We start from the raw sequence: 56,913 nt of genomic DNA, 5'->3' as shown, positions 1-56,913 counted from the left end.
GTGGATTCCCGCGGTGCTACGGCTGAGGTCATGCGCTAATGGAATCCGAGACTTATCACGGCTACACCGTCTGGGGGCATGCCATCCTGCAGCAGGAGGGCATATTGCAGCCCGAGCGGTATGGAGCGAGCGGAACCATTACGCAAGCCGGCAAGCTGATCGAGGCGTCGGGCATTCTCGCCCACTTCGATACTGAAGAAGAAGCGCAACGCGCAGGTTTGGAATGGGCGCGCGCCTGGATCGACAGTCACGGGTAACCCGGCCTTTACCGCAGTTGCGTCACCGCGAGCAGCAACACCATGCTGCCGATCGCGCCATCCAGCACACGCCAGGCCGTCGCCCGCTTGAAGAGCGGCGCGAGGGCGCGCGCGCCGTAACCCAGCCCGATGAACCAGATTCCGCTGACCGCCATCGCGCCCAGCGCGAAGGCAACCCGCGCGCCTTCGGGTTCGCGTGCGCCGGCCGTGCCGATCAGCAGGAACGTGTCGAGATACACGTGCGGATTGAGCCACGTGAAGGCGAGCGTCATCAGAATGATCGGTACGGCGCGCTGCACGGGTGCCGCGCCACCGCTGTCGCTTTCCAGCACCGCGTGTTCCGGCCGCACCGCGCGGCGCAACGCGTTGACTCCGAACCACGCCAGATAGGCGAGCCCGACATACAGCATGGCGTGCACGAACACCGGATAACGCTCGACCAGCACAGATGCGCCGCCGACGCCCGCGCCGATCAGAATGAAGTCCGACAGCGCGCACAGCGCGACGATCTTGCCGACGTGCGAACGCATGATGCCCTGACGCAATACGAAAGCGTTTTGCGCGCCGATGGTGACGATCAGGGATGCGCACAAAGCGGCGCCATGGGAAAAAGACAACCAGTTCATAATCGATCCAGTAGACGGGAGAAGCGAACGGGGCTAGTCTGCGGGTTCGCTTGGAATAAGAGAAGCTAATTTACTTAACGCCGATTAAGGAACGCTAATGCTCGACTATGCGTTGCTCGACGCGCTGGCCGCCGTGGTGCGTCACGGCTCGTTCGACCGCGCCGCCAGCGAACTGAACGTGACGCCGTCCGCGGTGTCGCAGCGGGTCAAGCTGCTCGAAGAGCGCGTGGGCAGCGTGCTGGTGAAACGCGGCCAGCCCTGCGTCGCGACCACTTCGGGCGCGCTGCTGTGCCGGCACACCGAACGCGTGCAATTGCTGGAAGCGGAGTTGACCGGCCGCCTGCCGGCGCTGCCCGGCGCGCTGGTCGAACCATGGCCGGCGCTGCGCGTGGCCGTCAACGACGACAGCGTCGGCACCTGGTTTATCGATGCGGTCGCGCAATTTTGCGTAGAGCGGGAGATGTTGCTCGATCTGGTAATCGACGATCAGGACCATACAGCGGAGCGGATTCGCGACGGCAGCGTGCAAGGCGCGGTCACCACGCAAGCCGAGCCGGTGCAAGGTTGCCGCTCCACGCGTCTTGGGCGGATGCGTTATCTGGCGGTCTGTTCACCGGACTTTCTCGCACGTCACTTTGCAGGCGGCGTGACGCGCGAGAGCTTGCGCCACACGCCGTGCGTCGACTTCAATCCCAAGGACCAGTTGCAAAAGCGCTTCATGCGCCGCATCACGCGCGCGGAACTCGATCCGCCGTTGCACTGGATTCCGCATGTCGCCGGTTTCTTGCGCGCCTGCGTGACGGGCCTCGGCTGGGGCATGTGCCCCGAGCGCATGATCGCCCCGCATCTGGCCAACGGCGAACTGGTGGAAATGGCGCCCGGCAAGCCGATCGATGTCGACCTGTACTGGCAGAGCTGGCGTTTGTCGATCGGTTGGCTCGACGACTTCGGCGTGGTGCTGCGCAAGCGGGCGGCAGAGTTTCTGGACTGAAAGTCCGCCCGGCGTAACCCGACTCGCGGCGAATCGCCGACGCAAGCCGACCTGCGTTTCGCTCAAATACCAGGCGGATGAGGGGGATGAGGGGGATAAGGCGGGTGCTTCGGAAAGCGCAGACTGAAGGTGGTGCGCACATGCGCCACGCTTTCCACGCTGCATTCGCCTTGATGTTCGTCCATGATCGACTTGACGATGGCAAGTCCGAGACCTGTGCCGCTCGCCGAGTTATGGCGCGATGGATCGACCCGGTAGAACCGGTCGAAGATCCGCTCCAGATGCGGGCTGGCGATACCCGCCCCGCTATCCGACACCGACAGCAGAGCATAGCGCCGGCGCTCGTCGCACTGCACGTTGACAACACTGCCGCGCGGCGCGTGGCTCAGCGCGTTTGAAATCAGATTACTCAGCGCCCGTTGTGCCAGCGGCACATCGCCTTGAAAGTGTGCATCGCCCGATACGACGATCTCGACGCCGGCATCCGCAGCCATGGTTTCGTAGTAGCCGGCGATCCGCATCGCCTCGCTGCGCGCGTCGACAGACTGCAGCGCCAGCCGGTGGTGACCGCTATCCGCGCGGGCGAGAAACAACATGCTGTCGATCAGACGTGCGAGACGCTGGAATTCGTCCACGCTCGATTCGATCACGCCGCGATATTCATCCGCGGAACGCGGTTGCGATAGCGCTACCTGGGCTTCGGCCAGCAAGTTGGTGAGCGGAGTGCGCATGTCGTGCGCAAGATCCGAAGAAAACTGCGTGAGGCGCGTGAAGGACTCGTGCAGGCGGGCCAGCATCCGGTTGAAGGCGCGGCTCAACTCCTTCAGTTCACCCGGCATGTCGTGCTCGGGCAACGGCCGCGCAAGATGGCTGCTGGAAATCCGTTCGGCACGCGCCGTCAAACAGGCTAGCGGCCGCAGGCCCAAACGGGCAATCGACCACGCGAGCAGCGCATTCACAAGCGTCCCGGTCGCGATGACAAACAGCACGTTGAGCGCGTAGGCACGCAATAACGCGTGTTCGCTAGTCGCATCGTATTGCACGACCACGCGCACCTCGGTGCCGGACAGGTCGCCGAGCGGCGCCGTCGCCACCAGAAAGCGCAGCGGCTGTGTCCTCGCTGACACGGGTACGGGGGCGGCGCCGGCGCGCACGGTCATCGTTTCCGCATTCGGCCAATAGCCACTGGTGCGGATGAGCGGTGCGCTGCGCGTGTCGAACAATGCGATATCGAGGTTCTTGTGACCGTGCAACTGGTTGTGCCAGGTCGCACGATCGGCGCTGACCGTCGCGAGATCGGGCATGGTGCGCAGGCGCGTTTGCAGCGTGGCGAGGGTGGTGGCCATCTCGTGACCCGACGTCGCTTCGAGGCGCGTTTTCAGGCCGTGGTACAGCAACAGGCCGTTGAAAACCAGCACTGCCGAGGTCGACAGGGCGAACAGGATCGACAGCCTGCCGCGCAAGGTGCGTGGCAGGAGTCGCACGGGCGGCTTCATGATCCGCGCTGTCGCGCGCGGACGCATTGCCGCGAATAGACTTCGCATCATGGCAGGGACGTGTAGCGCTCTTCCAGTACGTAGCCCATGCCCCGTACGGTGTGGATCAACCGCGGTTCGTAGTGGTCGTCGACTTTCGCGCGCAGGCGCCGGATCGCGGCGTCCACGACGTTCGTGTCGCTGTCGAAGTTCATGTCCCACACCTGGGAGGCGATGGTCGAGCGAGGCAGGATTTCTCCCTGACGACGCATCAGCAGCCACAGCAACGCAAATTCCTTGGCCGTGAGCAGGATCGTGTCGCCCTGGCGCGTGGCCTTGCGGCGCGTCAGATCGAGCACCAGATTCGACACTTGCAACGAGGCGGCGTCGCGGGCTTGTCCGCGCCGCAGGATGCTGCGGACACGGGCCAGCAGTTCGGCGAAGTCGAACGGTTTGCCGAGATAGTCGTCGCCGCCCATTTCGAGGCCGCGCACCTTGTCGTCCACCTCGTCTCGCGCGGTGAGCAGCAGCACCGAAGTCGAATGCGTGCGGCGCAGGTTTTTCAGCACCGTCCAGCCGTCCTGGCCGGGCAGCATGACGTCGAGGATGATCAGGTCGTAGTCTTCCGTCAGCGCGCGATGCTGGCCCGTCACGCCGTCTTCCACCCAGTCGACGGTAAAGCCCGCCTCGGTCAATCCCTTTCGCAGGTACGTGCCGGTTTTGATTTCGTCTTCGACGATCAGGATACGCATGGTGTTTTCTCCGGTGACGCTTTTCAGCGGCCCATGCGCGTGACGGGACTGCATGACAGGGAGGCATGGGATGCCTCCAGGCTCTGATCTGCTGCGGGCAGAGGGTTCGACGGGCGGGGCGACGTGCGCGCCATGGCGGAAAACACTTCGAGCGAGAGCAGGCCGCGCGTGAACAACGCGCCGTCCTGGCCACCCGGCTTCCCAGATAATGATGCGGATGCAGACGAGGATGCGCAGGACGGCTGGCCGCCGTCGAACAAGCCGTCAGGCTGATTCCACCAGAACGCCAGGGAGCTGATCGCAATGACAACCAGGGCGGCCGCCAGCGAGACCGGCCGTTCGATCTGAAGCCGTTCCCATTGCGCCGGGAAGCCCGCGCCGAAATGGGCGATGCGCATTGTCAGGCTTCGCATTCTTTGAAAATGCCGCATACGGTACGAGTCGAAAGTGAAACGGCCTCATCGTACGATTTGCTGCTCGATTTCAAGATGAGAGCAAGATGACAATTTCGTCATATATCGCGCATGCATCTTCGGTTGCGGTACTTGATGCGCATGGTGGCTTCCGCATGACACGCGGATGGTTGTCTGGCGTTTATCGAGCCGCGTGGGAGCGAGCACGAGGACTCGGTCGAACGGAGGATTGCACGGGGATGCAGAGTGACTTGCGCGGTAGGCGCCGAATTGCGCCACGGTGAAGGGGTGTCGGTGGACGATGGCCGGTGGCGACTCACGATACCCGTGAGTCGCCTCGTTTCGCTCAGTGCAGACGGATCACCGGATGCACGCGTCTGCGCAGCCAGTGGCTCGCCGTGTCGAGCGCCATACGTGCGAAACCGGTCAGCGTCATGACGTGGCGCCGATAAATGAGCTTGTAGACGGCAGTAGCGAGCCAACCGTCGACGAACACCGGCTGCGTCAGCAGGCTGCTGCTGAGGCTGCCAATCGCGCCTTCACGCCCGAAGCCGACCAGCGTACCGGCGTCCCGATAGATGAACTCCGGCAGCGCTTCACCCGCCACGCGGCACTTCAATGCGCGCGAGAGAAACAGCGCCTGCTGGTGCGCGACCTGCGCACGCGGCGCGAGGAACGCGCCTGGGTTGTCGGCGGGGCAGGCCGCGCAATCGCCCAGACCAAACACGTTCGCGTCGTTCGTGCACTGCAGTGTGCGATTCACGTTCACCTGCGCGTTGCGGTTCACCGCGATGCCGTCGAGCGTGCGCAATACCGGCGGCCCCGCGATACCCGCTGTCCAGATCGCGATGTCGCTGGCGAGCGGCGCACCGCCTTCAGTCAGCACGGCGTCGGCGCGTACTTCGGTGACACGTGTCGCGCTCAACACTTCCACGCCGAGGCTGTCGAGCATCCGCTGCGCGCGCGCCGAAATCGTTTCGGACAGCGCGGGCAGTACGCGCCCGCTGCTTTCGATCAGGCGGATGCGAAAGTCGCGCACCGGATCGAGCGAAAACGGGCTGTAGCGATTCAGCAAGCGCACCGTGTCGCGCAGCGCCGCGGCGAGTTCGACGCCGGTCGCGCCAGCACCGATGATGTTGATCGACACCGGCGTGTCCGCTTGCGCGGTCCGTGCCCGGCGTGCGTGGTTGGCGCGCAGGCAGGCGTCGAGCAGCTTGCGGCGGAAGGCTTCGGCATGCGCGACCGATTCGAGCGGCAATGCATGTTCGGCGGCGCCGGGCACGCCGAAATACTGCGTGACGCTGCCCATGGCCAGCACCAGTGTGTCGAAGGCGATCTGCCGTGACGGCAGGATTTCGCGGCCGTTGGCATCGCGCAGCGCGCTCAGGGTGATATGACGCTGCGCGCGATTGAGCGCAGTGAGCTCGCCCTGTTCGAATTCGAAGCCGTGCCGTTGCGCCTGTACCGCATATTGCAGTTGATGCGTGGCGGGATCGAGCTGGCCCGAAGCGGCTTCGTGCAGCAGCGGCTTCCAGAAGTGCGTGGGCCAGCGGTCGACCAGCACGATGTGCGCGAGACCGGCGCGCCCGAGCGATTCGCACAGACGCGTGGCGAGCCCGAGTCCGCCCACGCCGCCACCGACGATGACGATCCGATGCGCCACCGTGTTGTCCGTCCGCTGCGCGTGTTGCATATGCTGCGCACGCTGCGTTGTTGCGCTTGCCTGCTGATCGATTCCGACCATGATCGCTTTCCTCCGAACGTTATTCCTGCCGGGCCGGTGATGGCGCTGCGTGGAGCGCGATACCGAAGATTTCCGGTTGATCTGTGAGGCCAGTATAAAATCGGCGGAAACCGCAGCACAATTTAATGTTTATGAAGAACATATAGGTTTTCACTTATGTTAAAAGCCGCCACGTTTCGTCAGTTGAAGGCCTTGCATACGGTTGCGAAGCTCGGCAGCGTGTCGCGCGCGGCCGAGGAATTGCGGCTCACGCAGCCGGCCGTTTCGCTCCAGGTGCGTTTGCTGGAAGAGGCCGCGGGCGCGCCGCTCTTGCAGCGCGTGGGACGTGGCGTGCAGTTGACCGCGGCCGGCGAGATTCTCGCCCGCTATGCGCTGGAAATCCTCGACCTGTGGAACGGCGCGGCGGACGATCTGGCCGCGTTGCACGGCGAGCAGGGCGGCACGCTGCGCATCGGCGCGATCACCACGGCCGAGTATCTGATCCCGCCGTTTCTCGTGCGTTTTACCGAAGCGCGTCCGCAAGTGAAAGTGCAGTTCAAGGTCGGCAATCGCGCCGACATCATCCGCATGCTGGCTACGCATGAGATCGATCTCGCGGTGATGGGCAGTGCGCCGCGCGAATTGCGCACGGCGGCGACCGCGTTCGCGAGGCATCCAATGGCATTCGTCGCCTCGCCCGCGCACGCGTTGATGAAGAAAAAACGTTTGTCGCTCGACGACCTGCAAAGCGCGAATCTTTTCGTGCGGGAGCGAGGTTCGGGCACGCGCTCGACCGTCGAGAATCTGTTTCGCCTCGCCGGGCACAAGCTGCACATCGGCTCCGAGTTGTCGAGCAACGAGGCGATCAAGCAACTGGTGGAGGCTGGCCTGGGTATCGCGTTCCTGTCGCTGCACGCCTGTTCGCTGGAGTTTCAGGCGGGCCTGCTCGCGTTGCTGCCGCTGCCCGCCAATCCGATCGAACGCGACTGGTACGTGATGCATATGTCGGACAAACGCTTGCCGCACGTCGCCGGTCTGTTCCGCGATTTTTTGATCGAGCACGGCATGTCCGGCGCGGTGCCGGTGCCGCTGCCAACCGTCGCCGCGGCAAAAAAGCGCCGCCAGGCGCGTCAGGCGGGCGGCGCGTAACACGCATCGATTCTCGCTATTTGCTTCGACGTTTGCGCCGGCCGTGCTGCGTAGCGAGTCGCGAGGCGACCTTCCAGCGTGCCCGTAGAGCCTTATGGGAAAAGGCTTTTCCGTTACATCGCCGGCGATCGAAGTAAAGGTTGGGTGGACGATATTTTTGCCCGTGGCGATTGTCTTTACAGTGGCGTCCAGACATCTGAGAAAAGTGGACGCCGCACCCTTGTGGCGAGCCATTGTGATTGACCTGGCCGTTACAGGAGTCGGAGACAATGAGCAGCAACAGCATCACTCAAGTCGAAACATTTGGTTTCGAACGCATTCCGGATCGCTCGCGATATGCGCGGCCGATCGATCTGTTCGGCTTGCTGTTCGGCGGCTGCAATACCTTTTCCACCTCGGTGCTCGGCAGCTTTCCAGTGCTGCTCGGCCTGTCGTTCAAGGCGGGCGTCTATTCCATCTTGATCGGCGTATTGATCGGTTCGTGCATCCTCGCGCCAATGAGCCTGTTCGGTCCGCGTAACGGCACCAGTGACCCGGTTTCCTCCGGCGCGCATTTCGGCATTCATGGGCGGATCGTCGGCTCGTTTCTCGCGTTGCTGACCTCGGTCGCGTTCTTCTCGCTGGCGGTGTGGAGTTCGGGCGATGCGCTGGTGGGCGGCGCGAATCATCTGCTCGGCCTGCCGGTCAACGGGATGACGTTGAGCTTCGCTTACGGTCTTTTCGCGGTGCTGGTGCTGACGGTGTGCATCTACGGTTTCCGCTTCATGCTGTGGGTCAACAAGATTGCGGTGTGGGCCGCGAGCCTGCTGTTCGTGGTCGGTATCGCCGCGTTCGCCGGTCCGTTCGACAGTGCGTATGCCGGCAAGGTCGCGCTCGGTTCGGCGGGTTTCTGGCCGGCGTTCGTGAGCGCCGTGCTGGTCGCGATGAGCAATCCCGTGTCGTTCGCCTCGACGCTCGGCGACTGGGCCCGCTATATTCCGCGGGACACGCCGAAAAAGAACACGATTCTCGCCGTGATGCTCGCGCAACTCGCCACCTTCGTGCCGTTCTTCTTCGGCCTCGCCACGGCGACGATCATCGCCGGCAAGGCGCCGGATTTCATCGCGTCGAATAACTACGTGGGCGGGTTGCTGGCGATCTCGCCGAACTGGTTCTTTCTGCCGGTGTGCCTGATTGCGATCATCGGCGGCATGTCGACGGGCACGACGGCGCTGTACGGCACCGGGCTCGACATGTCGAGCATGTTTCCGACATTCCTGAACCGTGTGCGCGCCACGTTGCTGATCGGCAGTCTCGCAATCGGCTTCATTTTTCTCGGCCGCTTCGCGTTCAATCTGGTGGAAAGCGTGTCGACGTTCTCGGTGCTGATCAACGTCTGCAGTTCCCCGTGGATGATGATCATGATCATCGGTTTCGTGACCCGGCGCGGCTTCTACCTGTCCGACGATTTACAGGTGTTCAATCGCGGCGGTCGTGGCGGCCACTACTGGTTCACGCACGGCTGGAACTGGCGCGCGATGGGCGCGTGGATTCCGAGCGCGGTGATCGGCCTGTGCTTCGTCAATCTGCCGGATCAGTTCGTGGGCCCGCTCGGGCAGCTCGCCGGCGGCCTCGACATCAGCATGCCGGTTTCGCTGACGCTGGCCTGCACGCTCTACCTCACGTTGCTGCAGTGTTTCCCGGAGCCGGACGGCGTGTACGGTCCGCAAGGCCGACGCTGGTTGCGTGCGGGTTCGCAGCGCAATATGAACGTGCATCCGGTGGTCCCGGCGAGCCGGCTCAAAGCAGCCGCGCAAGGGCAGGCGAAAGCGCAGCGCGCCACGCGTGCGGAACGTGAAGAAGCGGTGCTGGACACGCAGGACGCAGGTTGAAGCGCGCGCCGATGCGTGCAGAATCGTGCGGTACGAGTAATGGTTTTCAAATCAGGCAGGCAAACAGCATGAGCGAGTCATTAAAGCGCGCGTTTGAAGGGGTAAAGCTATTTCCGTTCTGGCTGGACAATCCGCGCGCGCCGGCTGTCGAACGGGAACTGATCGGTCCGACTTGCGCGGATCTGGTCGTGGTGGGCGGCGGCTTTACCGGTTTATGGGCCGCGATTCAGGCGAAAGAAGCCGACCCGTCGCTCGACGTCGTGCTGATCGAGGCGGGCAAGGTGGCTTACGGCGCTTCGGGCCGTCCGGGCGGCATTATCTCGACTTCGGTGATGCACGGTCTGCCGAATGCGACACGGGTCTTTCCGCAAGACCTCGACGTGCTCGAAAAGCTGGGGCAGGACAATCTCGACGGCTTCAAGGCGTCGTTGACGCGCTACGGCATTGAAGCGGATGTCGAATGGAACGGCGAGATGACCGTCGCGGTCGACCCGGGCCACCTGGGTCACCTGAAGGGCGACTACGAACTGCACGTCGCGCATGGACATGACGTGGTGTTGCTCGACAGTAAAGGCGCGCGCGAGCAGCTCGATTCGCCGCTCTTCGCGGGTGCGATGTGGTCACGCAACCGCAGCGGCACGATTTATCCGGCCAAGCTCGCGTGGGGGCTGAAGGGCGCGGCGCTGAAACTCGGCGTGCGCCTGCATGAACATTCGCCGCTCACGCGCCTCGAAGACCGCGGCGCGACGATGATCGTGCACACGCAGGCGGGCCGCATCGAAACGCCGCGCGTGCTGCTCGGCACCGGCACCGCGGACGTCGGCGTGACGGACATCAAGCGCCGGGTGATGCAGGTGCGCGATCACATCATCGCGACCGCGCCGTTGAGCGAAGAACAGATGGCGCGCATCGGCTGGAAGAATCGCCAGGGCATTTACGACACGCGCACGCAGCTCAATTATTTCCGGCTCACCCAAGACAATCGCATCATCTTTGGCGGCCGGGTGAGCTATCACTTCGGCGGCGACCCGAATCCCGCAGCCGATCGCGACGAAAGCACCTATTACAAACTCGCCGAAGCGTTCTACCGCACCTTCCCGCAACTCGACGACGTGCGTTTCACGCATGCATGGGGCGGCCCGATCGACTACTGCTCGCGCGGAGCCGTGTTCGCGCGCCGCTATCACGGCGGCAAGAGCGTGTTCGTCGCTGGTTATACGGGCTTCGGCGTGGCGGGCAGCCGCTTCGGCGCGAAGATGGGGCTCGACATGCTATGGCATCGCGATACGGTGATCACGTCGCTCGACATCTCGCGCAAGGGGCCGTCGTATATACCGCCGGAACCCGTGCGCTGGATCGCCGCGAAGATCACTTTCAATGCGTTCGACGGCGCGGACGATCGCGGCGGCTGGCGGCGTTTGTGGATCAATTCGATCAAGGCGCTGGGTTTTCCGATGTAGCCCATGGCGTCCGCGCAGTGGTGGCGGACGCGTTTTTTTGTGTTGCCGCCGAAATAAAAAAACCGCACCTTAACGGGTGCGGTTGCAGGTGAAGCAACGAAGCAATGCAGCGATGCAGTGTGAATCAACCGCAGTACACGATGCTGTACTTCTTGGTCGCCACCGGCATGTGCCACGTGCCCGAGAAGCCTTTGTGCAGGATGAAGGCGTCGCCGGCTGCATAGCGTTCGCTGCGGCCGTCGTCGCTGGTGATCACGACTTCGCCTTCGATCAGCACGCAGACTTCGTGGATCGGCAGGTCGGCCAGCTTCAGCGTGCCCGCATCGCATTGCCACACGCCGGCGGACAACATGTTGGTGGCGTCGGAGTAAGCATTGAGGGCGTGCGGTGCCCTGGCGCCTTCCAGAATGACGTCGGCCGGATCGTGCAGGGCCGGGTTCAGGCCGGATGCGCCTGGGCCTTTAGCGTCGATGCGGGTGAAAGTGTTGGTGCTCATGTGTCTCTCCTGGTGGATTGGATCGATGTCGCTATCGTTGAGTCGATGCGAAAAATGGATTCGAAGCCGGAGTCTGAGCCAAAGCTGCGTAGCGATGAATTTCGATTTGAAGACATTCAGATTGAGCGGCGTCGATGTAAAGCGGGTGACGCCGCCGCGGGTGCGATTGGCCCCCTGTCTGACCTGAAACATTCACGTAAAGGACAAGCCTCATGCAACACGCCAAGCAGTTCTATATCGACGGTCAATGGGTCGAACCGCTCGGGTCGATCGAGCAGGCCAACGCGGCCACGCTCGACGTTATCGATCCGTCCACCGCCACCGCGTTCGCGCAGATCTCACTCGGCAGCGCGGCGGATGTCGATCGCGCCGTCGCGGCCGCGAAGCGCGCGTTTCCCGCCTATAGCGAAACGACGATCGCGGAGCGCATCGATCTGCTGCAAGCGATCCTCGACGTCTATCGCAAGCGCTACGACGACATGGTGCATGCGATCAGCCGCGAGATGGGCGCGCCGCTCCAGTACGCGAACGACGCGCAGGCGTGGACCGGCGTCGCGCATCTGGAAACGATGATCCGCACGCTCGACACGTTCGAGTTCGAGTCTCTGAAAAACGGCATTCTGATCCGCAAGGAAGCCGTGGGTGTGTGCGGGCTGATCACGCCGTGGAACTGGCCGGCTTTGCAGATCACCACCAAGGTTGCGCCCGCGCTCGCGGCAGGCTGCACGATGGTGCTCAAGCCGTCGGAACTGGCGCCGCTGTCGGGGATCATCTTCGCCGAGATCCTTGACGAAGCGGGCGTGCCGTCCGGCGTGTTCAACCTCGTGAACGGCGAGGGCCGCACTGTGGGCGAAGCGATGTCGTCGCATCCTGACATCGACATGATGTCGTTCACCGGTTCGACGCGCGCGGGCGTGCTGGTCGCGAAGGCCGCGGCGGATACGGTCAAGCGCGTGCATCAGGAGCTGGGCGGCAAATCGGCCAACCTGATTCTCGAAGACGCCGATCTGAAAGAAGCCGTCATGCGTGGCACGCGTGCCTGTTTCGACAACAGCGGCCAATCGTGCGATGCGCCCACGCGCATGTTCGTGCCGCGTGCGCATGAAGCCGAAGCGCTGGCCTATGCGAAAGAGGCCGCCGAAGCGCTGCGCGTCGGTCCTGCCAATGCGGCGGATACGGATCTCGGGCCGGTGATCAGCGAGCAGCAGTTCGACAAGATCCAGCGGCTGATCGGCGTGGGCATGGAAGAGGGCGCCACGCTGGTGGCCGGCGGCTTGGGCCGTCCGGAAGGATTGAAGGACGGCTACTTCGTGCGGCCGACGGTATTCGGCAAGGTCACGCCGGAGATGACGATCGCGCGTGAGGAAATTTTCGGACCCGTCCTGTCGATCCTCGCATACGACTCCGAAGATGAAGCCATCGCGATGGCCAACGACAGCCTCTACGGTCTCGCCGGCTACGTGCAATCCGGCTCGCTCGAGCACGCCCGCGCGGTGGCGAAGCGCCTGCGCACCGGCACGATCTATCTGAACTACGCGGACTACAATCCCGACGCGCCGTTCGGCGGCTTCAAGCAATCGGGCAATGGCCGCGAGTACGGCGAGTTCGGTCTGGAAGACTTCCTGGAGATCAAGGGCGTGGTCGGTTACGGCGCTTGAGTGTGCGCAGCGGCATGCTCCCACGCATGCCGCGACTAAAGCAGCAATTCGATCGAATGAAACAACCGGCGCTGCTCGGCATCTTGCGAGCGCGCGCCTTCGTCGATGACTTCACGCAGGCATTCGAGAAAGCACGCGGCCGCCGGACTCGTCGGCGCGCCGCGGCGTGACGTGATGCTGACGATGGTTTCGTCCACCGTCTCTCGCAGCGGCAGCGCCCACAACTGCTCCTTCGCGAGCGTCACTTCAACGAGCGGCCACGGAAAAATGCTGAGCATGTCCGTGTGCGCGAGCAAACCCAGCACGACCGCCAGCGAGTGCGCCAGATGAATGGTGTGCGGCACCTGCATGCCGCGCTTGCGGAACACATTGTCCGAGATCGACTCGCGGCTTGCCGGGTCCCAGTTCAATACCCACTCCGCGTCTTCCAGTTCGAGCAGCGTGCGGCAACCGGCTTTCGGATGATCGCGCCGCGCGACCACGGCCGAATGCGTGGAGAACAGCGGCACATTGTGAAACTCCGATTGCGGCGACGCGGGCGGCGGCCGACCAATCGAAAAATCGAGGCTGCCATCGCGCAGACGCGGCTGCACGACCGCGAGCAAGCCTTCGAAGAATTCCAGTTGCACTTCCGGCATGCGCTGGCGGAACCGCTGCACGGTAGGCGGCAGAAACGTCAGCGCGACCCACGGCGTGACGCCGATCGACAGCTTGCCCGCGGCGGCGCCGCGTAGCGCTTCGATCTCGGCTTGCGCCCGCTGCAATTGCCCGAGCACCACGCGCGCATGCACGACCAGCGCGCGGCCGAACTCGGTAAACGCGACGCCGCTTGCGCTGCGCACCACCAGCGGCGCCTGTAGATCGGCTTCCAGTTCACGCATGGCCTTGGTCACGGCGGCGGGCGACAGGTCGAGCGAACGGGCGGCGGCCCGGATACTTCCAGTATCGGCAATCGCCGCTAATGTGCTGAGTTGATGCAGTTTCATCTGACAATGAGCGAATAGGGTGGCAACCAGCGGTTGCTGCCGCAACGATTCTACGCCTGCCGCTGGTAAATCGGCGTCGTTATGCTGGGTTCACGCTTTCATTGATGGAGACACGACGTGAACACCATGGCCATTCCGGCGGGCATCGCCGAACTCGAAGACGAAATGATCGCGCTGCGCCGCCGCATTCACGCGCAGCCCGAACTGGCTTACGAAGAGTTCGCCACCGGCGACCTGGTCGCCGAACGCTTGCAGGACTGGGGCTATACCGTGCATCGCGGGCTGGGTCAAACGGGTGTTGTCGGGCAACTGAAAGTTGGCGCCGGCACGCGCAAACTGGGTCTGCGCGCCGACATGGATGCGCTGCCGATTCACGAGACCACCGGCCTGCCGTACGCGAGCAAGGTGCCCGGCAAGATGCACGCATGCGGCCATGACGGTCACACGGCCATGCTGCTCGCGGCGGCCAAACATCTGGCTCAGGAAAAGTGCTTCGACGGTACGTTGAATCTGATTTTCCAGCCCGCTGAAGAAGGCCTCGCCGGCGCGAAAAAAATGCTCGAAGACGGCCTGTTCGACAAATTTCCGTGCGACGCCGTGTTTGCGATGCACAACATGCCGGGTTTCCCGACGGGCAAGTTCGGCTTCCTGCCCGGGTCTTTCATGGCTTCGTCGGATACGGTGATCATCAAGGTGACCGGGCGCGGCGGTCATGGCGCGGTGCCGCATAAGGCGGTCGATCCGGTGGTGGTGTGCGCGCAAATCGTGCTCGCGTTGCAGTCCATCGTCTCGCGCAACATCGCGCCGCTCGATATGGCGATCATTACCGTCGGCGCGATTCACGCGGGCGAAGCGCCGAACGTGATTCCGGAGACGGCCGAGATGCGTCTTTCGGTGCGCGCGTTGAAACCCGAGGTACGTGATTACTTGCAGGAGCGCATCACGGCGGTGGCGTGCGGCCAGGCGGCCGTGTTCGGCGCGCAGGCGCATGTGGACTATCAGCGCCGCTATCCGGTTCTCGTCAACGACGTGGCAATGACCGGTCTTGCGCGGCAAGTCGCGCTCGACTGGCTCGGCGAAGGCGGCCTGATCGCCGATATGCAGCCGCTCACCGGCAGCGAAGACTTCGCGTTCCTGCTGGAGCGTTGCGCCGGCAGCTACCTCATCATCGGCAATGGTGACGGCGAGGGCGGCTGCATGGTCCACAACCCCGGCTACGACTTCAACGACGATTGCCTTGCCACCGGCGCGGCTTACTGGGTGAGACTCGCGCAGGCGTTTCTGGTCTGACGCAGCAGCGTTTGCATGGGCGGGTCAAGCCGCGCATCTGCAGGAAGCACATCACGGAGACACAGATGGACTATTCCGCCACACCGCAACCCGCGGGCACCGAAGCGTTGAGCATGCAGAGTGCGACGGCAGCGCAACCGGCGAGGCGCGCGAGCCACGCTAAAGCGATTGCCGCGATTACGCTCGGCAACGGCCTCGAGTTTTTCGACTTCACGATCTACAGCTTCTTTGCGACGATCATCGGCAAGCTGTATTTCCCGGTGGAAGGGCAGCTTGCGCAACTGATGCTTGCGGTCGGCACGTTTGGCGTGGGTTTCATCATGCGGCCGGTGGGCGGCATCGTGCTCGGGGCGTATGCCGATCGCGCGGGCCGCAAGGCCGCGATGAGCCTCACCCTGTGGCTGATGACGCTCGGTTCCGCGATCATCGCGTTCGCGCCGACTTATGCGGCGATTGGTGTCGCCGCGCCGCTGCTGGTGATTCTCGCGCGGCTGATTCAGGGCTTTGCGCTGGGTGGTGAGATTGGTGCGTCGACGTCGCTGCTGCTTGAATACGGTAGCAATAAAACGCGTGGCTTCTACGGTAGTTGGCAGTTCGTGAGCCAGGGCTTGAACACCGTGTGCGGATCGCTGCTGGGTGTCGCGTTGGCGGCGGCGCTTTCGACCGCGGCGCTGGAGAGCTGGGGCTGGCGCGTGCCGTTCGTGATCGGCATGGCGATGGGGCCGATCGGCATCTATATCCGGCGGCATCTGGATGAGACGCTGCCGGGTATCGAAGACGGCTCGGCGCCGCAGTCAGGCGGGAGTGCGGCGGCTTTACAGCCCGCCTCGCAGCCGGTGCGCAAGCTGTTTCGCGAGCATTCCGGCGTGATTACGACGGGCGTTCTGACGACGATCGGCGGTACGGCGGCGAACTATATCGTGCTGTTTTATCTGTCCACGTACGCGATCCGGATTCTGCATTTGCCGATGTCGTCGGCGCTCTGGGCCGCGTAGACTGCTGCGGTAGTGACGGTGATCTGTTCGCCTTTTGCAGGGGCGTTGTCGGATCGTGTTGGGCGTAAGCGCGTGCTGTGGGTTTCTCGTGTGTTGCTGATCGTGGCTGTTTATCCGGCGTTCATGATTATCAATGCTTCGCCTACGGTGCCGGTTTTGTTGTCGGTGGTGGCGGTGCTGGGTGTGCTGGTTGCTTTTACCGCAGTGCCTAATATCGTCATGTTGCCGGAAATGTTTCCGCGTGAGATTCGTGCTACCGGGATGTCGATTGTTTATTGTCTCGGGGTTTCTATTTTTGGTGGGTTTGCGCAGTTTTTTGCTACCTGGTTGATTCAGGTTTCCGGGAGTAATCTCGCGCCGGCTTGGTATCTGATTGGGTGTGGGGTGGTTTCCTTGTTGCCGTTGCCGTTTATGCGGGAGACTGCTGGGCGGGATATTGGGTAGTGTTTTTTTTGGTTTTGCGGGGCTTTGGGCTTCTGGTTTGTTGGCCTTTCTTGCTTTCTTAGTGGTCTATTGGCGTTGCCCCTGTGCGGGGCGGCACCTCCTTTCTTTGCCGCGGCAAAGAAAGGAGGCAAAGAAAGCCGCTTTACACCGCCAGCCCATAAGCGGGTTCCTCGCACAGCCACGGTAGTGGTGCATCTGGAATCCGTGTCCTCGCACATTCGGCGCTTGTGACACAGCCGTCATTCTTCCGGCGACGCTGCGCGCGCCGTCGCGGTCATTCGTGCCTATACCGATGCAGGCGCCATCGGTTGAACGCCCGGGATCAGCCAGCGAAGCAGCCAGAATCTCGTCAGTTTTCCTTGCGAGCGTCGTCAATCCAGATCCTCTTGCCAAGCTGGCGACTGCCGCGGAGACGGCAGCCACCATGGCGAATCCGATTAGGAAAGAAGCGATGAATTCTATTCGCGCTCAGTTTTCCTAACTATCGTGGCCGCCGAAAGAGATCAAAAAATCGCGGCCGCGCATCGCAGACCGATCCCTGAACTACAAACGTTTTGCCGAACTACCGCGACGGCGCGCGCAGCGCCGCCGGAAGAATGATGGCCTTGTCACAAACGCGGAGTGTGCGAGGGCACGGATTCCAGATGCACCACTACCGTGGCTGCGCGGGGGACCCGCTTATGAGCTGGCGGTTCAAAGCGGCTTTCTTTGCCTCCTTTCTTTGCCGCGGCAAAGAAAGGAGGTGCCGCCCCGCACAGGGGCAACGCCGATAGACCACTAACAAAGCAAGGAAAGGCCAACACCCCAAAAAACCACAACAAAAAAACAAACCGCCGCCAGGCAAAAAAAGCACCCCCATCACCGAGCCGCCGACTTCTCCCCATCCGCCACCGGCGCCTCCCCGTCAGCAGCCGCCTCGCGAGTCTCCGGCATGGCCGCCCACACGAGCAAAACAGCCAACGCCCCAGCCGCGGCGAGACCAAAAAAGCTCACGGCATTCCCAAAATGATCCGCCACGAACCCAGCCGCAGTGGTACTCAACGTAGCCCCAATCCCGGCAGCCAACCCGAACAATCCGATACACAGGTTATAGCGTCCCTTATCGCCGGCCACATCGGCGGCAATCAGCGGCAACATCACCCCAAACACGGCGGCGCTCAAACCGTCGAGCATCTGCACCGGCACGAGCAAATAAGGGCTGCTGATTCCGGCAAACAGCAACGCCCGTATCGGCAGCGCTGAAAACCCGAGCAGCAGAATCGGCCGGCGTCCCCAACGTTCGGCCGAGCGCCCGACCCACGGTGACATGATCGCCACGATCGCCTGCGGCACGATGATGCACGCCGCAATCACGAGTTGCACGTTGTCGCCCATGCCGGCCGTCACTTCGCCGGCGGCAAGATTGAGCATCGCCGCATTCGACAAATGGAACAGCACGATGCACGCCGCGAACAGCAGCATCCGCTTGTCGCGCAGCAATTCGCGCAGACTCTCGCGCCGTTCGATCTGCTGCGGCGTCGGCGCGGCCTTCGGTAATTCGACGGTGTCGGTGCGCTGGATCATCGTCAGCGCGAAGAGGGCGGGCACGGCGAGCGCGGCGGTCAGCCAGAACACCGCGCGCGGCGAGTAGTACTCGCCGAACAGGCCCATCAGTCCGGCCGCGACCGCGCTGCCGATCGACGCCCAGCGCGCATTGCGCCCCAGCCGGTCGCCGAGATTCGCCCGTCCCACCAGCGCGAACGAAATCGCGGCGAGCGCCGGCGTCAGCATGCAACTCGCGAAGCCGTGAAACACCTCGGCGGCGATCACCGGCAGCACCGTCGGACTGACAGCCAGCAGCACCGCGCTCAGGATGATCGCGAAAATCGCCCAGGCGGCCGCGCCTTTCTTGTTGCGCAACGCATCGACGGCGGCGCCGCCAGGCACCTGGCTCACCATCGCGCTGATCGTGCCTACAGACAGCGCCATGCCGATCTCGCCCTGCGTCCACTTATGCGAGGCGAGGTAGGACGCGATGAACGGTCCAAACCCTGTTTGCACGTTGGCGACGAAAAAATTCAGCCAATCGAGCGCGCGCAAGCTGCGCGCTGTTACCAGTGTGCGGCCTGTCATCGGGCCGCCCGTGCGTTGGAAACCGCCGTAGTCGTGGCCGCGGCCGCAGGCGCCGCAACGGCGGCGGGCGCGGAAGCCGGAGCAGGGGCAGGCGCTGGCGCGGGAGGCGGCGCCGGCGACACCGCGCGGATCGGTTTGTCGCTCGCATAAGGCGGCGTTGCGTTGATCTGCGCATCGCTCAACTCGAGTAGCGGATGCAGCTCCTTGTCTTTGGTGACGAAGCGCAGCGCCGACCAACTGGCGGCAATCGTGCGCCGTTCGGTGCTGACCATGCCGTTGACGTCGAGCACGACCGCCTGCGGCTGTGCGTTGGCGTCGATCAGCACGTCGATCACGCGGCCGACCTTGGCGCCGTTCGAGCGCTCGACGGTGGCGTCGATCAGCGGCAATTGCAAAACGGCAGCGGCTTTGGCCGCATTCGCCGGAATCGCGGCGGCGTTGAGCGTGATGGGCGCGGTTTTCGCAGTCGGCGTGAAGCGGAACGCGCCCCACGGGAAGTTCACCTTGCGGTCGCCGACCCCCAGGAAACCCTGCAGATTCACGACCATTTCGCGCGGCTTGCCGCCGGCGTCCGCGATCAGATCGACCGCGCGGCCGACCACTTTGCCGTCGGGCTTCTGCACTTCGCTGTCGAGCAGCGCGCGCGCCTCGTTGCGCTCGATGGTGCGCAGCACGATCAGCGGCGCGGGCGGGGGAGGCGGTGGCGCAGGCGTGACAACCGGCGGCGGAGGCTCGACCTTGTGCGGCTTGACGACCGGTTTCTTCGGCTTCCTCGGCTGCTCGGGTTCGGCCGCTTCGGTCTCGACCGGTTCGGGCGCGGAGGCGGCCACTGGCGCGCTTGCGGGTTCGACCGGCATCACCGTGGCGTCCACGATCGGCGCCTGCTGCGGACCCCACAGCAAGCTGCTGCAACCGGACAGCGCGAATAGCGCGAACACAGCAAGAAGCAAGAGACGCCAGGCAGGACGCGAAAAACCGCCGCTCATCAAGAAGGACTCCATGGGCCGGTGCGAACGGCCCGTGGGCCGCCGCAGTTAAGACAGGTACGGGCCAGAGTGTAACCCGCGACGTTGGGCGGCTCCGGTTTTGCAGGCAGTCTGACAGGTTGCCCCAAGCATGGTTCATGCCGCACCGGGCCGATTGTTCGCACGGTCGCATGGCCGCGGTCCATTGAGACGCGTCGAACCTCTCAAAACCCTTTCATATCTTTGTGACAGACCGTAGGTGTAAACGCGCGGGCTATGAAGCGGGTTTGCCGTCCCCTGAACGATATAAGCGTCGCGACATGTCGGGCATGCCAATCATGCGATGGGAGACATATTTGTGTTGCCCTACATTTCGAGACAGCAAAAAAAGATCACATCCCACATTAAATCAACGCAACGAGACGAACCTGATGGCGGCCGTATCGACGGCCGTTTCAGCACGCTGATAAAGGAGGCACTCATCATGATGGAACCCCACGCCCAACCGATTTCTGAAGTCGGCACCGAATCATTCGACGGAAAGGGCTTTCTCGACCGCTATTTCGAAATCTCTTCACGCGGCAGTTCGCAGCGTCAGGAAATCGTCGCGGGTATCACGACCTTCCTCGCGATGGTCTATTCCGTGTTCGTCGTGCCGGGCATGTTCGGCAAAGCGGGCTTCGACACGAGTGCGGTGTTCGTCGCCGTGTGTCTGACCACGGCCTTCGGCTCGCTGCTGATGGGCGTGTGGGCGCGTCTGCCGATCGCGATCGGCTGCGCGATTTCGCTGACGGCGTTCACCGCGTTCGGCCTCGTGCTCGGCAAGGGGCTGCAGCCGAACGTCGCGCTCGGCGCGGTGTTCCTGATGGGCGTCGTATTCACCGCGATCTCGGTGACGGGCGTGCGTTCATGGATTCTGCGCAATCTGCCCACAGGCATCGCGCACGGCACGGGGATCGGCATCGGCCTGTTCCTGCTTCTGATCGCCGCCAACGACGTGGGTCTCGTCGTGAAGAATCCCGGCGCGGGTCTGCCGGTGTCGCTCGGCAATATCACGGCGCTGCCGGCGCTGATGTCGGTGGCGGGACTCGCGGCCATCTTCGGTCTGGTGCGCCGCCGCGTACCGGGCTCGATCCTGATCGTGATCGTGGCGATTTCGGCGATCGCGCTCGCCATCGATCCGGCCGTGTCGTTCCACGGCGTGTTCGCCGTGCCGTCGCTGAGCGCGCCGGGTCACGCTTCGCTGATCGGCGCGATGGACATCAAGGGCGCGTTGTCGATGGCAGTGCTGCCGAGCGTGCTGGCTCTCGTGATGACCGCGGTGTTCGACGCGACGGGTACGATCCGCGCCGTCGCGGGACAAGCCGGGCAACTCGATGAAAACGGCCGCATCATCAACGGTGGCCGCGCGCTGACGGCCGATTCGCTGAGCTCGATTTTCTCGGGCCTGCTCGGCGGCGCGCCGGCGGCGGCGTATATCGAATCGACGGTGGGCGTGGCCGCCGGCGCGAAGACCGGCATGGCGGCCGCGGTGGTCGGTCTGCTGTTCCTCGTGGTGATGTTCTTCTCGCCGCTCGCCGGCCTCGTGCCTTCGTATGCGACGGCCCCCGCGCTGATGTACGTCGGCCTGCTGATGCTCTCGAACGTCAGCAAGCTGCATATGGACGACATGGTCGACTCCATGTCGGGCCTGATGTGCGCGGTGTTCATCGTGCTGACCGCCAACATCGTGACAGGCATCATGCTCGGCTTCGCGACGCTCGTGATCGGCCGTGTGGTCAGCGGCGAGTACCGCAAGCTGAACGTGGGCACGGTTGCCATCGCTATCGTGCTGGTCGGCTTCTATCTCGGCGGTTGGGCGATCTGACCGTGGCAGGCAGTGAGCGGGGCGTTGCTTGACGCCGCGCTTCAAGCGATTGAATTTGTGCTGGAAAGCGAGAGCAACGTGGCGCGATACCGGCCGCATTACTCGAGCCTGTAGTCGGTTGTTCTCCACCTTGACGCGGCGTGCGGCAGGCTTCATCTGCGGTGCGCCGCGTATCTTTTTTATCGTACTCCCCACGCCGCTTGCGGTGCGCTTTTGCGAAAACGCGTACCTGTCCTTGACATTCGTCGCTTCGTTTCTATAGTTAACCTCATGGTTAAGTTTGATGAAGCGTTATTGAATCGCACCTTTGCCGCGCTGTCCGATCCGACTCGGCGGGCGCTGCTCGCGCGTCTGTCGTCGAAAGATCTGTCGGTCAGCGAACTCGCCGAGCCGTTTGCGATCTCCTTGCCCGCGGTGATGAAACACCTCGACGTGCTGTCCGAGGCGGGTCTCATCACGCGCAGCAAAACCGGCCGCACGGTCGCGTGCCGCCTGTGCGCCGGGCCGATGGAGGAAGCCATGGAGTGGCTTGGCCGCTATCAGCGCTTCTGGTCCGAATCACTCGATCGTCTGGCCGCTTTCGTCGAAGAGGAGCAAAGCCCATGTCCGCCCAGCCCAGCCTCACCCTCCAGCGGCGTCTCAACGCCGCGCCCCCCAAAGTCTTCCGCGCGTGGACGGAACCGGCGCAATTCATGACGTGGATGCATCCGGGCGGCGCGGACGTCGTGCGCGCGGAACTGGATGTGCGCGTCGACGGGCGTTACGCGATCGTGTATCGCAAGCCGGACGGCAACGAAGTCGAGGTCAACGGTCAGTATCTGGAGGTGGTGCCCGACCGCAAGCTGGTCTTCTCGTGGATATGGCGCTATAGCCCGGAGCATGAATCGCAGGTCACGTTGCTGCTGGAACCGGACGGTGACGGCACGTGGCTCACGCTCACACATGAACGTCTTGCCGACGAAGCTCAGCGCGAAGATCATCGCCGCGGCTGGACAGACGGGATCGATTCGCTCGAACGCTACGTGGCCTGAGTGGTTTGCATGTCCCCAAAGTCCCCACGGGGAATTCCTTCGGGGTGTGCTGTTTGACCTGCACGATGCAGGCAAAGGAGACGCAGATGGAACCGCAACACCGTATTGGCTCGCAGGAGGAATGGCTGGCTGCCAGCCGGGCATTGCTGGCCGAAGAAAAAGCGCACATGCGCGCCGGCGACGAACTTGCTCGCAAACGCCGCGCGCTGCCGTGGGTCAGGATCGACAAGACCTATACCTTCGATACGCCGCAAGGCCGCAAGACGCTGACCGATCTGTTCGACGGGCGCAGCCAGTTGATCGTCTATCACTTCATGCTGGGCCCGGATTGGGAGGAGGGCTGCGTCGGCTGCTCGTTCCTGTCGGATCACATGACAGGGATCGTCACGCATCTCGAACATCACGATGTGTCTTACGTGACGGTGTCGCGTGCGCCGCTCGCGAAGATCGAGAGCTTCAGGAAACGCATGGGCTGGACCTTCGCCTGGGTGTCCTCGAACGGCAGTGATTTCAATTTCGATTATCACGTGTCGTTCACGCCGGAAGAGTTGGCGAGCAAGAAAGCGTTCTACAACTTCACCGAGGACGATGTCGGCATCGACGAACAACACGGCCACAGTGTCTTCTACAAGGACGAGAACGGCGACGTGTATCACACGTATTCCTGCTATGGGCGCGGTGACGAACGCTTCATCAATACCTATGCGCATCTCGACGTCACGCCGAAGGGTCGCAATGAAGACAGCAATCTGACCGACTGGGTCAGGCATCACGACCGCTATGAAGAAAAGGCGCAAGGCGGCTGCGCTGCGTGCGGTTCCTGATAGAGCGCGGAGAATGCAGCGCTAGCGCAACCTTGCGAGAAAGGAGCGGGGCGTTATACGCCCTGGCGCCCCGCTTCATAGAACAGCGCGAACAGTTCCGACTGTGAATTGACGTTCAGTTTCGTATAGATGTGTTTCTTGTGCGCGCGCACGGTCTCGAACGAGATCGCCAGTTTCTCCGCGATGGCGCGCGTCGAAAATCCGCTCAAGGTCAGCATCGCCACTTCTACTTCGCGCGCGGTGAGTGAGGCGCGACCGCCCGCCGACGCGACCTGCTCGAAGCGCGCCGCGTAGGCGGGGGCGTCGGTGGCGGCGAGCGATTCCGTGAACGTCTCGGCGACTGCTTCGTTGGAGGCTGGCTGCGCAGCGTCGAATGCCTCGTAGGGCAAGCGTTGCCGCAGCAGCGCGATCACCCACGGCGCGCACAGCGCGAGCACGGCCAGATCGCGCTCGGCATAACGATGCGTCGCGCCGAGCGAAAAGGCTAGCGTGTGTTGCGCGTCGATCATGTAGTTGAAGTGCACCTCGTCGCCGACGATATTTTTTCTGAAGTACCGCTGGTAGTAATCGGTCATCGAGAAGTTGTCCGGTGCGACATCGGCCAGCGTGACGAAGCCCGATGCGGGTTTCTCGGTGGCGGCGATATAAAACGGATCGAGTTGATAGAGCGCGGCCAGATAGTCCTGGAACATCGTGTCGACGGTGCCGTCCGGCATCGGCGATTCGGCGCACACGAGCGGCGCCGCGCCCGCTGTGAAGCGCAATGCGACCCAATTGTCGAAGGCGACATAACGTTCGAGCGCGCGCGTGAGGCGAGTCCAGAATTGCGTGCTATCGAGGGCTTCGATAACCGCGCCGATCTCGCGATGAAAGGCCAGATCGCGCCATTCGAGTTCCATGCGTGCTCCGATGAGGGTAACCCAGCAGGGTAATTACGGACAAAAATATGTCTGGTAATAATAGGCCCAACCTGATCGCGGGATGGTCGAGAACGGCTGTCGTTCAACGCGAAGGTAATCGGGATGGATAGCAATATTGCATGGGACCCGAGTAAGAGCTGTGCATGGGACCAGAGTAAGCGCTAAAGCGCCAACTCTGGTCGACAGCTAAAGCGCTAACTCGGGTCGACCGCTTTGCATGGGACCAGAGTAAGTGCTAAAGCACTAACTCTGGTCGACCGCTGTGCATGGGACCAGAGTAAGCGCTAAAGCGCTAACTCTGGTCGACAGGAGACAGAATGCTTCAACTCGAACTGGCGCAAATTCCCGTCGTGGATGGCGCGGTAGGTGTCGGCGGCGCGAATGTACAACGCGTGCTGCAAATCATCGGCCAACGTTCGGCAGAAACCGATCTGATCGTGTTTCCCGAAACCACGCTGTCGGGCTTTCCGACGCGGCATAACGTTGCCGAAGTGGCAGAACCGATCGACGGCCCCTCGTTGAGCGCCGTGCGCGACGCGGCGCGCGAAGCGCGCGTGGCGGTTGCGGTGGGCCTCGCCGAGCGCGACGGCAGCCGCTTTTTCAACACCACCGTGTTGATCGACGAACGCGGCGAGATCGCGCTGCGTTATCGCAAGACCCACCTGTGGGCGTCGGACGTCGGCGTGTTCGAACCGGGCGACCGTTTCGAAGTGTGCAGCTTCAAAGGCATGACGGTCGGTCTGCTGATCTGCTACGACATTGAATTTCCCGAAACGGCACGCGCGGTTGCGTCGCTGGGCGCCGATCTGCTGGTCGTGACCAACGGCAACATGGACCCGTTCGGGCCGGTGCACCGCCGGGCGATCGTGGCGCGCGCCATGGAAAACCAGATGTTCGCCGCGCTAGTCAATCGCATCGGTTCCGGCGACGACAACCTCACGTTTCCCGGCGAGTCAGCATTGATCGATCCATTCGGCGACGTGGTGTGCGACGCGGGCCAGCGGGAAACCGTGCTGCGCGCAACGCTCGAGCGCGCGCGCCTCGAAGGCGCTCGCGAACATTATCGTTATCTGCACGACGCGCGCATTGCGCTCGATCTCGCCACCGAAGACGGCGCGCACGGCCAACGTGCGCGCGTGATTCGCGCGCGCTGAAGCGAACGTTCAGGCCGACGCGCGACCGGGCCGGCATGCCGCCTGAACGGCGGTGCGGACCTGCCCGGCGCATCAGGCAAAGACCATCGGCGCGAATCGCGCGCCGCCAGCAAGTCCGATCGACCCGGCTCGACCGGGGCGCGTGCCATGCCGCGCCCGGGACGATGCTCGCCCATTCGCAAGAGGAGACACCGTATGACTTCATCATCCGCCGCCGAACCCGCGGCCCCACGCAGCGCGCACCTGAAGCGCACACTCGGCCTGCCGTCGGTCCTGCTATTCGGTCTGGCTTACATGGCGCCGCTGATCGTCTACGGCACCTATGGCGTGCTGGCGAGCGCCAGCCAGGACACCGCGGCGCTCGCCTATCTGATCGCGCTGATCGCGATCGTATTCACCGCGCTCAGCTACGGCAAACTGGCGCGGCTCTTTCCGGTGGCCGGTTCGGCCTACACGTACACGCGCAAGACCTTCAACCCGCATCTCGGCTTCATGATCGGCTGGGCCACCTTGCTCGATTATTTCTTCCTGCCGATGGTGATCTGGCTGATCGGCGCAGCGTATCTGAGCGCCGCGTTCCCGCACGTGCCGGCGTGGATCTGGATCGTCGCGTTTATCGTGCTGACCAGTGCGTTGAACATTCTCGGCATCGAACTCGCGAACCGCTTCAACATCGTGCTGATGGTGGTGCAACTGGCGATCGTCGCGTTGTTCGTCGTGCTGTGCTGCCACTATGTGACGGCGGCCGCCGGACCTGGCGGTCTCGTGTCGGCCGAGCCGTTCTTCAAACCGCACGTGCCGTTCTCGGCGACGATGGCGGGCGCGGCGATCGCCGCGTATTCGTATCTCGGCTTCGACGCGGTCTCGACGCTGACTGAAGAAACCATCGCCCCCGAAAGGACCATGCCGCGAGCCATCGTGCTGATTGCGCTGATCGGCGGCGCGATCTTCGTGATCGCGGCCTATACCGTGCAGCTCGCGCACCCGGGCGCGGTGTTCAAGGACCCGGATTCGGCGGCTTTCGAAGTCGCGCGCAAAGTGGGTGGCGATATATTCGTCACGGTGTTTCTGGCGGGCCTGATTCTCGCGCAGTTTGCCTCGGGCATCTCGGCGCAGGCGAGCGTGGGACGTCTGTTGTATGCAATGGGCCGTGACGAAGTGCTGCCCAAACGCATCTTCGGTTTCGTGCATCCTAAGTTCAAGACGCCGGCGCTGAACATCGCGATTGCGGGCGCTGTCGGTCTCGTCGCCTTGAAGCTCGATGTGGCCACTTCGACATCGTTCATCAACTTCGGTGCGTTCCTTGCGTTCACGGCCGTCAATCTGTGCGTGATCCGTCAGTTCTTCAACGCGCGGGGCAGTGCGAACGCGATAGGCGTGATCGGCGGGCTGCTGTTGCCGTTGGCCGGCGCGCTCGCCGACGTGTGGCTGCTGGTGAGTCTGGAGAAGACGGCGCTGGTGCTAGGCGCGGTGTGGTTCGTGTTGGGCTTGTGCTATCTCGGCTGGATTACGCGCTGCTTTCGCCAGGCGCCGCCGGAAGTCGCGGTGTGATCAAACGGTTGCGCGCTCGTTGTGCGCGCAACCGCGACAGGTGTGACGTCGCGATGCACGGCGTCACATGCGAAGCGCTGTCGCTTCAAAGCGACATGTCGAAAGCGGGCTTGAGGAAAACTTCGATCGCCATCACGACGAGCCCCATCGCGGCCGCCGACAGCGTCAACGTGCCGTATTCGTCGTAGCGTGCATCGTAGAGACACGCCACGACGAAAAGAATCGCCAGCAGATTGGTCAGCCAATCGAAATTCAGCGCCATAGTCATCGATCAAATCCGGGCTCATGCGCGACCCGGTTTGTCGAGCCGCGCGATCAGGTGAGCGCGATTCTATCGAGTTGAGCTTACGGATTCGCAACGGCGGCGCTTACATGGATTACGCCGCGGTAGAAGCCTTCTTCGCGGACATCATGTCGTGCTCGATCCAGTCGATCACGGAAGTTCTCTTCGGTTGCCAGCCAAGCAGCTTGCGGGCGCGCTCACCGCGCACGCGGCTGTTCGAGCCGAGGCCATACGAGGCCATTTCGTAGCCCCATTCCTTTTGCGCTTCTTCGAGCGGCCAGTCTTGCGGTTCGCCGAGCTCCATCGTGCGCGCAATCGCGGCGCTCATGTCGCGGAACGACGCCTCGCCGCTTTCCACAAAGTAGAAGGTGCCCGCGGGCGTGTTTTCGAGAGCGAGGCGATACAGTTCGGCGACGTCGTCGATATGCACGTTCGACCAGATATTGCCGCCGCTGCCCACGTGGCGCACCACGCCGCTCTTCAGTGTTTGACGCACGAGGCGCGGCAATTGCACGCTCGCGCTGCCGGAGACCGCACCGTGGCCGTAGATCAGCGTGTTGCACAGTACGGCCGAGCGGACGTTCCGCTGTGCGGCGTCGAGCACGAGTTGATCGATGGCCACGCGCGCGGCCTTGTCGGCGGTCGGCGTGGGCAGCGCGTCTTCGTGATAGATGCGCGCCTGACCCGCTTCGCCGCCGGACGCATCGCCGACAATGCTCGAACCGCTCGTGTGCAGGAACGTTTTGCCGGACCCGGCGAGTCCTTCGATCAGCGCTTTCACGGCGCCTTCATGGTCGCTGCTCGCGGCATTGATGACGGCGTCGGCGGCTTTTGCTTCGGCGATCAGCAACGCGCTGTCGTCGAGCGTACCGATGACGGGTTCGATACCCAGACGTTGCAGCTCGGCGCGCTGTTCGGGGTTGCGGATCAGACCGCGGACGGAGTGGCCGGCGCGCGCAAGATGCGCTGCAATGGACCCGCCGATAAAACCGCTTGCACCAGTGATGAAAATCTTCAAGTCGTTCTCCTTGTTGAGAAACACGATGACATGCACGCAGTATCCATCGTCTTGATTCTCGCAAAAAGCGTGTTAGTCTCAAATCAAACTTGATTTGAAATCAACAATGAAAACTTCGACTGACGAGTTGCTGGTGTTCGTCACGGTGATCGACAGCGGCTCGATCACCGCGGCTGCGGAAAAACTGGGCCAAACGGTCTCGGGCGTGAGCCGCGCGCTCACGCGCCTGGAGAAGAAGCTGGATACGGCGCTGGTGCGGCGCACGACGCGCCGTTTGCAGCTTACCGAAGAGGGCGAAGCTTTCCTGCAGCGCGCCCGGGCCATCCTGCACGCGATGGAAGAGGCCGAGGAGTCCGTCACGCGCGGCCGCGAGCGGCCCTCGGGGCGTTTGCGTGTCGATGCGGCGTCGCCCTTCATGCTGCATTGCGTGGCGCCGCATATGACGGCGTTTTCGGCCCTGTATCCGGAGATCAGGCTGGAATTGACCAGCAACGAACGGATCGTGGATCTGCTGGAGCAGAAGGTGGATATCGCGATCCGCATCGGCGAGTTGCAGGATTCGACCTTGCATGCGCGTGCGTTGGGGACCAGCAAGCTGCGGGTACTCGCGAGCCCGGCGTATCTGGCCGAATATGGCGAACCCAGATCGGTGGAAGCCTTGCGGGAACATCGGCTGATCGGCTTCACGGCACCGGAGCATCTGAATCGCTGGCCGTTGCGGGAAGGGCGCAAGGGCGGCTCCGAAACGCTGAAGATCGAACCGGCGATCACCGCGTCGAGTGGCGAGACACTGCGGCAACTGGTGCTGACGGGATGGGGCATCGCCTGTCTGGCCGACTTCATGAGTGCCGCCGACGTGCGCGAGAAGCGTCTCGTACCGATTCTCGGCAACGTGCTCGCCGACGAGCGGCAGCGGGTGAGTGCGGTGTATTACCAGAGCGCGTCGCTGGCGGGGCGCGTGCAGTGCTTTCTGGACTTTATCGCGGCGCGCGTGAAGCTTTAGCCGCGTTATTCCCTTCATCCGCCTGATACGAAGCCCGCGGCTTGCCAGAGTCCGCGGGCTTTTTTACGCCGCGAGCCGCCTCGCCTATAACGCTCTTATGGCCGCGGAGTCGTCACCGGTCGAGGCCGGAATCTTTTTGTCCGCCTCGCGCCTCGCTTTTTGAACGTGTATATACAAGTTGAGATCTTCGAAGCGGAGAGGCGCTACACGTCAGGTGGTCGATTGAAGACATCGCAAAGGCAAGATCCAAGCCAAGCCTGCATCTCGCCCTAATGGAAACCCCTAGGCCAAAACCTCCAAAAACAAGTTGTATATACAAGCCGACGCCGCTAGACTTCTTTCAAATTGTATAGACAGGACGACAACCATGATGAATCTGAAGCCCGGCCACCTGACCCTCCCGCAACTGCGCCAGATCGCACGCGAACACGTCGCGCTGCAACTCGATCCCGCCAGCCATGCCGCGATCGACGCCTGCGCGCAAGCCGTTGCCGACATCGCCGCGAAGGGCGAGCCGGCCTACGGCATCAACACGGGTTTTGGGCGCCTCGCCAGCACGCATATTCCGCACGACCAGCTCGAACTGCTGCAGCGCAACCTGGTGCTCTCGCACGCGGTTGGCGTGGGTGAGCCGATGTCGCGTCCGGTCGTGCGTCTGCTGATCGCGCTGAAGCTCTCGAGCCTCGGCCGCGGCCATTCGGGCATTCGCCGTGAAGTGATGGAAGCGCTGATCACGCTGTACAACGCCGACGTGCTGCCGGTGATTCCGGTCAAGGGTTCGGTCGGCGCATCGGGCGACCTCGCGCCGCTCGCGCATATGTCGGCGGTGCTGCTCGGCGTCGGCGAAGTGTTCGCGAAGGGCGAGCGCATGCCGGCCACCGAAGGTCTCGCGCTCGTCGGCCTCAAGCCGCTCACGCTGCAAGCCAAGGAAGGTCTGGCGCTGCTGAACGGCACGCAGGCTTCGACCGCGCTCGCGCTCTATAACATGTTCGCCATTGAAGACCTGTACCGCACCGCGCTGGTGTCGGGCGCGTTGTCGGTGGATGCGGCCATGGGTTCGGTCAAGCCGTTCGACGCGCGCATTCACGAACTGCGCGGCCATCAAGGCCAGATCGACGCGGCCGAGGCATACCGCTCGCTGTTGCAAGGCTCGGGCATCAACGTCTCGCACGCCGATTGCGACAAGGTGCAGGACCCGTACAGCCTGCGCTGCCAGCCGCAAGTCATGGGCGCGTGTCTGGATCAGATGCGCCACGCCGCCAACGTGCTGCTGCTCGAAGCGAACGCCGTCTCCGACAATCCGCTGATTTTCCCCGACACCGGCGAAGTGCTGTCGGGCGGTAACTTCCACGCGGAGCCGGTTGCCTTCGCGGCCGACAACCTCGCGCTCGCCGCCGCTGAAATCGGCGCACTCGCCGAACGCCGCATCGCGCTGCTGATCGACGCGACGCTGTCGGGCCTGCCGCCGTTCCTCGTGCGCGACGGTGGCGTGAATTCGGGCTTCATGATCGCTCACGTCACGGCTGCCGCGCTCGCCTCGGAAAACAAGACGCTCGCGCATCCGGCATCGGTCGACTCGCTGCCCACGTCGGCGAATCAGGAAGACCACGTGTCGATGGCAACGTTCGCCGCGCGCAAGCTGGGCGACATTGCTGAAAACACCGCGAACATTCTGTCGATCGAGTTGCTCGCCGCCGCGCAAGGCGTCGATCTGCGCGCGCCGCACAAGACCAGCCCGAGCCTGCAGAAAGCGATGGACGCAGTGCGCAAGGACGTCGCGCATTACGAGCTCGACCACTACTTCGCACCGGATATCGCGGCGGTCACGCGTCTCGTGCAGAACGGCACGATCGCGAAGCTGAGCCCGTTCTCTTTCGTGTCCGAACAGTAAGTCTCAAGCACGCATATCAAGCCAATGAACGCACCGGCCTATCAGGGCATCAAGGACTTCATCCTCGCGCGCATCCATGCGGGCGAATGGGCCGAAGGCGACCAGGTGCCCTCCGAAAACGAGTTGGCGCGCGAATTCAACGTTGCGCGCATGACGGTCAACCGCGCATTGCGTGAGTTGACTTCGGAGCAGGTGCTTACGCGTGTGCAAGGTTCGGGCACCTTCGTGGCCCGTCCCAAGTACGAATCGACACTGGTGGCGATCCGCAGCATTTCCGACGAAATCGTCGCGCGCGGTCATCGCTATCAGGCGAACGTGCTGCACATCGGCGCGAGTATCGCCGACGAAGCGCTCGCCGAGGAAATGCAGGTGAGCGCGGGCAGCCCGGTGTTTCATTCGCGCGTGCTGCATTTTGAAAACGACGAGCCGGTGCAGCTCGAAGAGCGTTGGGTCAATCCGGCGGTTGCGCCCGAATACGCGTTGCAGGACTTTACGAACACCACGCCGAACCAGTATCTCGTGCGCGTGGCGCCGTTGCAGCGCGTCGAGTATCGCATCGAAGCGCTCGCCGCTGACGGCGATACGCGCGAGTTGCTGACCATGGACGAACTCGAACCGTGCCTTGTGCTGCATCGGCGCACATGGTCGCAAAGCCAGGTCGCTTCGATCGCCAATCTCTGGCATCCCGGCAGCCGTTATCGCTTTACCGGACACTTCTAACACGCCGTCTTTTCCGAATCCGATTCTTTTTCGACTATCTACAAGCATTCCGAGGGCCATCATGAACAACCCGAAACACATCGATCCGCGTCTTGATCCCACCCGCACGATCCGCGCACCGCGCGGCGCGGAAAAGACCTGCAAGACCTGGATCGCGGAAGCCGCGTACCGGATGATCCAGAACAATCTGGACCCGGAAGTCGCCGAGCATCCGCATGCGCTCGTCGTGTACGGCGGGATCGGCCGTGCCGCGCGCAACTGGGATTGCTTCGATCAGATTCTCAAGTCGCTGAAGGATCTGGAAGAAAACGAAACGCTGCTGATTCAATCGGGCAAGCCGGTTGGCGTGTTCCGCACGCATGCCGACGCGCCGCGCGTGTTGCTGGCGAATTCGAATCTGGTGCCGCATTGGGCGACGTGGGAACACTTCCACGAACTCGATCGCAAGGGCCTGATGATGTACGGCCAGATGACGGCGGGCAGCTGGATTTACATCGGCAGCCAGGGCATCGTGCAGGGCACCTACGAGACGTTCTTCTCGGTAGCGAACCAGCACTTCAACGGCGAGCCGAAGGGCCGCTGGATTCTGACCGGCGGTCTGGGCGGCATGGGCGGCGCGCAACCGCTCGCGGCCACCATGGCCGGTTTTTCGATGATCGCGGTGGAATGCGACGAGACGCGCATCGACTTCCGTCTGAAGACGCGCTACGTCGATAAAAAGGCGAAGACGCTCGACGAAGCGCTCGCCATGCTCGACGAAGCGAAGCAGACCGGCAAGCCGGTGTCGATCGGCCTGCTGGGCAATGCCGCCGACGTCTTCGCCGAGTGCGTGACGCGCGGCATCACGCCGGATTGCGTGACCGACCAGACTAGCGCGCACGATCCGATTCACGGCTACCTGCCGCAAGGCTGGAGCGTTGAAGACTGGCGTGAGCGGATGAAGACCGCGCCGGACAGCATCATCCTGCCGGCCAAGCAGTCGATGGCCAAACAGGTGCAAGCCATGCTGACGCTGCAGGAACGCGGCGCCGCCACGCTCGACTACGGCAACAACATCCGTCAGATGGCGCTGGAAATGGGCGTGGAAAACGCCTTCGATTTCCCGGGCTTCGTGCCGGCGTATATCCGGCCGCTCTTCTGTGAAGGCAAGGGGCCGTTCCGCTGGGTCGCGCTGTCGGGCGATCCAGAGGATATCTACAAGACCGATGCCAAGGTCAAGGAATTGATTCCCGACGATCCGCATCTGCACAACTGGCTCGACATGGCGCGTGAACGTATCGCGTTCCAGGGCTTGCCGGCGCGAATCTGCTGGGTTGGCGTGAAGGACCGCTATCGCCTGGGCCAGGCGTTCAACGAAATGGTCAGGAACGGCGAACTGAAGGCGCCGATCGTGATCGGCCGTGATCACCTCGACACCGGTTCGGTGGCAAGCCCGAATCGCGAAACCGAATCGATGAAGGACGGTTCGGACGCGGTCAGCGACTGGCCGCTGCTCAACGCGCTGCTGAACACCGCAGGCGGCGCCTCGTGGGTGTCGCTGCATCACGGCGGCGGCGTGGGCATGGGCTTTAGCCAGCATTCGGGCGTCGTGATCGTCGCGGACGGCACGGATGCCGCGAAAGAGCGCCTCGGCCGCGTGCTGTTCAACGATCCGGCAACCGGCGTGATGCGTCACGCGGATGCGGGCTATGAACTCGCGCAGGAAACGGCGCGCGAGGCCGGTCTCAATCTGCCGATGCTGGGCCGCTGATCGTGACGCTTCACGGCACGCTTCATGGCACGCTTCACAGCACGCCAATCGGCAGCGGGGCTACCCTCACGCTGATTCGCGGCGCCGACCTCGTGGCGGCGCCGTGGAAGAACGGCGGCGGCGTCACCCGCGAAGTGGCGGCTTTTCCAGAAGGCGCGGGGCTCGACGCGTTCGTGTGGCGGGTGAGCGTTGCCGATGTCGCGCAAGCCGGGCCGTTCTCGCGCTTTGCCGGTATCGATCGCACGCTCGTGTTGTTGTCCGGTGCGGGCATGCTGCTCGACGAAGCCGGCGGCGAGAAGACACACGCGTTGACGCAAGCGCTCGACATGGCGCGCTTCGCCGGCGAAGCGCACATCGACGCGCGCCTTGTCGACGGCGCGACGCGCGACTTCAACCTGATGGTGCGTCGCGATGCGGCGCAGGGTGAGGTGGAAGTATGGCGCGGCGCAGCGCGGCGCACGCTTTGCGCCGACGTGGTCCTGCTGTACTGCGCGCAAGGCGCCGTGCGGGTCGCGCCGGGCGCCGCGCAACCGCTATCGCTCGAAGCGGGCGACACGCTGCGTATCGACACACCGAACGCGCTGTCATGCGTGGTAGAAGGCGAGGGCGCCTTGCTCGCCATCAGTATCCGCTACGCACACGGCTGACGACGATTCGTATGCACGCCCAGTTCCGTCACGGCGCGCGCATGCGAACCACCACAGACACGCAACAAGCTGCAAAGAGCACGCGATGAAGCAAACCGTCTGGCATCACCTGAAACTTTGCCCGCAGGGCGATCCCCAACACACGCTGCCGGATGCCGCGCTCGCCGTTGAGAACGGCACGATCGTATGGCTCGGCGCGGCCCCCGATTTACCCGCCGAATACGCCGGATGGCCGCGAGAAGATCTGCACGGCGCGTGGGTCACGCCGGGTCTCGTCGATTGCCACACGCACCTCGTGTACGGCGGGCAGCGCGCGGACGAATTCGCGCAGCGCCTCGCGGGCGTCAGCTACGAAGAAATCGCGCGCCAGGGCGGCGGCATTGTCTCCACGGTGCGCGCCACGCGTGCCGCGGATGAAGCCTCGCTGCTGCGTCAGTCGGCCGCTCGGCTCGAACCCTTGCTTGCCGAAGGCGTGACGACGATCGAGATCAAGTCCGGTTATGGCCTCGATCTCGCCAGTGAGCGCAAGATGCTGCGCGTCGCGCGGCAATTGGGCGAGCGCTATCCGGTAACGGTCTACACGACGTTTCTCGGCGCGCATGCGTTGCCGCCTGAATTCGCCGGCCGCGCCGACGCGTATATCGACGAAGTCTGCAATACCATGCTGCCCGCGCTTGCCGACGAAGGTCTCGTCGACGCGGTCGACGTGTTCTGCGAGCGCATCGGCTTTTCGCTGGAACAAAGCGAGCGCGTTTTCGAGGCGGCGGAACGTTACAAACTCCCCGTGAAAATGCACGCCGAGCAACTGTCGAACGGCGGCGGCACGGCACTCGCGGCGCGCCACCATGCGCTGTCCGCCGACCACCTCGAATTTCTCGACGAAGCCGGCGTGGCCGCGATGAAAGAAGCCGGCATGGTGGCCGTGTTGCTGCCGGGCGCGTATTACTTCATCCGCGAGACGCAGTTGCCGCCGCTGGAATTGCTGCGGCGCTATGAGGTGCCGATTGCGATTTCGACCGACAGCAACCCCGGCACGTCGCCCGCCACCTCGCTGCTGCTGATGATGAACATGGCCACCACGCTGTTCCGCATGACCGTGCCCGAAGTGCTGCAAGGCGTGACTTCGCACGCGGCGCGCGCGCTCGGCAAGGCGGATCGGCACGGCTCGCTGCAGGCAGGACGAGCGGCCGACTTCGCGGCGTGGTCGGTCGATTCGCTGGCCGAGCTGGCTTACTGGATTGGACGTCCGTTGTGCGCGCAAGTCGTACGCGCGGGTGAAACCGTTTATAAGCGGCGCGAATTGAGCTAGGACCTGAGAGATGACACAAACGCAGACAGAACCGCAGACACAAACACAATCGAAACGATCGCTGTTCGCCGAGCATGCTTATCTGCCCGACGGTTGGCGTCGCAACGTGCTGCTGGAGTGGGACACGAACGGCATGTTGACGTCCGTCACGCCGGATACGTCCGCGCCGCCCGCCGGTGTGCAGAAGGCCGTCGGTCCGGTATTGCCTGGCATGCCGAACCTTCATTCGCATGCGTTTCAGCGCGCAATGGCCGGTCTCACCGAATATCGCGCGGCGTCCGGCGCGGGCGCTACGGACAACTTCTGGAGCTGGCGCGACCTGATGTATCGCTTTGCCGCGCGCATCACGCCGGAAGGCCTGGCGAGCGTCGCGCAGTGGCTGTACATCGAAATGCTGAAGGCGGGTTATACGTCGGTATGCGAGTTTCACTACGTGCACCACACGCCTGAGGGCGGCCGCTATGCGAATCAGGCGGAACTCGCGCAACGTGTCGTGGATGCGGCATCGGCGAGCGGTATCGGCATGACGATGCTGCCGGTGCTGTATCAGTACGGCGGCTTCGGCTCGCGCGCGCCGCGTGACGATCAGCGGCGTTTCATCAACACGCCGGAGAGTCTGCTCGATCTGCTCGGCACGTTGCGCGCGGCACGCCCCGAAAGCGCCGCGTTGCGCTACGGCGTGGCGCCGCATTCGCTGCGCGCCGTATCCGCGGATTCATTGCGCGCGCTGCTCGGCGGCATCGACAGCACTGCGCCCGTTCATATCCATATTGCCGAGCAGACCGCTGAAGTCGACGCGTGCCTCGAAACTGAAGGCGCGCGTCCGGTGCAATGGCTGCTCGATCGTTTCGACGTAGACAGCCGCTGGTGCCTCGTGCATGCCACTCACGTCGACACGAACGAAACGCTGGCGCTCGCGAAGAGTGGCGCGGTTGCCGGGCTGTGCCTGACGACCGAAGCCAACCTCGGTGACGGCATTTTTCCCGCGCAGGAATATCTCGACGCGCAAGGACGCATGGGCGTGGGCTCGGATAGCCATATCGGCGTCGACTGGCGCGCGGAACTGCGCTTGCTCGAATACGGCCAGCGTCTCACGCGCCGGCAACGCAATGTGCTGGCGTCGGCGCAGACGACGCATGTCGCCGACCGTCTGTACGACGCTGCGCTCGAAGGCGGCGCGCGCGCGACGGGCCGCGCGGTTGGTGCCTTGCAGGCGGGTTGCCGTGCCGATTGGCTCGTGCTCGACGTGGATCATTCGAGCATTGCCGAGCATGCGCCGCACGCCTGGCTCTCGGGCGTTGTATTCTGCGAGCATGGCGAAACACCGATTCGCGACGTCTATGCCGGCGGCGACAAGGTCGTGGACAATCGTCGGCATCGCGATGAAGAGGGCGCGTACGCACGCTATCGTGTGGCGCTTGCGGACCTGCTCAAATAACGCGGCTGCCGGCGCGACTTGCATGATCCGCTGAACTGATTCTTCGATCTTATCGATTCCGGACTGATATGACTGATTCGAACCCAACGCCGGTTTTCTCGCTGCATCAGGGAAGCCTGCCGCTCCTCATTTCGATTCCGCATCTGGGTACGCAGATCCCCGCCGACATCGCCGCGACGATGACGCCCGTCGCGCGGCGCACCGACGATTGCGACTGGCATCTGGACCGTCTCTACGCGTTCGCAAAACGCATGGGCGCGTCGATTCTTTCGCCGACCTACGCGCGTTACGTGATCGACCTGAACCGTCCGCCCGATGGCGCGAACCTCTATCCGGGGCAGGACACGACCGGTCTGCTGCCGGTCGATACCTTCGACAAGGAACCGTTGTATCCCGACGGCCAACTGCCGACTGAAGCTGAAGTCGCGCGCCGTCGCGAAGCGTACTGGAAGCCGTATCACGAGGCGTTGCAAGGAGAACTTGCAGCGCTGAAGGCGAAACACGGCAAGGTGCTGCTGTGGGAAGCGCATTCGATCCGCTCGCATGTGCCACGTTTCTTCGCAGGACGTCTGCCCGATTTCAACTTCGGCACGTCCAATGGCGCGAGCGCGGCGGCGGGATTGGCCGAAGAAATGGCTGCGCTCGTCGAGCGACATGACGGCGGCTATTCGGCTGTTGCCAATGGTCGCTTCAAGGGTGGGTATATCACGCGCGAGTATGGGCAGCCGTCGCAAGGCGTGCATGCATTGCAGCTCGAACTGTCGCAGATCACGTATATGGAAGAGCACATGCCCTATGCGTATGACGAAACGCTGGCTGCGAAAGTCGAGCCTTTGCTGGAAGCGCTCGTCGCGAAAGCGTTGGAGCTCGTCGAGGCGGCGTGACGCACGCGTTATCGCGCGGTCGTTTTATCTTTCCTTCCACTCGGTTCACGGTGCTGCGCAAGGTGCGCAAAGCCGTGTCCGTGTCGGCTGACACCGCAAAGGTGTAACAGCATGTGTCCGTGATTGCATGCTGCCGTTTTCGCGCAGAACGTATAGAGCGCGTCCAACCCGTTGCGCTGTCTCCTACCTGCCGGCGAAAAAAAGCCCCGCGAGTAGCGGGGCTTCACCACGTGCCGCGCCGGTTAGGGCATGGCAGCACCATTAATGGCAGCGCTTTTCCCAATGATGATGGACGTGCACCTTGTGGCATTCGCGGTGATGATGCTCATACGCTTGTGCGGGCGCAATGGCGCTCAGAGCAGCGACGGCAGCGGCGATGGTGAGAACAAACTTCTTCATTACAGAATCCTTAATTCGGTGTTGGGGTATTAGCGTTGAAGCACGGCGCGTGCCGCAACGGTTCGCAAGCATGCCACATTGCGCGTTCAGAGCGGAGGAACGCTGGACAAATGCGCTGGTCAATTCACAACGACGGGCGCCGCGAGCGGCCGCTGGCGGTGACTGGCGTGCGACGGCGCGAAATCGCGCAGTGGCGTGTAAAAACGACAGATCGACGCGCATGCGATGTGATGCCGGGATTGCGCATCATGGCGTGAAGCGGCTACCCTTTCAAAACGATGACGCGCCTAAGCGCGTGATCTTCACATCGGGCAAAAAAATGGAAGACCCAGCGATGGAAGATTCCGACGAATTGCTGCTCCCGGTCTGGCGAGCGAACCTGGTGCTGTTGACCCGCGAGGTCGGTGCGGCGTCGCGCCTCGCGCGCATGATGACCTTTTCCGCGAGCTATCTGAAGCTGATGTTGTCCGGTCAGCGCGAATTCAGCGAGGAATTCGTGCGCGGGATCGAAGCGGTCACCGGATTGCCGGCTGGCTGGATGAACGCACCGCACACCGAGCATGACATACCGTCCAACGCGCGCGAGGCGATCGATAACGAACAGCCGCTCGCGCGGTTTCGCGGCACGGCGCATCCCGTGCGAAAGAAGACGGTGCTGCGGCCGCCCGAGCCGATTTTCGGCCAGCCGGGACCGGCCAAACGTGTCGAAGAAGAAATTCTCGACGCCGAAACGCATCGGCGTCAGGCGCACTTTCGCAAAGTGCGCGACGTGGCGATTCAGGAAGTGCGGCGTTTCGAGCGGCATCTGAGCCATGCGCCGGTGGAACTGGCGTCGATGCGCGCCAAGGTGGAAGACGTGATCGCCGCCGCCGATCTCGACGATCCGATTCAGGCCGATCTCGCGGGACGGCTGGAGCAGATAGAAAAACATCGCCATCTTCTGCTCAGGCACGTGGAGCGGTTGCAGGCTTTACTCGGGCAACTCGGCGAAACGGAGTGATGCCGCGCGCGAGGAGGTGGCGTAGCAACGTCGCCAGCATGGCGTACTTTCTCAGGCTGGCCTTCGGGTTGGCGCTGGGTGTGTGTCCGCTGTCCATCGCGTTCGCCGACGATAGCGCGTCCACCGCATCCGGCGACGATCGCGCACCCTCCACGATCGAGCGCGACGTTCATCTCTTCACGATCCAGAAAGACGGCTCCGTCGAGGAGCACGACGACACGGTCTTGCGCGCCAACACGACGAGCGGCGTCGACGATATCGCGCAACGCTACGTGTGGTTCAACAAGGACATCGAGCAGGTGCAGTTGCTGGCCGCCGAGACCATCGACGCGGGCGGCGTCGCGCATCCGGTCGGTCCCGAGGCGATCCGCGACGTGCAGGAGCCACGCTCCGCCGGCGCGCCGAGTTTCGAGGACGGCGTGTTGCGCACGGTGATCTTCCCGGGCGTGGAACCTGGCTCGCGCGTGCATCTGGCGTTTCGTAAGACCCGCACGAAGCCGTTGCAGGTGGGCACCTTCGCGTACCTGGTAGAGCCGACTCGCGACCCCATCGAACTGCAACGCCTGATTTTCGACCTGCCCGCCGACGTGCCGCTTTATGCCGACGCGCGCGGCTACGTTGCCGTGCCGCCGGTCACGGAAAATGGCCGTACGCGCTACGAGTTCGACTATCAACACGGGCCGTATGCGCCGCTCGAAGCGGGCGCGGTGGGCTACGCGAACTGGGGCGACCGGTTGATGGTATCGACGGTGCCGGACTTCGCGAATTTTGCCGCGCGATATCGCGGGCCCGCGGTCGACGCGACGATGACCGACCCGGCGATTGTCCGCCTCGCGCAAGCGTTGAGCGCCGGCACTGCCGACCCACGCGTGAAGGCGCAGTTACTGTACGACTGGATGCGCCTGAATATCCGCTACGTGGCCTTGTTTCTCGGCGAGACGGCGGCGATCCCGCACAAGGCGATCGATATCCTGCGCAATCGCTATGGCGATTGCAAGGATCACGTCGCGCTCTATGGCGCGTTGCTGGCCGCGCTCGGCATCCGCAGCGAAGCGGTGCTCCTCAATCTCGGGCCGTACTACAGTTTGCCGGACGTGCCCGGCTACGGCGCAAGCGCGATCAATCACGCGATTATCTGGATTCCTGAGTTGTCGTTGTTCGCGGATACGACAGCCGGCGGCACGGCGTTCGGTTATCTGCCGCCGAGCGTGATGGACAGGCCGGTGTTGCTGGTGGGCGAGGGCGTCCTGTCTCGAACGCCGGCCACTCAATTGCGCGAACGCAATGCGCGCGTGCAGATCGACGTCGATGAAAGCGGGGCGGCGCACTACGCTTACCGCGTGGAAGACACGGGTTTCACGGCAGAGATCGAACGCAACACGTTTCGTCGCGCGACGCGGCAACGCACGCAGCAGATCGCCGCGAACCGTTTATTGCAGACGGGTTTGCACGGCACCGCGCAATTGCGCACAGCGGATCTCACTACAACGACGGGACCGTTTGCGACATCGATGCAAGGGAAAGTGGAGCACTTCGTCTGGACCGAGGGCACGACGGCAATACCGGCGTTGACGAGTTTCGCGGGCGGCATGGGTTCACAGGTGCAGGCGTGGCTTGCGGAGCCTGCGAGGACTCAGCCGTGGGCGTGCATTGGCGGAGAGTTCGACGAGACGCTGGAAATGACGCTGCCGCGCTTCGTGCGAGTGACGGATTTGCCGGCGGACACAGCGGTGCAAGACCGGTTTCTGACGTTTTCATCCAGCTACGTTTTCGATCCCGCGTCGCGCCTCTTGCAGGTCAGGCGGCACCTGCGCGCCGCCTTTGGACATCAGATGTGTTCTGCCAATGAATTCGCCGAGATGCACGACGACCTGGTGAAAATCGAGCGGGACCTCGATGCCGGCCTGGTGGTCAAGGTCGCCGATTCGAAGAACCGGTAGCGATGGCGCCGGCACGGGGGCAAAAAGCGGACGCAAAAAGCGGGACACCGCCCCGGAACCCGTGCCGGACCTATATTAGCTTCCGCTCTTCGTTACGATCGGCACCCAGGCCCCACTCTTGACCTGGTACAGCGTCGACGCGCCGCTCTTCAGCGCGCCAGTGCCATCGAAGGAAATCTTGCCGGTCACGCCTTCGAAATCGATCGCCTTCAGCACGGGCCGGTAGTCGTTCGGCGAGCTGGATTTGGCCTGCTGCATGGCCTTGATCGCGGCCCATGCGCCGTCATAGCCGAACGGTGCGTAGGACAGGATATCCACGCCGAAACGCTTCTTGAACTTCGCCGAGAAATCCTTGCCGCCTGGCAGTTGCGCGAGGGGGCGTCCGTATTCCCAGGCCATCACGCCTTCAGCCGAATCGCCGGCGAGCTTGATGAAGTCCTGATCCATCACGCCGCCGCCGCCCACCAACTGCGCGGTCATGTTCAACTGCTTCATGCGCTTCGCAAAGCCGGCGGCCTGCGTGTCCAGTCCGCCGAAGAAAATCAGATCGGCGTTGGTCGATTTGAGCTTGGTGATCTGCGTGCTGAAATCGACCGCTTTATTGTCGGTGTACTCACGCGCGACGATGCTGCCGCCGTGCGCTTTCACTGCTTTCTCGAACTCGTCGGCCTCGCCCTGGCCGAACGCGGTCCGGTCGTCGATGATCGCGATGCGTTTGGCCTTGGTCACTTCCACGGCATACACGCCCGCGTTGCCTGCGTTTTGCGCGTCGGTGGAAATCACCATGAAGGTGTTCGCGAAGCCGCGTCCCGTGATGACCGGATTCGTGGCAGCCGGGTCGATCACCGGAATGCCGGACTGCTCGTAGATCTGCGAGGCCGGAATTGTCGTGCCGGAGTTGAAGTGGCCCACCACGACGGAAACGCCCGAGTCGACCAGCTTCTGGGCGGCCTGCACGCCGATGCGCGGGTCGGCCTGGTCATCTTGAGAGACGATCTGGAATTGCGCGACCTTGTCGCCGATCTTGATCTTCTGCGCGTTGGCTTCCTCGATCGCGAGCCGGACGCCGTTCTCCAGGTCCTTGCCGTAGCCGGCGTTGGCGCCCGTCAGCGGCGCGGCAAAACCGATCTTCACCGGCAGATCATCGGCGAACGTGGCCGGCGGCGCGACGGCGAAGATAGCGCCAACTAACAGGGCGAGCGGTTTCAGCGTGTTGCGAAGACTCATGGTCTCTCCTTCCATCGACAGTTTCAGGTTGTGAAAGCGGCAAGGCAATAACGCTGGATCGACGCGCGAGCGTGGACGTCTCACGGCGCGCATCGAGAGACTACGGATGATCCGGCGCCATAAACAATAGTGGAATACGCCCAGAGGACGCCCCCTTCGAGGCGCCTGAAGGAAGTCCCTTAGGGGGCTTCCCGAACCCATTCCTTTTGCCGGCGCACAGTCGCGTTCATCCGTCCGTCAATCTGGCCCGAATATAGAAAGCCAATTTACCGTCGTCTTGGCAGTTCAAGGCGTTTTGAATGAGCATTTCGGCACAGCGGGCACAGCGCATTCGCTGATAGCGTGTGGATGCCGTCGCGAGGGTGCGGATTGCGGCACATGCTTAAGAGACCGGCGCGAATGCGCCGGCCGGGTGTCCGCGGCGCAGCGGCGGGAATGAACCCGCAGGCATGCACCGCAGAGAGTGTGTCTTGCGAACTAAAGCCGGACGCTCAATGCTCGCCCTGCTGGCGCAACAACTCTTCACGCAGACGCAGAAGCGGCGCCTTGGTGTCGTCGTCGGCCCAGGTGTCGAGATCGTCGATGGCGCGCTGGCAGCCGTCGAGCACGAGATCGAGGTCCACCGGCACGCCGTTGTTCAACGCGAATTCGATGGTCTCGGCGAACTGCTGGCATTCGTCTTCGCCGTAGGAGATGTCGAGATTGTCGGCGATCACTTCGGCGATGTTGCTACGCGCCTTGTCGTCCGCCGTGACCATATCGACGATGCCGCGCGCCACGGCCGGCGAATAGTAGAGCGCAATGTCGAGCCATTGCGCGGGATCGAAGTCGGCCTGGTCGAACTGATTCTCGAAGAACTCGATCGCTTCCTGTTCGTGTGCTTCGTCAGCGTCGACGCTGATGCACAACTGCTCAAAATATTCTTCCCGCTCACTGCGGATATAACCGTCCATCGATGCCTCGTCTGCTGAATGCCGGATGCCTGAAAATGCGGCGCGGGCGGGCAGGTGCCTCGTCCACGCGGCACGCATTATAGGACGGGTGGCCGAGGCCGAGCCCAACGAGCCGCGTCGTGTTCCGCGCACGACACGTCAAACGGGTGACTCACGCTACTTACGCCGTCTCCGCCACCCACGCATCGAACCACTCGCGCGGCTGCGCGATTTCATTCTGCGCGGCCACCAGTTCGAGTTCGTAACGCCCGGCCTGCCAGGTCGCCTTCACCACCGCATTCACGGCGGCGAGCGTGTGCTCGAAGGCGGCGCGGATCGAATCGCCGAGCAGCGTACGCGCGACGAACACCGCGCTCGTCAGATCGCCCACGCCCACCGGCTGCCGTGCGAACGGATAGAGCGGGCGCTGTCCCATCCACGCTTCGCGTTCAGTGACGACCAGCATGTTGAAGCGGTCGGCGAGGCTGTTGCGATCGAGCAGGTGTTTGACCAGGATCAGCTTCGGCCCGCGAGCGATGATCTCGCGGCATGCGGTGACGGCTTCTTCCAGCGTCTCGATCTCGCGGCCCACCAGACGTTGCAGTTCGGTGTGGTTCGGCGCCATCGCGTCGGCGAACTCGGGCATGGTGCGCACGAGAAACTCCTGGATGCCCGGCTCGACCTTGCAGCCGCTCGCGGCACCCATCACCGGATCGCAGAAGTACCACGCGCGAGGATTGGCGGCCTTCACGGACTTGACGATTTCCAGCACCGACTGGGCCTGCTCGGGCGTGCCCAGATAGCCGGACAGCACGGCGTCGCAACGCGGCAGCATGCCGATCGCGCCGATGCCGTCGACCAGATCCTCCATTTCCGAGGCGTCGATCGCGCCACCGGTCCAATGTCCGTATTGCGTGTGGTTGGAAAACTGTACTGTGTTGAGCGGCCAGACATTGACGCCGAGCCGACGCATCGGAAACACGGCCGCGCTGTTGCCGGCGTGTCCGAAGACGACATGTGACTGGATGCTCAGAACGTTTTTCGTCATGGTATGGCCCGCGCGAACGGATAGGCGCGATCAAAGAAAACGGGAAGGTTGCGCCGCGGTGGCGATCCGTCGGGTGCGGGACGCCTCATGCGGCAGGACTGCTTCAGATGATGCGGGAAATCGGCATACTGTGCATCGTCAGGCAACAATACATGAGTTTGCCGCGCGCGAGTTGATCCGTCCCCGTGTTGTTGCGTCGAACCATCAAACGCGCGGGCGGCGAGGGCGGCCGTGAGCCAAACTCAAGCGAACCTCAAGCCAACCTCAAGCCAACCTCAAGCCAACCTCAAGCCCTCACACGAGCTCACGATACAGCGCCAGATAGCGCTCCGCCGAGGCGCCCCAGCCGAAGTCCTGGCGCATTGCGCGCCGCTGCGTGGCTTTCCATTCGGTGCGGCGTCCATACAGGGCGAACGCGCGGCGGATCGCGGCGCCGATCCCCTTCAGCTCGAAGCGTTCGAACACGAAGCCGGTGGCGAGGTCGTCGGCGAGATTTTCGAGGGAGGCGTCCACCACCGTGTCCGCCAGGCCGCCTACGCAATGCACGAGCGGCAGCGAGCCATAAGCCAGCGCATACAGCTGGGTCAGTCCGCAAGGCTCGAAGCGCGACGGCACCGCGATCACATCGCTGCCCGCGACGATGGTGTGCGCGAGCGTCTCGTCGAATCCCAGTTCCACCGCCACCGATTCCGTATGCGCCTGCGCGGCCCGCTTCAAGCCGTTTTCCAACGCCGGGTCGCCGGTGCCGAAGACGACCAGTTGCCCGCCGTGCCGGATAATTTCAGGCACTGCCTCGAGCAGCAGATCGAGGCCTTTCTGTTCGGTCAGGCGGCTCACCACGCCGAACAGCAATGCGTCGCTTTTCTGCGCAAGGCCGAAGCGCTTTTGCAGCGCCTCCTTGCACGTCAGTTTGCCGGCGAGGCGCGTGGCGCTGTAGTGGTTTTCGAGCAGCGCGTCGCTGGCGGGATTCCAGACTGAGTAGTCGACGCCGTTCAGAATGCCGCTCAGATCGTGCGAGCGATGGCGCAGCAGCGCGTCCAGTCCGCCGCCCTGGGCGAGCGTCTGGATTTCGCGCGCGTAGGTCGGGCTGACCGTGGTGATGCGGTCGCTGTAGTAGAGGCCTGCCTTGAGAAACGATAGTTGCCCGTAAAACTCCACGCCGTGCATGCTGAAGTAATCGGCCGGCAGCCCTAATTGACCGAACTGATGAGCGGGAAACACGCCTTGATAGGCGAGGTTGTGCACCGTGAAGACGCTGCGCGCGAAAGATCGGCCGTGCTGGCGCTCCGCCGCTTTCAGATAGGCGGGTGCGAGCCCCGCATGCCAGTCGTGCGCGTGGACGATCTGCGGTGACCACGTGGGGTCCAACTGCTGGGCGAGCTGCGCGGCGACCCAGCCGAGCAGCGCGAAACGCTGGGCGTTGTCGCCGTAGGGCACGTGCTCGTCATTGAGATAGGGATTGCCGGGCCGGTCGTACAGCGTGTCCGCGCGGATCACGTACACGACCAGGCCGTTCGACGCCAGCGTGCCCCGCTCGAGCGTGACGCCCGGTGCGTCGAACCGGCGGCCCAGTTGCGCGACCGGCGCGAGATCGGCCAAACCGGCGAGCACTGCCGGGAAGCCGGGCAACAGCACCCGCACGTCCGCGCCGCGCTCGATCAGCGCGGGCGGCAACGCGCCCGCGACGTCGGCGAGACCGCCCGTTTTGAGGAGGGGATACAGCTCGCTTGCGACGTGCAGGGCGTGAATCGTCATAGGCTCCGTCTCTATCCTGTGTGAATACGGGTTGAGTCTGACACCAGCACCGGCCTTACTTCACCGTCTGCCGTAACGCTTCCGGCGTGACCAGCACGACGCCGTCGTCGGTTCGGTAAAAGCGCTCGGCGTCGCTTACCGGATCTTCGCCGATCACCGTGCCGTCCGGTATGGCGCAGCCGCGGTCTATCACCACTTTCTGCAACCGGCAACTCGCGCCGACGGTGACCTGCGGCAACAAGACTGCCTCATTGATGTTACAGAATGAACTCACTTTCACATTCGACGAGAGCACCGAGCGCGAAATCTGCGAGCCCGAGATCACACAGCCGCCGCACACGATCAAATTGTTGCCCGAGCCTTGCAGCCCCTTCAGGTCGCGCACGAACTTGGCGGGCGGCAACTGCTCCTGGTAAGTCCAGATCGGCCAGGTGCGATCGTAGAGATCGAGTGTCGGGATGGTGGAGGCGAGGTCGAGATTGGCGGCCCAGTAGGCGTCGATCGTGCCGACGTCGCGCCAGTACGGTTCCACGTTCGGGTCCGACGACACGCACGACATGCTGAACGGATGCGCGATCGCCGTGCCTTGCGTGACCACGCGCGGCAGGATGTCCTTGCCGAAGTCGTGATCGGTGTCGATGGAGGAAATGTTCTCTTCGAGCAGCGAATACAGGTAATCGGCGCTGAACACGTAGATGCCCATACTGGCGAGCGCCGTGTCCGGGCGGCCCGGAATGGCCGGCGGGTCGGCGGGCTTTTCCACGAAGCCGGTCACCCGGCGGTTTTCGTCGACGTGCATGACGCCGAACGCCACGGCGTCCATGCGCGGCACCTCGATGCAGCCGACCGTGCAATCCGCGCCGCTCTCCGCGTGGTCGGCGATCATGCGCGTGTAATCCATCTTGTAGATGTGGTCGCCCGCCAGCACCACCACGTATTTCGGCCGGATCGAACGGATGATGTCGAGGTTCTGGAACACCGCGTCCGCGGTGCCGCGATACCAGTGCGCGCCTTCCACCCGTTGTTGCGCGGGCCACAGGTCGATGAACTCGCCGAATTCGCCGCGCAGAAAGCTCCAGCCGCGCTGCAGATGGCGCAACAGCGAGTGTGCCTTGTACTGCGTGACGACCGCGATGCGCCGAATGCCGGAGTTCAGGCAGTTGGAGAGGGCGAAGTCGATGATCCGGTACTTGCCGCCGAAGTGCACGGCCGGCTTGACGCGTTTGTTGGTAAGCGGGCCGAGCCGCGTGCCCCGTCCGCCCGCGAGGACGATGGCGAGGGTGGTGCGCTGCAGATCGTTCAGCCGTGCCGGAGTATCCATGTCTGTCTCCTTTGTCGACCGGGCCTGGCGCTTTGCAGGGGACCCGGGTAGCGCGCTTGCGCGCGAACGCTGGTCGACAGCTAAAGCACCTGCTCCGGTCCCATGCAAGATGGTTGCTGGTTAGTATGCCCCGGATGCTTGGGTCGCTTGCTCCCCCGACGATTCGTGCTGCCAGGCGGCTCCGTCTTCGCGGGCCCGTCTGCTAGTTCTAGCACTGATTTGCCGTGGGCGAATAGTCTGAATTGTGCCGACGCCGCTCACGCGCCCACCTTGCGCACGATCGCCCCTTGCATCCCGGCGATCCGTGCGCCACGACACATAGAGCGCAAGGTGAGCCGCCGCAATATGCGTGCCACGCCCGCCCGTGGCGCCATGAGCTCGCGCTGGCGGCGGCAGGGTCGGGCGGGGCGTCGTAGAATCGTCCGCTCCCGGCTGCGGGTTCGGGCGCTGGCCTGGCCGTGCGCCTGCCTCGCAGGCTTCCGTTGCTTTTCCTTTGTAAAAACCCTCGATGAGTTTTCGCCGCCTTTCCTTGCTCGCCGCAGTGGGCGTTTGCACGCTAGCTTGCGCCTGCGGGTCCGCCGTTTTCGCTGCTTCTGACGCCACGCCGGCGAACGCCGCCACCGCGCAGACCACGGACAGTCAGGCCAGTGCGGCCGCTGTGGTCGCCGCTAACGCCACTAACGCCACTAACGCCACTAACGCCCCTAACGCCCCTAACGCCACTAATGCCGGCAGCACCGGCGGCGATGCCGGGCCGGCTTACGGCCCCGAGTTGCAGGGCTTCGACTACCCGGCGCCCGTCGGCCAGTACGACTTCACCTCGCAAGGTTTGGCGCTGCACATGGCCTACATGGACATCAAACCGGCGCATGCGAATGGCCGCACAGCGGTGTTGCTGCACGGCAAGAATTTCTGCGCAGCGACGTGGGAGGCGACCATTCATCAACTGAGCGACGCGGGTTATCGGGTGATCGCGCCGGACCAGATCGGCTTTTGCAAATCGAGCAAGCCCGAGCACTATCAATACAGCTTTCAACAGCTCGCGCGGAACACGCACGCGCTGCTGCAATCCCTCGGCGTGACCGACGCGACCGTCATCGGGCACTCCACGGGCGGCATGCTGGCGATCCGCTACGCGCTGATGTATCCGCACGAGACGCAGCAACTGGTACTGGTCAATCCGATCGGTCTGGAGGACTGGAAGGCGAAGGGCGTGCCCTCGCTCTCCGTGGACCAATGGTATGAGCGCGAACTGAAGACGACCGCCGACGGCATTCGTCGCTACGAGCAGGCCACCTATTACGCGGGGCAATGGCGCGCGGATTACGAGCCGTGGGTGCAGATGCTGGCGGGCATGTACCGCGGTCCTGGCAAACAGATCGTGGCGTGGAATTCCGCGCTGCTGTACGACATGATTTGCACGCAGCCGGTGGTGTACGAGTTGGGACAATTGAGCATGCCGACGCTGTTGCTGATTGGCCAGAAGGACACCACCGCGATCGGCAAGGACGCGGCGCCACCCGAGGTGCGGGCGAAGATCGGCCATTATCCTGAGCTGGGTAAGGCGGCAGCGAAGGCGATTCCGCACGCGACGCTAGTCGAATTCGCGGAGTTGGGGCACGCGCCGCAGATGCAGGACCCGAAGGCGTTTCACAGGGCCTTGCTGGCGGGTCTGGCGGCGGTGCCGACGAATCGGTAGGCATCCGTACGGCTTTCCGTGCCGTCACGGTGCTCCTAAGTCGCGGCGGTCCGCTCGATCAGGGTTTGGCTGAGTATACCGGCGTATCTCCGTCACCACCGGACGGTCCGGCCGCGATAATCGAGATATTCCAGGCCGGGACGGCCCTGCTTGGCCAGCAGTACATTGACGACCCCGGGCACGCTTTCCTCGATCGACAGTCTTCCCTCCGGCCCACCCAGGTCGGTGCGCACCCAGCCCGGTGCCATTAGCAGCATGGCGCGGGGCGTTTGAGCCTGGCGCGCAGCAAAGCAGCGCATGAATTGATTCAGTGCCGCCTTGCTGCCGCGATAGACCTCTCGCTGACCGGACTCGTTGTCCGCGATGCTGCCTTGCCCGGACGACATGACCCCGATCAGTCCGGTGGGCGGGACAAGATCGGCAAGGCGCTCCACCACCCGCATCGGGCTGAGTGCATTGGCAACCATGAGGTTGACGAAATCCCCGGTCGATACCTCGCCGATGGTTTCGGTTGGATCCGGATTGGTCGTGCCGGCGTTGACGAACAGAATGTCGAACGTCCGGTCGGACAAGCGCGAGTGCAGGGCGTCGATCTCATCCGGCCGGGTGATGTCCAGCGTCTCGATCTCGACCCTGTCCGGATGCGCATCGGCCAGGGCGTGCAGCAGGGTCCGGCCGCTGCCGGCGCGGACGGTGCCCATGACGTTCCATTCCTTCTTCAGAAACTCGGCCGCCATCGCATGGCCAAGGCCGCGCGAGGCGCCGATGAGCAGAATCGTGGGACTGTGAGCCGGGTTGCGTGCTTGGGGCATGAGCTTTCCTTCTTCGTCGGGTGATGCAGTGAATTCTGGGGGATCGCTCCACCTTTGCACCAGACGCTCCGCCTACAATCCACGATTGCGTCAAACGCCATACCTGACCAGCTTCGGCTATGCTGGAGGGATGTCACGCGTCGACCTCAACCTCCTGACCGCGCTGGATGCGCTGCTGACCGAGCGCAGCATTACGGGCGCGGCGCGGCGACTGAACCTGAGCGTCTCCGCCATGAGTCGCACGCTCACGCGTCTGCGTGCGGCCACGGGCGACCGCCTGCTGCTGCAGGCCGGCCGCACGCTGGTGCTCACACCTTACGCGGAGCAGTTGAGCCAGCGTCTTCCCGGCCTGACCCGCGAAGCGCAGGGTTTACTGAGCCCCGCCGACCATACATTCGAAGTCGCCACCCTGGAGCAAAGCTTTACGCTGCGAGCGGGGGAAGGCTTCATCGATCTGCTCGGCGCACCCTTGATGAAGAGGATCCACCGCACAGCGCCTGGCGTGCGGCTTTGCTTCACGCCCAAGCCTGACTGGGACGCGCAGCCACTACGCGAAGGCACGGTTGATCTCGAGATCGGCACTGTCAGGACCACGGCCCCCGAGATCCGTACACGCCTTCTGTTCCGCGACCGATACGTGGGCGTGTGCCGACTCGGCCATCCCAACATGAGCGGCACCGGCATCAGTGCGGAGCACTGGACTACGTGCGGCCATGTGGCGACCTCGCGTATCAAAGATGGAGTCAGCCCGGTGGACGCGGCCTTGGAGGCACCGGGCCTGCGCCGGAAGGTGGTGATGGTGGTGCCGTCCTACACCAGTGCCATGCAACTAGCCCGCCACTCGGACCTGCTCGCCGTCATTCCGCATTCCTGCCTCGGCAACCCGTTCACGCCTGATCATGCCGCCGCAAACGGGCTTCAGGGTTTCGAGCTGCCTGTGCTCACACCCGCTTTCAACGTCTCGGCGATCTGGCATCCGCGTCTCGACCGGGATCCGGCCCATCGGTGGCTTCGCGCCGAGGTGCTCGAATTGTGCCTGGCGGCGTATCCGCGAGAGCCGAACGCGGCGGACTCGTTGCAATCCATTCGCTAGTTCTGTTGCACGCTTCGAGGCTGTGCGTCATTCGCTCGTTGTGATTGGCGACGCGATAGCTCCGTATGACGTTCTCCCGTCAATGCGCGTGGGAGACAACGTTCTGTTTTGCGACTCCAGAACCTCAACCTCATTCACGCCGACTTCAGCAGTGGTTCGCGGTCGATGCAATCCACGAGGAACGCCATGACAGCCTTGATAGCTCGCGCGCGTCGCAGGTCGGGGTAGGTTACCAGCCACAGTGTTGCTTCCGGAGGCCCGGTCTCGACGTCGAGCCTGACGAGTTCAGCGTCACGTTCGCCGAGCACCGTTGGCAAAACCGCGACGCCAACACCGTTGCGTGCGGCCATCTGCTGGGCGATCACATCGCTTGTTTCGAAAACGATCGGCCTGCCATCCACGAATCGTCGCAGCCATGTTTGATGCTTCACGTGATTCAGCGACGCATCGTAAGCGATGAATGACCACTGCGCGGCGGGCCGGCTCGCATAGGCACGGCTCGCATACAAGCCAAAGCGAATCGTGCCGATCCGGCGCGTCAAAAGGCTCGGCTCTTCTGGCTTCACCATGCGAATCGCTATATCCGCGATGCCCCGGTCGAGTGCTGCGATGTCTGGCGTGTTCGCCATGACAATCTTTAAAGACGGATGCGCCTCGTGAAATGTCTGCATGTACTGCGCGACGCAAAAGTTGCCGACTGTGGGCGGAACGCTTATCCGCACCACGCCAGACAATGCCGACTTCGCCCGTAGCGCAAACGACTCGATGGCCTGTGCGCTTTCGGAGATCGTGGCGGCAAGCTCGGCCACGACCACTCCATCTTCGGTCAAACGAATGCTTCGGGGTAGCCGATGAACGAGTTTCAATCCAAGCGTCGCTTCCAGGGACGCAATGCGACGCCCGACCGTTGCGTGTTCAACCGACAGCTCAGTCGCTGCCTTGGAGAGCGACCCGGCGCGCGCGAGCTCATGAAAGTAGCGCAGATCTTGCCAGTCGAACATGGTGAATTTTTTCCCAGAGGCTGTGAACGAACAGGGAATACCGCTGCGGCAGCGGATGAGTCTAATCTAGTTCGCAGACAGGTACCCCGCGAAGATTCGGATCACTCTGGAGAATGACGTGCTGTATGAACTGACTACCCTTTCGTCTCACATCCTCAAAGTGCCTCAGGTCATTGCGAACGCGCAGACATACCTCCATCAGCGTGTAGCGCTCGGCCGTTGGCTTGGCACCTGGACCTCGGAAAACGGAACGCTCGGAAGCGTGCGCATGCTGCGAAGATTCGAAGACGCGGAGGAACTCGCACGTGAGAGAAGGCGCGCGCTGCATCACGACGACCCTTTCGGGGCAGCCACGAGCGAGTGCGCAATCGAGATGGAAAGCTACGCCGCCTTTCCTTTTCTTCCCCCGGTAGAGCCGGGGGCCTTCGGCAAATACTATGAGTTTCGGACTTACTGGTTGCGGCCGGGTGGACTCGTGCCGACGATGAAAGCATGGGAATCCGCAATGCCCGAACGTTCGAAGCGCTCGCGCTTAACGGTCAACATGTACGCGCTCGATGGCGCGCCACGCATCACTCATATCTGGCCTTGGGAGAGTCTGGACGAGCGCATTGCGATTCGCGCCAAGTCGTACGCCGATGGTATCTGGCCACCGAAAGGTGGCCCGGAGCAATTTTCCGAAGCGACCTCGACGATCTGGATACCTGCAAACAATTCTCCGCTTCGATGAGTTTGACTATACGAGGAGCGCTTGGGACGATGTTTGGACAGGGCAGCGGCGCCGCGCAACCGGACTTCGCCGGCAGGCAGCCCTTGAATCACCAAGGGTTTGTACCTATTCCGGCAACTGTCAATTGTTCTGCAAGAGCTTAATCACAAGCCGCCTCCGGCCTAGACTGAAAGCACTGAAACGCAAACGGGTGTTTGCGGAAAATCAAGTCTTGGAGGTAAGGATCATGAAACTTGTTCAATCACTGGTTGTGGCCGCCGCTCTCGCTATTCCGGCTGTATCGTCTTTCGCTCAATCGAATGAGGCGGCTCCGGCGGTCAATTCTCTGTCGGGAACCCATCAACATCTGCATTCGCTCCGTAACGATGTTTCTCGCTTGGGGCACAAAATCCAAGGCTCAATTCGTCCGGATGCAAACCATGGGATGAAGCCGATTTACTTCGGTTCGTAAATCACCGGTGTCGAATGCTGCAGGCCACTGTTGTCGTTCTTGCTTTAGGCCGTGAGCATTCTGTAGTTGCAATGGATCGAAGCGCGCAGGTCAATCTGCGCGTTTTTTGCTTTTTCGAGAACCCTCCTACTGTGCCTGCATTTAGCCGCGAGCGATGTCTGCTTCGGGGTCGACTTCTATCGACCGCCTCGGGCAGTGACCGGTCATCGACGGCCGTTGGGCCGCGTCTTCATACGGACGTTCGAATGGCGCCTTCGCTGGGTTAACGAACCTTTGCACGTCGAAGTTGTCCGGCGCGTCGTAGAACGGCCAGCGGGCCGATCATCAGGGGGCGCGCGATCCGGGGCGCACCTTCGATCGCCCACCCTCAGCCGGCCAGCGACTCAAGATCAGCGCTACATATCTAACGGCCTTGAAGTTGAATTACCTCCCGAACCTGGTTTTGGTCAGCTTCACGCCGCCGTGACGGAAGCCTTCGATCTCACCACCGCGTGGAAACGGGAGTGAGTACCCTTATTCTGTACAGCGAAGGTTGATGCACGCTGACGCTCACATTACATTGATGTTACGTGCGCTTCGCCTTCAGGAATGACAGGGCGGCCCAGGAAGCAATCGTTCAGGTTTCGAGGGGCGAAGCGCTGCAACGGGGCGACATGGGCCGGTTGCAAAAGGCCGCGCTCGGGCAGAGACGACCGGTCACTGACGCTCGTACAGGCGGCGCAATGACCGGATACTGGCGGAAGATTCAGCGTTTTTGGAGGGCTGTGTCGCCCGTGCGTGTCACTGTGCTGACGCTGCTTGCAATGGTCGCGTTTGCAGCGAATTCGTTGCTATGCCGGCTGGCCCTCAAGGGCACCGGTATCGATGCAGCGAGTTTTACGTCGATCCGTATCGCGTCGGGCGCCCTCGCGCTCTCGATGATAGTGCGGCTCCGGGGCGGCAGGCTGGGCGGCGCCGGAAGTCAGAGCGCGGTGGACGAGAAGAATACTAAGAACGGAGGCAGTTTGCGGACGGTCGAATACCGCTTTTCCACCATCTGGCGCATCGACGCGCCAGTGGAGGAGGTTTGGGCGGCAATCCAGGATTCTGCGCGCTGGCCTGAGTGGTGGAGTAGCGTCGAGCGCGTGGAACAGCTTCAGGCAGGCTCCGATCAGGGCGTGGGCCTTGTACAACGCTATACATGGAAAGGCCGCTTGCCGTATCGCCTCGTGTTCGATATGCGGGTGACGCGCGTCGACCCATTAGTCGCGCTGGAGGGAAAAGCCAGTGGCGACGTCGACGGCGCCGGCAGGTGGAGCTTTTCGACCGACGGACGCAACCATACGAAGGTCCGCTATGACTGGTGTGTGCGCACGAACCGCGCGTGGATGAATGCATTGGCACCGTTGTTGCGGCCCGCTTTTCAATGGAACCACGACGCCGTGATGCGCGAAGGCGGCGCAGCGCTAGCGCGGAGGCTGGACGCACGGCTACTTGGTATCGAACATGGATGAAGCCAGCGCGGCGCAGACTGAATGCGCTGCGCCGTTTCGCCTTTACCTCGATGGCGTCTCCTGGCATCGATGCAAATGATGTGCTTCAGACGGTCGGGCGGAACGGAATCTGAAGCTGGGCGCCGCCAGATGACGATCGACCCATCGGTCGCTGTTCGGCCAGCAGCAGCCCCTCGCCGTTGCCATTGCCGTTATGCGGGCATTCACACGAGCGTTTCACATCTGACACCCGATGCTCACGCTGCATCCGTGCGACGCCTTTACGTCCCGGCCGCCAACTCCTCACGCACTTGCGCGCCGATCTCGAACGAACGCAGCCGCGCCTTGTGATCGTAGATCTGCGCGGTGAGCATCAACTCGTCCGCACCGGTTTGATCGATGATCGACTTCAACGCTTCGCGCACCGTATCGCGATCGCCCAGTGCCGTGCAGGCGAGCGAGTGCGCCACGTTATTCAATTCCATCTCCGAGGCCTCGAGCCGCTCGACCGGCGGCTGCAACTGGCCCGGCGTGCCGCGCCGCAGATTGATGAACTGCTGCTGCAGCGAGGTGAAAAGACGCTGCGCTTCTTCGTTGGTATCCGCGGCGAACAGATTGACGCCGACCATCGCATACGGTTTCTCCAGCGCCGCCGACGGACGGAATTGCGCGCGATACACCTGCAGCGCGGTCAGCATGTAATCCGGCGCGAAATGCGACGCGAACGCGAACGGCAAGCCGAGCGCCGCGGCGAGTTGAGCGCTGAAGAGCGACGAGCCGAGCAGCCACAGCGGCACGTTCAGCCCCGCGCCCGGCACCGCACGAATGCGCTGGCCCGGCACGGGGTCGGCGAAATAACGCTGCAATTCGACCACATCGTCAGGGAACGAGTCCGCGCTGTTTTGCAGATCGCGGCGTAGCGCGCGAGCGGTGCTCTGATCGGTGCCGGGCGCGCGGCCGAGGCCCAGATCGATCCGGCCGGGGTACAGCGAGGCAAGCGTGCCGAACTGTTCCGCGATGACGAGCGGCGCATGGTTCGGCAGCATGATGCCGCCCGAGCCGACGCGAATTTTTTTGGTGCCGCCCGCCACGTAGCCGATCACCACCGAGGTCGCCGCACTGGCAATGCCTGTCATGTTGTGATGTTCCGCCAGCCAGAAGCGCTGGTAGTTCCAGGTTTCCGCATGCTGGGCGAGGTCGAGCGTATTCCTGAACGCGTCCGCCGGCGTGGCGCCCGCGGTAACCGGCGAGAGGTCGAGGACCGAGAAGGGGATCATTGTCTGTTCACTTGTTGTTTCCGGCGCTTTCGCGCGATTGGGCATTCTCGCAAAGGTTCCGCTTTTCTGCTGACGGTGCCGCGATGTCCACATTCACGAAAGGGGGTTTGCTCGCGCGCGGCGCCGGGCAGGCGAGATGCGTCGATCGAAGCCCGCACCGTTACATGCAAATCCGATATAGATATGGCCGATCAATATTTAACATGCGCATGCCGCGCTGCTACCTTAAACGCCTCGAAGCGAACCATGCATCCGGCCAGCCGCGTCACCGTTCCGCCGGGCAGCAACCATTCAGGGAGACACGCACGTGTCCATCGAATTCATCGGCATGATCCAGACCCGCAAGGTGTCCGAAACGCACGCGGCGCAAGGACCGGTCGTCGACATCGACTATGTCGAACAGTTTGCGCGCGCGCATGAGGCCGCCGGCTTCGACCGCATTCTCGTACCGCATCATTCCACGAGTCCCGATGCGCTGTTGACGGTCGCGCATGCGGCGAGCGTGACCAGCAAGGTGCACTTCATGCTCGCGCATCGGCCGGGTTTTGTCGCGCCGACGCTCGCCGCGCGTCAACTGGCGACGCTCGACCACTATTCGGGCGGCCGGCTCGCGGTTCACATCATCTCGGGTGGTGACGACGCCGAGCAGCGCCGCGACGGCGACTTCCTGTCGCACGACGAACGCTACGCCCGCACCGACGAGTACCTGCATATCCTGCGGCGCATCTGGACCGAGGCCAAACCCTTCGATCACAACGGCCAGTACTACCGCTTCGAGCAGGGCTTCTCCGAAGTGAAGCCTG

Annotated in this window: 51 protein-coding genes and 1 pseudogene (2 of these 52 running past the window's edge); 31 read left to right on the top strand and 21 right to left on the bottom strand. The window is 63.1% G+C overall.

The features are described 5' to 3' along the window. Together BLW71_RS08760 and BLW71_RS08755 are read left to right on the top strand one after the other, a co-directional pair. On the top strand, window positions 1–39 hold the final stretch of the coding sequence (locus BLW71_RS08760; RefSeq protein WP_091795187.1) for a hypothetical protein. 321 nt of this gene lie to the left of the window's left edge; only the last 39 of its 360 coding nucleotides appear in the window; its start codon lies beyond the left edge, outside the window; the stop codon is at window positions 37–39. Next, a complete protein-coding gene (locus BLW71_RS08755; RefSeq protein ID WP_091795184.1) occupies window positions 39–257 on the top strand; it encodes a DUF6566 family protein in 219 nt (72 codons plus the stop codon). The genes BLW71_RS08760 and BLW71_RS08755 overlap by 1 nt, the downstream gene beginning before the upstream one ends. 8 nt (window positions 258–265) lie before the next feature. Here the strand turns inward: BLW71_RS08755 and BLW71_RS08750 are convergent, their stop codons facing one another. Continuing rightward, window positions 266–883 (bottom strand): LysE/ArgO family amino acid transporter, encoded by a 618-nt coding sequence (locus tag BLW71_RS08750; protein WP_091795181.1) that lies wholly within the window; start codon window positions 881–883, stop codon window positions 266–268. Between the two features lie 97 nt (window positions 884–980). Here BLW71_RS08750 and BLW71_RS08745 point away from each other — a divergent pair, with 97 nt between their 5' ends. Next, window positions 981–1,874, top strand: a complete 894-nt coding sequence (locus BLW71_RS08745) for a LysR family transcriptional regulator ArgP (RefSeq protein ID WP_091795178.1) — start codon at window positions 981–983, stop codon at window positions 1,872–1,874. Window positions 1,875–1,936: 62 nt separating this feature from the next. Here BLW71_RS08745 and BLW71_RS08740 read toward each other — a convergent pair whose 3' ends face one another. From BLW71_RS08740 to BLW71_RS08725, 4 genes are all read right to left on the bottom strand, one after another. Continuing rightward, a complete protein-coding gene (locus tag BLW71_RS08740; RefSeq protein WP_091800629.1) occupies window positions 1,937–3,370 on the bottom strand; it encodes a heavy metal sensor histidine kinase in 1,434 nt (477 codons plus the stop codon). Between the two features lie 47 nt (window positions 3,371–3,417). Then, the gene (irlR, locus tag BLW71_RS08735; RefSeq protein ID WP_091800626.1) at window positions 3,418–4,101 is read right to left on the bottom strand and encodes a heavy metal response regulator transcription factor IrlR; all 684 of its coding nucleotides are present in this window, start codon (window positions 4,099–4,101) and stop codon (window positions 3,418–3,420) included. 23 nt (window positions 4,102–4,124) lie between these two features. After that, complete coding sequence (locus tag BLW71_RS08730; protein ID WP_091795174.1) at window positions 4,125–4,499, bottom strand: hypothetical protein; 375 nt, start codon at window positions 4,497–4,499, stop codon at window positions 4,125–4,127. A gap of 361 nt (window positions 4,500–4,860) precedes the next feature. Continuing rightward, window positions 4,861–6,207 carry an NAD(P)/FAD-dependent oxidoreductase gene (locus BLW71_RS08725; RefSeq protein WP_177205085.1) on the bottom strand — a complete coding sequence of 449 codons (1,347 nt, stop codon included), beginning with the start codon at window positions 6,205–6,207 and terminating at the stop codon, window positions 4,861–4,863. A 207-nt stretch (window positions 6,208–6,414) separates the two neighbouring features. On the opposite strand from BLW71_RS08725, the gene BLW71_RS08720 reads away from it, so the two are divergent. The 3 genes from BLW71_RS08720 (at window position 6,415) to BLW71_RS08710 (ending at window position 10,717) form a co-directional block, all read left to right on the top strand. Continuing rightward, window positions 6,415–7,386, top strand: coding sequence for a LysR family transcriptional regulator (locus tag BLW71_RS08720; protein WP_091795168.1), 972 nt, complete (start codon window positions 6,415–6,417; stop codon window positions 7,384–7,386). A 269-nt stretch (window positions 7,387–7,655) separates the two neighbouring features. Then, the gene (locus BLW71_RS08715) at window positions 7,656–9,257 is read left to right on the top strand and encodes a purine-cytosine permease family protein (RefSeq protein WP_091795165.1); all 1,602 of its coding nucleotides are present in this window, start codon (window positions 7,656–7,658) and stop codon (window positions 9,255–9,257) included. 68 nt (window positions 9,258–9,325) lie between these two features. Further along, window positions 9,326–10,717: an NAD(P)/FAD-dependent oxidoreductase gene (locus BLW71_RS08710; RefSeq protein WP_091795162.1), complete on the top strand. Its 1,392-nt coding sequence runs from the start codon at window positions 9,326–9,328 to the stop codon at window positions 10,715–10,717. A gap of 124 nt (window positions 10,718–10,841) precedes the next feature. On the opposite strand, the gene BLW71_RS08705 is transcribed toward BLW71_RS08710, so the two are convergent. Further along, the gene (locus BLW71_RS08705; protein ID WP_091800624.1) at window positions 10,842–11,213 is read right to left on the bottom strand and encodes a cupin domain-containing protein; all 372 of its coding nucleotides are present in this window, start codon (window positions 11,211–11,213) and stop codon (window positions 10,842–10,844) included. A 212-nt stretch (window positions 11,214–11,425) separates the two neighbouring features. On the opposite strand from BLW71_RS08705, the gene BLW71_RS08700 reads away from it, so the two are divergent. Next, window positions 11,426–12,871 (top strand): aldehyde dehydrogenase family protein, encoded by a 1,446-nt coding sequence (locus BLW71_RS08700; RefSeq protein WP_091795159.1) that lies wholly within the window; start codon window positions 11,426–11,428, stop codon window positions 12,869–12,871. Window positions 12,872–12,906: 35 nt separating this feature from the next. On the opposite strand, the gene BLW71_RS08695 is transcribed toward BLW71_RS08700, so the two are convergent. Next, the gene (locus tag BLW71_RS08695) at window positions 12,907–13,857 is read right to left on the bottom strand and encodes a LysR substrate-binding domain-containing protein (protein ID WP_091795156.1); all 951 of its coding nucleotides are present in this window, start codon (window positions 13,855–13,857) and stop codon (window positions 12,907–12,909) included. A gap of 117 nt (window positions 13,858–13,974) precedes the next feature. Between BLW71_RS08695 and BLW71_RS08690 the strand changes: the two genes are divergently transcribed. Beyond that, window positions 13,975–15,147: a M20 aminoacylase family protein gene (locus BLW71_RS08690; RefSeq protein ID WP_091795153.1), complete on the top strand. Its 1,173-nt coding sequence runs from the start codon at window positions 13,975–13,977 to the stop codon at window positions 15,145–15,147. A gap of 65 nt (window positions 15,148–15,212) precedes the next feature. Then, window positions 15,213–16,586 (top strand): annotated as a pseudogene (locus tag BLW71_RS08685) (MFS transporter). 858 nt (window positions 16,587–17,444) lie between these two features. Here the strand turns inward: BLW71_RS08685 and BLW71_RS08680 are convergent. Then, on the bottom strand, window positions 17,445–18,698 hold the full coding sequence (locus BLW71_RS08680; protein ID WP_091795149.1) for an MFS transporter: 1,254 nt from the start codon (window positions 18,696–18,698) through the stop codon (window positions 17,445–17,447). Continuing rightward, window positions 18,695–19,684, bottom strand: a complete 990-nt coding sequence (locus tag BLW71_RS08675) for a PRC-barrel domain-containing protein (protein ID WP_091795146.1) — start codon at window positions 19,682–19,684, stop codon at window positions 18,695–18,697. Before BLW71_RS08675 ends, BLW71_RS08680 begins: the two co-directional genes overlap by 4 nt. A 463-nt stretch (window positions 19,685–20,147) precedes the next feature. Between BLW71_RS08675 and BLW71_RS08670 the strand changes: the two genes are divergently transcribed. From BLW71_RS08670 to BLW71_RS08655, 4 genes are all read left to right on the top strand, one after another. Continuing rightward, window positions 20,148–21,530 carry an NCS2 family permease gene (locus BLW71_RS08670; protein ID WP_091795143.1) on the top strand — a complete coding sequence of 461 codons (1,383 nt, stop codon included), beginning with the start codon at window positions 20,148–20,150 and terminating at the stop codon, window positions 21,528–21,530. A 270-nt stretch (window positions 21,531–21,800) separates the two neighbouring features. Further along, window positions 21,801–22,226 (top strand): ArsR/SmtB family transcription factor, encoded by a 426-nt coding sequence (locus BLW71_RS08665; RefSeq protein ID WP_091795140.1) that lies wholly within the window; start codon window positions 21,801–21,803, stop codon window positions 22,224–22,226. Beyond that, window positions 22,223–22,561, top strand: a complete 339-nt coding sequence (locus tag BLW71_RS08660) for an SRPBCC family protein (RefSeq protein ID WP_286161954.1) — start codon at window positions 22,223–22,225, stop codon at window positions 22,559–22,561. The genes BLW71_RS08665 and BLW71_RS08660 overlap by 4 nt, the downstream gene beginning before the upstream one ends. 86 nt (window positions 22,562–22,647) lie before the next feature. Next, complete coding sequence (locus BLW71_RS08655) at window positions 22,648–23,385, top strand: DUF899 domain-containing protein (RefSeq protein WP_091795134.1); 738 nt, start codon at window positions 22,648–22,650, stop codon at window positions 23,383–23,385. 53 nt (window positions 23,386–23,438) lie between these two features. On the opposite strand, the gene BLW71_RS08650 is transcribed toward BLW71_RS08655, so the two are convergent. Further along, complete coding sequence (locus BLW71_RS08650; protein ID WP_091795131.1) at window positions 23,439–24,284, bottom strand: helix-turn-helix transcriptional regulator; 846 nt, start codon at window positions 24,282–24,284, stop codon at window positions 23,439–23,441. A gap of 338 nt (window positions 24,285–24,622) precedes the next feature. On the opposite strand from BLW71_RS08650, the gene BLW71_RS08645 reads away from it, so the two are divergent. After that, entirely contained in the window at window positions 24,623–25,459 is an 837-nt protein-coding gene (locus BLW71_RS08645) for a carbon-nitrogen hydrolase family protein (protein ID WP_091795129.1), read from the top strand. A gap of 195 nt (window positions 25,460–25,654) precedes the next feature. Next, window positions 25,655–27,010: an APC family permease gene (locus BLW71_RS08640; protein ID WP_091795126.1), complete on the top strand. Its 1,356-nt coding sequence runs from the start codon at window positions 25,655–25,657 to the stop codon at window positions 27,008–27,010. A gap of 85 nt (window positions 27,011–27,095) precedes the next feature. Here the strand turns inward: BLW71_RS08640 and BLW71_RS08635 are convergent, their stop codons facing one another. After that, window positions 27,096–27,278, bottom strand: a complete 183-nt coding sequence (locus tag BLW71_RS08635; protein ID WP_091795123.1) for a hypothetical protein — start codon at window positions 27,276–27,278, stop codon at window positions 27,096–27,098. 109 nt (window positions 27,279–27,387) lie between these two features. After that, window positions 27,388–28,311 (bottom strand): NAD-dependent epimerase/dehydratase family protein, encoded by a 924-nt coding sequence (locus BLW71_RS08630; RefSeq protein WP_091800621.1) that lies wholly within the window; start codon window positions 28,309–28,311, stop codon window positions 27,388–27,390. A gap of 106 nt (window positions 28,312–28,417) precedes the next feature. On the opposite strand from BLW71_RS08630, the gene BLW71_RS08625 reads away from it, so the two are divergent. The 8 genes from BLW71_RS08625 to hutG all read left to right on the top strand — a co-directional run bounded on the left by BLW71_RS08625 (window position 28,418) and on the right by hutG (window position 37,953). Further along, window positions 28,418–29,314: a LysR family transcriptional regulator gene (locus BLW71_RS08625; RefSeq protein ID WP_091795119.1), complete on the top strand. Its 897-nt coding sequence runs from the start codon at window positions 28,418–28,420 to the stop codon at window positions 29,312–29,314. Between the two features lie 367 nt (window positions 29,315–29,681). Continuing rightward, window positions 29,682–31,205, top strand: a complete 1,524-nt coding sequence (gene hutH / locus BLW71_RS08620) for a histidine ammonia-lyase (RefSeq protein ID WP_091795115.1) — start codon at window positions 29,682–29,684, stop codon at window positions 31,203–31,205. Window positions 31,206–31,229: 24 nt separating this feature from the next. After that, entirely contained in the window at window positions 31,230–31,925 is a 696-nt protein-coding gene (gene hutC / locus BLW71_RS08615) for a histidine utilization transcriptional repressor HutC (protein WP_091795112.1), read from the top strand. A 61-nt stretch (window positions 31,926–31,986) separates the two neighbouring features. Next, window positions 31,987–33,675: a urocanate hydratase gene (gene hutU / locus BLW71_RS08610; protein WP_091795109.1), complete on the top strand. Its 1,689-nt coding sequence runs from the start codon at window positions 31,987–31,989 to the stop codon at window positions 33,673–33,675. 2 nt (window positions 33,676–33,677) lie between these two features. Then, window positions 33,678–34,322: a HutD/Ves family protein gene (locus BLW71_RS08605; RefSeq protein ID WP_502686816.1), complete on the top strand. Its 645-nt coding sequence runs from the start codon at window positions 33,678–33,680 to the stop codon at window positions 34,320–34,322. Between the two features lie 85 nt (window positions 34,323–34,407). Beyond that, complete coding sequence (gene hutI, locus BLW71_RS08600) at window positions 34,408–35,631, top strand: imidazolonepropionase (protein ID WP_091795106.1); 1,224 nt, start codon at window positions 34,408–34,410, stop codon at window positions 35,629–35,631. Between the two features lie 10 nt (window positions 35,632–35,641). Continuing rightward, window positions 35,642–37,069, top strand: a complete 1,428-nt coding sequence (locus tag BLW71_RS08595) for a formimidoylglutamate deiminase (protein ID WP_091795104.1) — start codon at window positions 35,642–35,644, stop codon at window positions 37,067–37,069. Between the two features lie 68 nt (window positions 37,070–37,137). After that, complete coding sequence (gene hutG, locus BLW71_RS08590) at window positions 37,138–37,953, top strand: N-formylglutamate deformylase (protein WP_091795101.1); 816 nt, start codon at window positions 37,138–37,140, stop codon at window positions 37,951–37,953. A 261-nt stretch (window positions 37,954–38,214) separates the two neighbouring features. Here hutG and BLW71_RS41570 read toward each other — a convergent pair whose 3' ends face one another. Next, complete coding sequence (locus BLW71_RS41570) at window positions 38,215–38,352, bottom strand: hypothetical protein (RefSeq protein WP_177204991.1); 138 nt, start codon at window positions 38,350–38,352, stop codon at window positions 38,215–38,217. 334 nt (window positions 38,353–38,686) lie between these two features. Between BLW71_RS41570 and BLW71_RS08585 the strand changes: the two genes are divergently transcribed. Next, window positions 38,687–39,352 (top strand): hypothetical protein, encoded by a 666-nt coding sequence (locus BLW71_RS08585; RefSeq protein ID WP_091795098.1) that lies wholly within the window; start codon window positions 38,687–38,689, stop codon window positions 39,350–39,352. 38 nt (window positions 39,353–39,390) lie between these two features. Continuing rightward, entirely contained in the window at window positions 39,391–41,292 is a 1,902-nt protein-coding gene (locus BLW71_RS08580; protein WP_091795095.1) for a DUF3857 domain-containing transglutaminase family protein, read from the top strand. 75 nt (window positions 41,293–41,367) lie between these two features. On the opposite strand, the gene BLW71_RS08575 is transcribed toward BLW71_RS08580, so the two are convergent. From BLW71_RS08575 to glgC, 5 genes are all read right to left on the bottom strand, one after another. Then, window positions 41,368–42,519, bottom strand: a complete 1,152-nt coding sequence (locus tag BLW71_RS08575; RefSeq protein ID WP_091795092.1) for a branched-chain amino acid ABC transporter substrate-binding protein — start codon at window positions 42,517–42,519, stop codon at window positions 41,368–41,370. Window positions 42,520–43,010: 491 nt separating this feature from the next. After that, on the bottom strand, window positions 43,011–43,472 hold the full coding sequence (locus BLW71_RS08570; protein WP_091795089.1) for a hypothetical protein: 462 nt from the start codon (window positions 43,470–43,472) through the stop codon (window positions 43,011–43,013). Window positions 43,473–43,632: 160 nt separating this feature from the next. Then, a complete protein-coding gene (pdxY, locus tag BLW71_RS08565; RefSeq protein ID WP_091795086.1) occupies window positions 43,633–44,499 on the bottom strand; it encodes a pyridoxal kinase PdxY in 867 nt (288 codons plus the stop codon). Window positions 44,500–44,793: 294 nt separating this feature from the next. After that, window positions 44,794–46,254, bottom strand: a complete 1,461-nt coding sequence (gene glgA, locus BLW71_RS08560; RefSeq protein WP_091795083.1) for a glycogen synthase GlgA — start codon at window positions 46,252–46,254, stop codon at window positions 44,794–44,796. 55 nt (window positions 46,255–46,309) lie between these two features. After that, window positions 46,310–47,575, bottom strand: a complete 1,266-nt coding sequence (gene glgC / locus BLW71_RS08555) for a glucose-1-phosphate adenylyltransferase (RefSeq protein WP_091795080.1) — start codon at window positions 47,573–47,575, stop codon at window positions 46,310–46,312. Between the two features lie 508 nt (window positions 47,576–48,083). Here glgC and BLW71_RS08550 point away from each other — a divergent pair. Continuing rightward, window positions 48,084–49,274, top strand: coding sequence for an alpha/beta fold hydrolase (locus tag BLW71_RS08550; RefSeq protein ID WP_091795077.1), 1,191 nt, complete (start codon window positions 48,084–48,086; stop codon window positions 49,272–49,274). 92 nt (window positions 49,275–49,366) lie between these two features. Here BLW71_RS08550 and BLW71_RS08545 read toward each other — a convergent pair whose 3' ends face one another. After that, window positions 49,367–50,086 (bottom strand): SDR family NAD(P)-dependent oxidoreductase, encoded by a 720-nt coding sequence (locus tag BLW71_RS08545; protein ID WP_091795075.1) that lies wholly within the window; start codon window positions 50,084–50,086, stop codon window positions 49,367–49,369. Window positions 50,087–50,216: 130 nt separating this feature from the next. On the opposite strand from BLW71_RS08545, the gene BLW71_RS08540 reads away from it, so the two are divergent. Then, window positions 50,217–51,179: a LysR family transcriptional regulator gene (locus BLW71_RS08540; protein ID WP_091795072.1), complete on the top strand. Its 963-nt coding sequence runs from the start codon at window positions 50,217–50,219 to the stop codon at window positions 51,177–51,179. Window positions 51,180–51,313: 134 nt separating this feature from the next. Here BLW71_RS08540 and BLW71_RS08535 read toward each other — a convergent pair whose 3' ends face one another. Then, the gene (locus BLW71_RS08535; protein ID WP_091795069.1) at window positions 51,314–52,180 is read right to left on the bottom strand and encodes a LysR family transcriptional regulator; all 867 of its coding nucleotides are present in this window, start codon (window positions 52,178–52,180) and stop codon (window positions 51,314–51,316) included. A 118-nt stretch (window positions 52,181–52,298) separates the two neighbouring features. Here BLW71_RS08535 and BLW71_RS08530 point away from each other — a divergent pair, with 118 nt between their 5' ends. The 3 genes from BLW71_RS08530 to BLW71_RS42915 all read left to right on the top strand — a co-directional run bounded on the left by BLW71_RS08530 (window position 52,299) and on the right by BLW71_RS42915 (window position 54,854). Next, window positions 52,299–52,910, top strand: a complete 612-nt coding sequence (locus BLW71_RS08530; protein WP_091795067.1) for an NIPSNAP family protein — start codon at window positions 52,299–52,301, stop codon at window positions 52,908–52,910. Between the two features lie 226 nt (window positions 52,911–53,136). Further along, window positions 53,137–53,361 (top strand): hypothetical protein, encoded by a 225-nt coding sequence (locus tag BLW71_RS08525; protein ID WP_091800615.1) that lies wholly within the window; start codon window positions 53,137–53,139, stop codon window positions 53,359–53,361. Between the two features lie 1,004 nt (window positions 53,362–54,365). Then, entirely contained in the window at window positions 54,366–54,854 is a 489-nt protein-coding gene (locus BLW71_RS42915) for an SRPBCC family protein (protein WP_091800612.1), read from the top strand. Between the two features lie 260 nt (window positions 54,855–55,114). Here the strand turns inward: BLW71_RS42915 and BLW71_RS08515 are convergent, their stop codons facing one another. Further along, complete coding sequence (locus BLW71_RS08515) at window positions 55,115–56,110, bottom strand: LLM class flavin-dependent oxidoreductase (RefSeq protein WP_091795064.1); 996 nt, start codon at window positions 56,108–56,110, stop codon at window positions 55,115–55,117. 307 nt (window positions 56,111–56,417) lie between these two features. Here BLW71_RS08515 and BLW71_RS08510 point away from each other — a divergent pair, with 307 nt between their 5' ends. Beyond that, window positions 56,418–56,913, top strand: partial view of an LLM class flavin-dependent oxidoreductase gene (locus tag BLW71_RS08510; protein WP_091795061.1) — the 5' end (the start) only. The gene runs 584 nt beyond the window's last position; 496 of the gene's 1,080 nt are visible here — the first part of the coding sequence; it begins with the start codon at window positions 56,418–56,420; its stop codon lies beyond the right edge, outside the window.

The sequence above is a fragment of the Burkholderia sp. WP9 genome, from assembly GCF_900104795.1.
Taxonomy (GTDB): Bacteria; Pseudomonadota; Gammaproteobacteria; order Burkholderiales; family Burkholderiaceae; genus Paraburkholderia.
The sequence above is the reverse complement of the archived record's forward strand: the minus strand, read 5'-3'. Positions and strand labels throughout refer to the sequence as shown.

Bases quoted from the DNA above. Each gene is read 5' to 3' on its own strand.
- BLW71_RS08670 (WP_091795143.1), top strand. From the start codon at position 20,148: ATGATGGAACCCCACGCCCAACCGATTTCTGAAGTCGGCACCGAATCA.
- BLW71_RS08645 (WP_091795129.1), top strand. From the start codon at position 24,623: ATGCTTCAACTCGAACTGGCGCAAATTCCCGTCGTGGATGGCGCGGTA.
- BLW71_RS08595 (WP_091795104.1), top strand. From the start codon at position 35,642: ATGACACAAACGCAGACAGAACCGCAGACACAAACACAATCGAAACGA.
- BLW71_RS08545 (WP_091795075.1), bottom strand. From the start codon at position 50,086: ATGCCCCAAGCACGCAACCCGGCTCACAGTCCCACGATTCTGCTCATC.
- glgA (WP_091795083.1), bottom strand. From the start codon at position 46,254: ATGACGATTCACGCCCTGCACGTCGCAAGCGAGCTGTATCCCCTCCTC.
- BLW71_RS08680 (WP_091795149.1), bottom strand. From the start codon at position 18,698: ATGACAGGCCGCACACTGGTAACAGCGCGCAGCTTGCGCGCGCTCGAT.
- glgC (WP_091795080.1), bottom strand. From the start codon at position 47,575: ATGGATACTCCGGCACGGCTGAACGATCTGCAGCGCACCACCCTCGCC.
- BLW71_RS08585 (WP_091795098.1), top strand. From the start codon at position 38,687: ATGGAAGATTCCGACGAATTGCTGCTCCCGGTCTGGCGAGCGAACCTG.
- BLW71_RS41570 (WP_177204991.1), bottom strand. From the start codon at position 38,352: ATGAAGAAGTTTGTTCTCACCATCGCCGCTGCCGTCGCTGCTCTGAGC.
- BLW71_RS08720 (WP_091795168.1), top strand. From the start codon at position 6,415: ATGTTAAAAGCCGCCACGTTTCGTCAGTTGAAGGCCTTGCATACGGTT.
- BLW71_RS08550 (WP_091795077.1), top strand. From the start codon at position 48,084: ATGAGTTTTCGCCGCCTTTCCTTGCTCGCCGCAGTGGGCGTTTGCACG.
- BLW71_RS08580 (WP_091795095.1), top strand. From the start codon at position 39,391: ATGGCGTACTTTCTCAGGCTGGCCTTCGGGTTGGCGCTGGGTGTGTGT.
- BLW71_RS08705 (WP_091800624.1), bottom strand. From the start codon at position 11,213: ATGAGCACCAACACTTTCACCCGCATCGACGCTAAAGGCCCAGGCGCA.
- hutG (WP_091795101.1), top strand. From the start codon at position 37,138: ATGACTGATTCGAACCCAACGCCGGTTTTCTCGCTGCATCAGGGAAGC.
- BLW71_RS08575 (WP_091795092.1), bottom strand. From the start codon at position 42,519: ATGAGTCTTCGCAACACGCTGAAACCGCTCGCCCTGTTAGTTGGCGCT.
- hutH (WP_091795115.1), top strand. From the start codon at position 29,682: ATGATGAATCTGAAGCCCGGCCACCTGACCCTCCCGCAACTGCGCCAG.
- BLW71_RS08660 (WP_286161954.1), top strand. From the start codon at position 22,223: ATGACGTGGATGCATCCGGGCGGCGCGGACGTCGTGCGCGCGGAACTG.
- BLW71_RS08635 (WP_091795123.1), bottom strand. From the start codon at position 27,278: ATGACTATGGCGCTGAATTTCGATTGGCTGACCAATCTGCTGGCGATT.
- BLW71_RS08750 (WP_091795181.1), bottom strand. From the start codon at position 883: ATGAACTGGTTGTCTTTTTCCCATGGCGCCGCTTTGTGCGCATCCCTG.
- BLW71_RS08665 (WP_091795140.1), top strand. From the start codon at position 21,801: ATGGTTAAGTTTGATGAAGCGTTATTGAATCGCACCTTTGCCGCGCTG.
- BLW71_RS08755 (WP_091795184.1), top strand. From the start codon at position 39: ATGGAATCCGAGACTTATCACGGCTACACCGTCTGGGGGCATGCCATC.
- BLW71_RS08675 (WP_091795146.1), bottom strand. From the start codon at position 19,684: ATGAGCGGCGGTTTTTCGCGTCCTGCCTGGCGTCTCTTGCTTCTTGCT.
- hutU (WP_091795109.1), top strand. From the start codon at position 31,987: ATGAACAACCCGAAACACATCGATCCGCGTCTTGATCCCACCCGCACG.
- BLW71_RS08710 (WP_091795162.1), top strand. From the start codon at position 9,326: ATGAGCGAGTCATTAAAGCGCGCGTTTGAAGGGGTAAAGCTATTTCCG.
- BLW71_RS08640 (WP_091795126.1), top strand. From the start codon at position 25,655: ATGACTTCATCATCCGCCGCCGAACCCGCGGCCCCACGCAGCGCGCAC.
- BLW71_RS08695 (WP_091795156.1), bottom strand. From the start codon at position 13,857: ATGAAACTGCATCAACTCAGCACATTAGCGGCGATTGCCGATACTGGA.
- BLW71_RS08650 (WP_091795131.1), bottom strand. From the start codon at position 24,284: ATGGAACTCGAATGGCGCGATCTGGCCTTTCATCGCGAGATCGGCGCG.
- BLW71_RS08700 (WP_091795159.1), top strand. From the start codon at position 11,426: ATGCAACACGCCAAGCAGTTCTATATCGACGGTCAATGGGTCGAACCG.
- BLW71_RS08740 (WP_091800629.1), bottom strand. From the start codon at position 3,370: ATGAAGCCGCCCGTGCGACTCCTGCCACGCACCTTGCGCGGCAGGCTG.
- BLW71_RS08540 (WP_091795072.1), top strand. From the start codon at position 50,217: ATGTCACGCGTCGACCTCAACCTCCTGACCGCGCTGGATGCGCTGCTG.
- pdxY (WP_091795086.1), bottom strand. From the start codon at position 44,499: ATGACGAAAAACGTTCTGAGCATCCAGTCACATGTCGTCTTCGGACAC.
- BLW71_RS08715 (WP_091795165.1), top strand. From the start codon at position 7,656: ATGAGCAGCAACAGCATCACTCAAGTCGAAACATTTGGTTTCGAACGC.
- irlR (WP_091800626.1), bottom strand. From the start codon at position 4,101: ATGCGTATCCTGATCGTCGAAGACGAAATCAAAACCGGCACGTACCTG.
- BLW71_RS08625 (WP_091795119.1), top strand. From the start codon at position 28,418: ATGAAAACTTCGACTGACGAGTTGCTGGTGTTCGTCACGGTGATCGAC.
- hutI (WP_091795106.1), top strand. From the start codon at position 34,408: ATGAAGCAAACCGTCTGGCATCACCTGAAACTTTGCCCGCAGGGCGAT.
- BLW71_RS08525 (WP_091800615.1), top strand. From the start codon at position 53,137: ATGAAACTTGTTCAATCACTGGTTGTGGCCGCCGCTCTCGCTATTCCG.
- hutC (WP_091795112.1), top strand. From the start codon at position 31,230: ATGAACGCACCGGCCTATCAGGGCATCAAGGACTTCATCCTCGCGCGC.
- BLW71_RS08725 (WP_177205085.1), bottom strand. From the start codon at position 6,207: ATGCAACACGCGCAGCGGACGGACAACACGGTGGCGCATCGGATCGTC.
- BLW71_RS08745 (WP_091795178.1), top strand. From the start codon at position 981: ATGCTCGACTATGCGTTGCTCGACGCGCTGGCCGCCGTGGTGCGTCAC.
- BLW71_RS08655 (WP_091795134.1), top strand. From the start codon at position 22,648: ATGGAACCGCAACACCGTATTGGCTCGCAGGAGGAATGGCTGGCTGCC.
- BLW71_RS08570 (WP_091795089.1), bottom strand. From the start codon at position 43,472: ATGGACGGTTATATCCGCAGTGAGCGGGAAGAATATTTTGAGCAGTTG.
- BLW71_RS08730 (WP_091795174.1), bottom strand. From the start codon at position 4,499: ATGCGCATCGCCCATTTCGGCGCGGGCTTCCCGGCGCAATGGGAACGG.
- BLW71_RS08515 (WP_091795064.1), bottom strand. From the start codon at position 56,110: ATGATCCCCTTCTCGGTCCTCGACCTCTCGCCGGTTACCGCGGGCGCC.
- BLW71_RS08535 (WP_091795069.1), bottom strand. From the start codon at position 52,180: ATGTTCGACTGGCAAGATCTGCGCTACTTTCATGAGCTCGCGCGCGCC.